Genomic DNA, 56,621 nt, shown 5'->3' with positions numbered 1-56,621 from the left:
TTAATGGAGAAATTCGGTTATAAAAATATAATGGAAGTACCAAAGCTTGAAAAGATAGTTTTAAATATGGGAGTTGGCGAAGCTAAAGATAATTCTAAAGTTTTAGATGCAGCTCTTAGTGATATGTCAATTATCGCAGGTCAAAAACCAATCGTAACAAGAGCAAAGAAATCTATAGCTAACTTCAAGTTAAGAGAGAATACGCCAATAGGTTGTAAAGTTACACTAAGAAAAGCTCAAATGTTCGAATTTGCTGATAAATTAATGAACGTTGCATTGCCTAGAGTTAGAGATTTTAGAGGAGCTTCTTCTAAAGCATTTGATGGTAGAGGAAATTATGCTATCGGTATTAAAGAACAACTTATATTCCCAGAAATAGAGTATGATAAAATAGATAAAGTAAGAGGAATGGATATAATATTCGTTACTACAGCAAAGACAGACGAGGAAGCAAGAGAGTTATTAAGGTTCCTTGGAATGCCATTTGCTCAATAATAGGGAGGTTAACATATGGCACGTAAGGCTTTAATAGAGAAGTGGAAAAAAGAACCTAAATATTCAACTAGAGCTTATACAAGATGCAGACTATGTGGAAGACCACATTCTGTATTACAAAAATTTGGTATATGCCGTATCTGTTTTAGAGAACTTGCACACAAGGGAGAAATTCCTGGTTGCAGAAAAGCAAGTTGGTAATTAGAACATTCTAATGAAAGGAGGCACGAAAAATGGTTATGACTGACCCAATCGCAGATTTGCTAACACGTATAAGAAATGCAAATGTTGTTAGACATGAAATAGTAGAAGTACCTTCATCAACTATAAAGAAGGAAATCGCAAATATATTGCTTCAAGAAGGATATCTTAAAAACATCGAAGAATATAATGATGGTGTCGTTCCTATGATGAGACTTGCAATGAAATACGGTCAAAACAAGGAAAGAGTTATCACTGGACTTAAGAGAATATCTAAGCCAGGTTTAAGAGTATATTCTAAAAATGAAGATATTCCAAAAGTATTGAATGGACTCGGAGTTGCTATAATATCAACTTCAAAAGGATTAGTAGCAGATAAAGAGGCTAGAAAATTAGGCCTAGGCGGAGAAGTTATTTGTTATATTTGGTAGTATAATAATTCTAAGGCATAACTGTGTTGTTTGTTATGTACATAGTAATAATAGATCATTTATAAATAATAAAGTTGTTATGTGCTTAAAGTAATATGGAGACTAAACAATTAGTAATTGGGTAGTACTTAAAATGAATATATGAGATATAGCAGTTGAAAATTGTTATGTGTCTGAAAAGAATACAGGAGGTGTAAGTATGTCAAGAATCGGAAGACTTCCAGTAGCTATACCTAATGGAGTAACTGTTACAGTTTCACCACTAAATGTTGTCAATGTAAAAGGACCAAAAGGTGAGTTAACTCAAAACATGAGTACCAAAATGAATATAGCTTTGGAAGACAATACTGTGGTAGTTACAAGACCAAGTGATGTAAAAGAGCATAGAGCTCTTCATGGATTGACAAGATCATTAATAAATAATATGGTTATTGGCGTAACAGAGGGATACGAAAAGACACTTGAGTTAGTAGGTGTTGGTTACAGAGCACAACTTAAAGGTGCTAAAATAACATTAAGTCTTGGATATTCACATCCAGTTGAAATAGATGCAGTTGCAGGAATTCAATTTATTTTACCTGATGCTAATAAGATAATAGTTAAAGGAATTGATAAACAATTAGTTGGAGCTGTTGCAGCAGACATTAGAACCTGGAGAAAACCAGAACCTTACAAAGGAAAAGGAATCAGATATTCTGGCGAAATTGTCAGACGTAAGGAAGGTAAGACAGGTAAATAAAGTAGGAAGGAGTGAATGATGTGTTCAAGAAAGACGATAGACAAAAGTCAAGAGTTAAGCGTCATCTTAGAGTTCGTAAAAAAATCTCTGGTACAGCTGAAAGACCTAGATTAGCTATATACAGAAGTGAAAAGAACATATATGCTCAAGTAATAGATGATGTTGCAAAAATCACATTAGTTTCTGCTTCAAGTATAGATAAAGCTTTCGAACAAAAAATAGGAAGCAATAAAGAAGCAGCAAAACTAGTAGGAAAAATGGTTGCAGAAAGAGCACTTGAAAAAGGAATAGAAGAAGTAGTTTTTGATAGAGGCGGATATGTGTACCACGGTAGAGTACAAATCCTCGCTGAAGGAGCAAGAGAAGCTGGACTTAAATTCTAAGAGAAGGAGGGAAACACATGAAAATAGATCCTAGTACATTAGACCTTAAAGAAAAAGTAGTTAATATAAACAGAGTTGCTAAGGTTGTTAAAGGTGGACGAAACTTCAGATTCAGCGCATTAGTTGTTGTTGGAGACGAAAACGGACACGTTGGCGTTGGAATGGGTAAATCTGTAGAAATTCCTGAAGCAATTAGAAAAGGAATAGAAGATGCTAAGAAGAACTTAATAAATGTAGCTATGGTTGGATCAACAATTCCACATACTATTGATGGTAAGTTCGGTACTGCGGTTATACACATAATGCCTGGTGCTGAAGGTACAGGAGTTTTAGCTGGAGGACCAGTTAGAGCAGTTCTAGAATTAGCAGGATTAAAAGATGTTAGAGCTAAATCTTTAGGCTCTAGTAATGCAAGAAATGTAGTAAATGCTACTATAGAAGGTTTAGCAGGCTTAAGAACAGTAGAAGATGTTGCTAAACTAAGAGGCAAAACTGTAGAAGAAATTTTAAGATAGGAGGGGAAAACCTTGGCTAAAGTTAAAATAACATTGGTTAAAAGCTTAATAGGTAGAAAGAAAGAACATATTGCTACGGTTAATGCTTTAGGATTAAGAAAAATAAGAAAAAGTGTTGAGCACGAGGAAACTCCTCAGATCAAAGGTATGATTAACAAAATTATATATCTAGTAAAAGTTGAACAAGTATAAAAAAGAGGAGGTGTTGACATGAAGCTTCAAGAGTTAAGACCTGCGGAAGGTTCTAAAAAAGGCCCTAAGAGAATCGGTAGAGGTACTGCGTCTGGTTGGGGAAAAACTGCAGGAAGAGGTCAAGATGGACAAAACTCTAGATCAGGTGGAGGAACAAGACCAGGATTTGAAGGAGGTCAGATGCCTTTATACAGAAGATTACCTAAAAGAGGGTTTCATAATATTTTTGCAAAAAAATATTCTTGTATAAATGTAGATAGACTGAATATATTTGAAAATGGTACTGAGGTTACACAAGAGTTGTTAGTAGAGAGAAGAGTAGTAAGAAAGATATACGACGGAGTTAAGATACTTGGAAATGGTAATTTAGAAAAGAACTTAACTGTAAAAGTATTTAAATTATCTAAGGGAGCAGCTGAGAAAGTTGAAGCAGCTGGAGGAAAAGTTGAGGTGATATAATTGTTATCAACCCTACGTAATGCCTGGAAAATTCCTGATTTAAGAAAACGTATGATTTTCACACTGCTTATGGTTGTAATTATTAGGGTAGGTATCTTCATTCCTGTTCCCGGTGTGGATGCTAGTAAGCTAGCAAGCTTAACTAGTAATGGAGGTACATTATTTAGTTTTTATGACATGCTTTCAGGTGGTGCATTTAGTAAGTTTAGTATATTTGCTATGGGTGTTGGTCCATACATAAATGCATCGATTATAATGCAATTATTAGTAATTGCAATTCCATATTTAGAACAACTTTCTAAAGAAGGGCTTGAAGGACGTAAGAAAATACAGGATTATACTAGATATGCTTCAATAGTACTTGGTGCGCTACAAGCATTTGGTATGTATGCGATTATTGCAGGTACAGGAGCATTTTCAGATAAATCCAGTCTAACCATATTTTTAGTGGTGCTAACAATGACCACCGCATCAACATTTTTGGTTTGGATAGGTGAGCAAATCACAGGTAAAGGTATTGGTAATGGTGTTTCATTAATAATATTTATCAATATTATATCTGCGTTACCTTCAACAGCATATAAAATTGCTGGACTTCAAAAGGCAGGCACTGTAAATTTTGTAGAGGTTATAATGTTTATTATAGTTGCTATAGCATTATTAGTAGCTGTTGTAATAGCAAGCTTAAGCGAAAGAAGAATTCCAGTTCAATATGCTGGTAAAGCTATTGGTAACAAGGTTTTTAAAGGGCAATCAACACATATTCCAATCAATGTAAATGGATCTGGAGTTATCGGTATAATTTTTGCAATGTCAGTAATGACATTCCCAGCAACAATAGCACAACTTAAACCGACATCTGCAATTGCAAAATTCATTACAGGAAGTCCTTGGAGCATATTTGAAACAAATAGTTGGAAATATTCATTAGTGTATTTTGTATTAATAGTATTCTTTACATGGTTTTATACCCAGGTAACATTTAAACCGGATGAAATGGCTGAAAACATGTCAAAATCATCAGGATTTATACCAGGTATTAGACCAGGGGAGAATACAGCAAGTTACATTGATAATGTGCTTACTAAAATTTCAATAATTGGAGGTTCTTTTGCAGGTGTTATAGCACTATTCCCTATTATTGTAGAAGGATTTACTCAGTTTAAAGGAATATACTTTGGAGGCACAATGTTGCTAATTATGGTAAATGTTGCTCTTGAGACTTTAAGGCAACTTGAGTCACAATTAGTAATGCGTCATTATCAAGGATTCCTTAAATAATTTATTACCAGGAGATGGTATTATGAGAATAATCTTGTTAGGTCCTCCGGGTGCCGGAAAAGGAACGCAAGCAAAATCTATAAGCAATAAGTTCTTCATCCCACATATATCAACAGGGGATATATTCAGAAAGAATATTACAGAAAAAACCCCTCTTGGAATCGAAGCTAAGAAACATATTGATAAGGGACATTTAGTTCCTGATAAATTGACTATAGATATAATTAAGGATAGGCTAAATAATGAAGATTGCAAAAATGGATTTTTACTAGATGGCTATCCTAGAACTGTTAATCAAGGCGAAGCGTTAAAAACTTTATTAGATGAGCAGGGCAGTAGCCTTGATATAGCGTTACTAATAAAGGTTCCTAGAGAATTTATTCTAAGTAGAATGACTGGTAGAAGAGTTTGTCTTACATGTGGTGCTAGCTATCATGTTACATTCAATCCGCCAAAAGCTGCGGGAAAATGTAATGTTTGTGGATGTGATCTTGTACAAAGAGCTGATGACACAGAAGATACCGTTAATGAACGGATAGACATATATGAAGCTCAGACACAACCATTGATAAAGTATTACGATGACAAAAACTTATTATCAGCAGTTGATGGAACGCAAGCAATTGACAGTGTATTTGAAAGTATTTATAGTATCTTAGAATCGATAAAAAAATGATTAACATAAAAAGTGATATGGAAATTCAATATATGAGAAATGCGGGTAAAGTGGTTTCAGAAGCTCTTGCAACAATTCAGCAGGGAATAAAACCTGGAATTACCACTGCAGAACTAGATAAATTAGCTGAAGAGTTCATAATAAAACAGGGTGCTAAACCATCTTTTAAGGGTTATTATGGGTTTCCAGCTTCCATATGTACATCTGTTAATGATGAAGTGGTTCATGGGATTCCAAGTGACCGGATTTTACTTGAAGGAGACATAATTAGCATAGATTGTGGTGCTATATTAAATGGCTATCATGGCGATGCTGCAAGAACTTTTCCAGTAGGAAAGGTATCTAATGAAGCTTCAATGCTTATTGAAGCAACTAAGAACAGTTTCTTTAAGGGCGTTGAAAAAGCTATAATTGGCAATAGATTATCAGATATATCTGCCGCAATTCAGGGTTACGCTGAAGGCCTTGGATATTCTGTAGTTAGGGACTTTGTAGGTCATGGAATTGGCAAGTCAATGCATGAAGATCCGGAAATTCCTAACTATGGTGCTCCCAATAAGGGTCCTAAGTTAGTCCATGGTATGATACTTGCAATTGAACCTATGATAAACACAGGAAAGCATTATGTCAAAGTAAAGTCTAATAGGTGGACAGTAGTAACAAGAGATGGCAGTTTATCTGCACATTATGAAAATACTGTTGCTATTATAAAAAGTGGTCCTGAAATACTAACTTTGAGCTAATTGAGGTGAATGATTTGGATAAAAATAGCCTTGTAGGTAAGGTGGTACATTCTAAAGCGGGAAGAGATATGCACAGAGATTTTATTGTAGTAGGAATACTTAATAACGAGTATGTGTATATTTCTGATGGAGAGTTAAGAAAGATTGAAAAACCTAAAAAAAAGAAGGTTAAACATCTAAATTTTACTGACACAGTAGCTGAAGAGATTAGAGATATAATTTTATCTAAAAAAGAGGTTACTAATTCAAAAATTAAAATATTTTTGCAGTCTGCAGATATTGGTAAGGAGGTTTGATTACCTTATGTCAAAAGATGATATAATTGAAATGCAAGGTGTGGTGTTAGAAACTTTACCCAATGCAATATTTCAAGTTGAACTTGAGAGTGGGCACAAAATTTTAGCTCATATTTCAGGAAAGCTAAGAATGAATTTTATAAGAATACTACCAGGTGATAAGGTTACAGTGGAACTTTCCCCATATGATTTGACTCGTGGGAGAATAACTTGGAGAGACAAATAATAAGGAGGGTTAGCTATGAAAGTAAGACCATCAGTTAAACCTATGTGTGAAAAATGTAAGGTTATAAAAAGAAAAGGAAGAGTAATGGTTATCTGTGAAAATCCTAAACATAAACAAAAACAAGGTTGATCGGTTTTATTTACAAATGATATTAATTTAAGTATTATATGTAAAAGTTAATATATTAATAATAAATCCTTATTACATCGTTTTATAAGACACAGATGTGATAAAATTATAACAACAATTACGTGGGAGGTGTAAACAGTAAATGGCAAGAATAGCAGGTATTGACCTACCAAGGGAAAAAAGAGTAGAAATAGGTTTAACATATATATTTGGTATTGGTTCAACAAAATCAAAGGGAATCCTTAAAACAACAGGAATAAATCCTGAAACAAGAGTTAAGGACTTAACTGAAGAAGAAGTTAATGAATTAAGAACATACATTCAAAAGAACTTTATGATTGAAGGTGACTTAAGAAGAAGAGTTGCTCTAGATATAAAAAGATTAATGGAAGTTGGATGTTATAGAGGAATAAGACATAGAAAAGGTCTTCCAGTAAGAGGACAAAAAACTAAAACTAACGCTAGAACAAGAAAAGGCCCTAAGAAAACAATGGCGGGTAAGAAGAAATAGTAAGGAGGGAATAACATGGCTCAAAAAGTTAAAAGAAGTAGAAGAAAAAAAGAAAGAAAAAATGTTGAGCACGGTTGTGCACACATAAAGTCTACTTTCAATAATTCCATCGTTACACTTACAGATGCAGCTGGTAATGCTTTATCTTGGGCTAGTGCAGGTGGATTAGGATTTAGAGGATCAAGAAAAAGTACTCCTTTTGCAGCTCAAATGGCAGCAGAAGCTGCTTCAAAAGCAGCTATGGAGCACGGATTAAAGAGTGTTGACGTATTCGTTAAGGGACCAGGAGCAGGTAGAGAAGCGGCTATTAGATCACTTCAAGCGGCTGGATTAGAAATCACATTAATCAAAGACGTTACACCAATTCCTCATAATGGATGTAGACCACCAAAGAGAAGAAGAGTATGATTAAATTAATAGGATAGTAAATAGGAGGTGTAATTTGAATGGCAAGATATACTGGAGCTACTTGTAGACTTTGCAGAAGAGAAGGTATGAAGCTAAACCTTAAGGGTGATAGATGCTTCACAGATAAATGTGCATTTGCTAGAAGAGGCTATGCACCAGGACAACATGGACAGAGTAAGAAGAAAATGTCTAATTATGGATTACAGTTAAGAGAAAAACAAAAGGCTAAGAGAATATACGGAGTGCTTGAAAGTCAATTCAGAAGATACTATGAAAAAGCTGACAAGTTAAGAGGTATAACAGGTGAAAATCTATTAAGACTTTTAGAAGTGAGACTTGATAACGTAGTTTATAGATTAGGTTACGGAAATTCAAGACAAGAAGCTAGGCAACTAGTAACTCACGGACATTTCTTAGTTAATGGTAAAAAGGTAGATATTCCTTCTTACAGTTTAACAGCAAATGAAGTAGTATCTGCATGTGATAAAAGCAGAGCTACTGAGAAGTTTAAGGTTTTCCTTGAAAATCCTAAAACTTTACCAAATTGGTTAGAAGCTAACTTAGAGAAATTTGAAGGAAAAGTTTTAGCACAACCAACTAGGGAAGATATAGATGTTCCTGTTAACGAAACTTTAATCGTGGAGTTATACAGCAAATAGTCATTAATATAGAATCAGTTGCCCTCATAATAGGTTGCCAATTAAAAAAGAGGAGGGTTTATTATGTTAGAGATAGAAAAGCCAAAAATAGAATGTGTAGAAACAGCTGAAGATGGTTCTTATGGTAAGTTTATAATTGAACCATTAGAAAGAGGCTATGGTATAACTTTAGGTAATGCATTAAGAAGAATTCTTCTTTCTTCATTGCCTGGAGTTGCTACAAGTGCAGTTAAGATTGATACCGTGCTTCATGAATTTTCAACAGTTAAGGGTGTCAAAGAAGATGTTACAGAATTAATTCTAAACATCAAAAGCTTGGCATTAACAATGACTGGAGAAGGTCCTAGAACTATTTGTATTGATGCTAAAGGCCCTGGAGTAGTTACTGGAGCAGATATAAAAACTGATGGCGATATTGAAGTTGTTAATAGTGATTTACATATAGCAACATTGGATGATGATGCTAAATTATATATGGAACTAACTGTTAATAGAGGTAGAGGCTATGTGTCTATGAGTAAAAATAAGACAGAAGAGCTACCTATAGCTACAATACCAGTAGATTCAATTTATACTCCAGTTAAAAGAGTAAATTTTGCTGTGGAAAACACTAGAGTAGGCCAGATTACTGATTATGATAAATTAACTATTGAAATTTGGACTAATGGAACGATTAGACCAGATGAAGCTATTGGTTTATCAGCTAAAATACTTATCGAACACTTTAAGTTGTTTATGACATTAACAGATCATGCTGATAATGTTGAAATAATGGTTGAAAAAGAAGAAGATAAGAAAGAAAAAGTTCTTGAAATGACTATTGAAGAGCTCGATCTTTCCGTTAGAAGTTATAATTGCTTAAAAAGAGCTGGAATTAACACAGTTCAGGAACTAACAGAAAGATCAATGGATGATATGATGAAGGTTAGAAATTTAGGTAAGAAATCACTTGAAGAAGTTGAACAGAAACTTCAAGCTTTGAGTTTGAACTTAAAACTAACTGAAGAGTAAGGAGGGAAACACATGGCACAATATCGTAAATTAGGGCGCGCCACTGATCAAAGAATTGCAATGTTTAGAAGTCTTGCAACTAATTTGTTGAAATATGGTAAAATTGAAACTACAGTAACTAGAGCAAAAGAAACTAGAAAATTTGCTGAAAGAATGATAACTCTTGGAAAAAGAGGAGATCTTCATGCTAGAAGGCAAGCACTTGCATTTATTACTGAAGAAAGCGTTGTTAAAGATTTATTTGATAATATTGCACCCAAGTATGCTGAGAGAAACGGCGGATATACTAGAATAATGAAAATGGGTCCAAGAAGAGGCGACGCAGCAGAAATGAGTATAATAGAATTAGTATAGTTTGAACCAAGGGGATTAAGTGAATTCAAACTTAATCCCCATTTTACTATTCAAATTTAATCAAATATAACAAAAAATATTCATATTGAGGTTGGTAATTAAAATAATTTAATATATTTTAAGTTTGATATATTCATATTCGTAGACGTTGGGAGTGACACTTATGGGTGAAAAAATGGTAAGATGTAATAAACTTGTTTATAAGTACCCTCAAAGTGAAGATGAACAACCTAAAGTAGCCATAGATGGCTTGGATTTAGAGGTTGAAAAGGGTGAGTTTCTAGTGATACTAGGGCATAATGGCTCTGGAAAATCAACTTTTGCTAAACATATAAATGCACTATTAATACCTACTGAAGGAGAAATTTATGTAGATGGATTACAAACTTCTGTAGAATCTAATCTATGGAAAATTAGGAATGTAGCTGGCATGGTTTTTCAAAATCCAGATAATCAAATTGTTGCAACAATTGTAGAAGAAGATGTAGCATTTGGTCCGGAAAACTTGGGCATAGATCCTAAAGAGATTAGAAAAAGAGTTGATGATTCGTTAAAAAGTGTACAAATGTATGAGTATAGAAAGCACGCCCCACATCTACTTTCGGGTGGTCAAAAACAAAGAGTAGCTATTGCGGGTATTCTCGCAATGATGCCAAAGTGTATTGTTTTTGATGAACCAACAGCAATGCTTGATCCATATGGTAGAAAAGAAGTTATGCGAACAATAAAAGAAATAAACAAAAAGTATGGAATAACAATAATTCTAATAACTCATAATATGGAAGAAGCAGTAGAAGCGGATAGAATTGTAGTTATGGATAGTGGTAAAATTGTAATGAATGGGAAACCAAAAGAAATATTTAGAAATGTACCTGTTATGAAAAAAATAGGGTTAGATGTTCCGCAAGTTACAGAACTTGCATACGAACTTAGACAAAATGGTATTAATATAGCATCAGATATATTAACTATAGATGAGATGGTGAACGCATTATGTCAATTAAAATAGAAAATTTAACATATATATATATGCCAAAAACTCCTTTTGAAAAAAAAGCTATTGATAATGTATCTATAGAAATAAATCAAGGGGAATTTGTTGCACTAATTGGGCATACAGGCTCTGGTAAATCGACTTTAATACAACATATAAACGGACTTTTAAAACCAACATTAGGTAGATTATTAATTGATGACATGGATATAACAAAGAAAAAGGTGAAACTTACGAGCATAAGAAAAAAAGTTGGATTAGTATTCCAATACCCTGAGTACCAGCTTTTTGAAGAAACTATTGAAAAAGACATTGCTTTTGGACCAAAAAATTTAGGTCTAGATAATGATGAGATAAATAAAAGAGTTCAGAGAGCTATGAAAATTGTTGGACTTGACTATGAAGAGTATAAGGACAAGTCGCCCTTTGAAATAAGTGGTGGCCAAAAGAGAAGAGTAGCAATTGCTGGAGTAGTAGCTATGGAACCTCAGATTTTAATTTTAGATGAACCAACAGCAGGACTAGATCCAAAAGGTAGAGATGATATTTTAAATAAAATCGTTCAGTTATACAAAGAAAACAACATTACTATAATATTAGTATCTCATAGTATGGAAGATGTTGCTAAAGTAGCGAATAGAATACTGGTAATGGATAAGGGGAAATGCATCCTAGATGGAACACCTGAAAAAATATTTAGGGAAATAGAAACATTAGAAAATGTAGGGCTTGCAGTTCCACAGATGACATACTTAATTAGAGATTTGCATAATAAAGGATTTAAATTGTCCCAAGATATATTTACCATAGAAAAAGCTAAACAAGAGTTACTTAAAATACTCAAAGAGAACTAGTACGAATTTTTTGCCTTGTTAAGGCATCATATATAAAACAGTAATATGTGCTTTTTACAACACATTGGAGGAATTTGTATGATTAAAGATATTACAATAGGCCAATATATACCAGGGGAGTCGTTTATACATAAATTAGATCCTAGATTTAAGATACTAATATCTATATTATTTATTGTTGACCTATTTTTGGTAAATAATTTCGAAGGCTACTTATATATATTTATATTTATTTTAGCTACAATACTAATATCAAAGCTATCTGTTAAGTATATTTACAATGGGTTAAAACCGATTTTAGTTTTATTACTTATTACAGCAGTATTAAATATTTTTATGACTAGTGGGAAAGAATTAATTTTTCAGTGGGGGATTATAAGTATTTATAAAGAAGGTTTAGTAATTGCTGCATTCATGATAATTAGACTGGTGTTTTTAATTATGGGAACGTCAATACTAACACTGACAACGTCTCCTATAGAGTTAACTGATGGAATAGAAAGACTTCTAAACCCATTTAAAAGAATAGGGGTACCAGCTCATGAATTGGCAATGATGATGACTATTGCATTAAGGTTCATTCCTACTCTTATGGATGAGACTGATAAAATAATGAAAGCACAAATGGCAAGAGGTGCTGATTTTGAATCTGGGAATTTAATAAGTAGAGCTAAAAGCTTAGTTCCTATATTAGTACCATTATTTATAAGTTCGTTTAGGCGGGCAGATGAATTAGCAATGGCTATGGAATCAAGATGTTATAAGGGCGGAGAAGGAAGAACTAGAATGAAACAACTAAAGGTAACTAATAAAGATTATATTGCAAGTATCGCTTTCACATTGCTAATTGTTATTACTATTGTTAGTAGAACATAATGTTCTACTAGGGTGCAAAGGATTATAAATCCTAGGTATAAATAGAAAAGGACGTGGCGATATGAGAAATATAAAACTAATAATAGAATACGATGGAACAGATTATTGTGGATGGCAAAGGCAAAATAATGTCATGACTATTCAAGAAAAGATAGAGAGTTCTATTGGAGAGATTACAGGTGAAAAAGCACTAATATTTGGTTCTAGTAGAACTGATGCGGGGGTTCATGCAAAAGGATATGCAGGTAACTTTTATACTAACAGTAAGATAGCTGTAGAAAAATTTTCAGGCGCAATTAATAGCAAGCTTCCACGTGATATTGTAATCCTAGAGGCTTATGAAGTTCCTCATGAGTTCCACGCAAGGTATAATAGCGTTGGTAAGATGTATAGTTATACTATAATTAATAGGCGTCAGTCTGTTGCAATAGGGCGTAATTACATATATCATCACCAAAAGATATTAAATGTTGAAGACATGAAATTGGCCTCGCAATATTTTATGGGTACTCATGATTTCTCTGCATTTAAAAATCTAGGTAGTTCTGTTAAAACTTCTGTAAGGACTATAACTAAACTAGATGTTATAAAAAATGAAGATATTATAAAGATATACATTGCGGCTGATGGATTTTTATATAATATGGTTAGAATAATAGTTGGGGCATTAATTCGGGTTGGGGAAGGAAAGATAAAACCCAGTGAAATAGAAGATATAATTAAGTCAAAAGAGCGATCAAAAGCTGGGAAAGCCGTTCCTGCTGGTGGATTATGTTTAGAGAAAGTTTTTTATTAAAATAAAAGATATAAAACTTGTTATATCCTATGTAAAAACATTGACACACCCGGTAGAATGTATTATACTTATTAATGTTTGTATAAAATATCGTGTATAAGATCCACTAGCCCCGGATCTTTAGCATAGAATTTTAATTGTTAAAAGTTCAGGGAGGGAAAATAATGAAATCATACTTAGCTAAACCACTAGAAGTAGAAAGAAAATGGTTCGTTGTAGATGTAGAAGGTAAAGTTTTAGGAAGAGCAGCTAGTCAAATAGCAGCAATACTTAGAGGTAAGCATAAACCAACATTTACACCAAGCGTTGATACAGGAGATTTTGTAATTGTAATTAACGCTGATAAGATAGTTTTAACTGGTAAGAAATTAGACCAAAAAATGTTAAGACATCACTCTTTTTATCCAGGTGGATTAAAAGAAGTTCCATATAGAATAGCATTGGTTAAAAAACCTGAGTTTATTTTTGAAGAGGCAGTAAGAAGAATGCTTCCAAAGGGACCATTAGGTCGTCAAACACTTAAAAAATTAACTGTTTACAGAGGACCAGAACATAAACATGAAGCACAAAACCCAGAAACACTAATACTTAAATACTAATTAGATTTGAAGGGAGGACATATAATGGCAAAGGTTCAATATATAGCAACAGGAAGAAGAAAGAAATCAGTTGCAAGAGTAAGACTTGTACCTGGTGAAGGTAAAATAGTTATAAATAAAAGAAACATAGAAAATTATTTTGGATTAGAAACTTTAATTCTTATTGTTAACCAACCTTTAGTATTAACAGGAACTAAAGATAAATTTGATATTTTAGTTAATGTAAATGGTGGCGGATATACAGGTCAAGCTGGAGCAATAAGACACGGAATTTCTAGATCATTATTAAAAGCTGATGAAACTTTAAGACCAGAGCTTAAAAAAGCAGGCTTTTTAACAAGAGATCCAAGAATGAAAGAAAGAAAGAAATACGGTCTTAAAAAAGCAAGAAAGGCTTCTCAATTCTCAAAGAGATAGTCCTTACAATATTAAAATCCCTCAAACAATTTTGTTTGGGGGATTTTTGCTTTTAATAGGTGGATAAAACGTCTCTAAGTTATTTTTTATCTAAGATATATTCAGCACCTATTCATTAAGAAAATTATATTGGCGATACCTACGTTGATTCATATCCATATAATTTATTGGTGAAACATATTTTTTAAATCTGTCATTTAAAATACTCCAATTTATATTTTTAATAAATGTAGAAATATACTTTTTCCTATCTGTTCCAAAGTCCATAAAATAGGCATGTTCGTAAACATCCATTATTAATATTGGGCAAGAAAGCCATACTGCACCGGTATCATGTGCATCACTTCCAATTATGTGTAATTTGTTATCAAGTAAATCCAGAGTAAGAACTACCCAACCTCTCATGGATAATCCTACGTTTGTAAGGTAGGAGATAAAATTATCATAGGTTGAAAATTGGTTTATAATAGCATTAAATAATGGACCATAAGGGACGTTACTGCCTCCAGTCATGTTTTCAAAATAAAGGTTGTGCAGTTTTACACCGTTTAGTGAATATGTTTCGCCTAGTTTTAAGCTGCGCATTTTGGAATAAGTAGCGTTGCTATCAGTATAATTACTAGGTATATAAGGAGTGTTCCAAATTTCATTTAACTTTGTTACATAACCTGTATACAATTTGTAATGTTCTTCGAGTTGCTTTTTAGAAATATCGGTTACTGATTCAAAATCGAATGTTCTAGGTTTTATATTGTACATTAAATCACCTCAATAAATATTATATGTAAGGGAATCTAATTTGTGTAACTCTATATTATATAGGAATTCATAAAATTTAAAATGAAGTTATATTTAAACAATAATATATTAGCTGTAAGTTGAATAAAATTACACATAGCAATAAATAAAGGGATGGGTGAATTGAAGTACAGAAACAATAAATTAATAGCTATTGTCATTGTAATTGCACTAGGAATGGTAAGCCTTCTAGGGGTAAATATAGGGCTTGCAAAAGAAACTATGAGTACTAATTTAATAGGCAGTAAGAAAATACTTATTGATTCAGGCCATGGTGGAATGGATGGTGGAACTAGTTCTAAAAATGGTACCGTAGAAAAAGATATTAATTTTAGTGTAGCAAAAAAACTTAAAGCAAGCTTACAGAAAGCAGGTTATGAGGTAGTTATGACTAGAGAAGACGACTCAGGACTTTATTCAACAAAGGGAACTATAAGAGAAAGGTACCGTGAAGATCTAAAGAACAGGTGTAATTTAAAAGAATCAAGTAATTGCGATATGTTTATTAGTATACATTTAAATTATTTTACCGAGAGCAAATATTATGGAGCCCAAGTGTGGTACTCCAGTTATAAAGATAGCGCTGCATTGGCTGGTATACTTCAGAAAAACTTCCGTACAGATTTAGATGCGAGTAATAAGAGAGTTCCAAAGCCAGCTAAAACCGCTTATAAGATATTAAGGGAGAATGATGACATGCCAAGTGTTATAGTGGAATGTGGATTTTTATCAAATTTGGATGAGGAGCAAAAATTAAAGTCTGATGAGTATCAAGGAAAAATTTCAAATTCTATAAGTAAATCAATAAGTGAGTATTTTAAAAATACCCCCAAATAAATAATTATAATATATTTATTTTAATAAATTCCAATATAATAATATAGCAACCTTAAAAAGACATATTATTTCAAGCATATGTCTTTTTAAGGTTGTATTTAAATTATCGATACTAATTACTTATTAATCGTAAGCAACAGAAGAATCCCTATCAATAAATACCCACCATATAGGTCCGGGTACTAATGAAATAGGTGCTCCTTTTTGATCTGTAATTTTCATCTGAGAGTTTTTCGCTTGGTTCCACTTAATATCTTGAGCTTTTCCATTGCTAAATAATAATCCAGTCCCAGAAGCGACAGGCGATGCTAATGTTTTATCGCTTATAATGTTACCATGCATAAATTGTATGATAATATTAGTAAGCTTAACAGGAGTATTATTATCTTTATCAACTTCTAAACCTCTGTAATGATAATAATCACCATCTTCATATAAAAAGTTTGATGTTATATCTTCATTAAAATTTACAAAGATCGAGGTTGCCTTTTTATTTATAATGTATGCTTTTTTCATGTTAGCAGAAATATTAAGTATTGGTAAATGTTCATTAGAATAATTTTTTAAGTTAATTGTGGATTCAATATTTTTAGCTGCCTCATTGCTAAATACAGCCTTATAAGTGATGCCATTAGATTTAGTTAGGAATTCAAAAACAATGTCAGCACTATTAAGCCCTATAATTGGTGTTTTATTATTAGTATTACTAAAAGTCGCTATTTTTGCTATTTTACTACTATTAATACTGGCAGTTTGTTCACAAGTATATTTGGATATGCCTGTTTTGTCATATGGATAAACGTAATAAATATGTGTAACAATTTTATAAAGAAAAATTGAAAGGATTAATACTAATATAGCGCTTAAAAAATATATAAGAACAGAAAACTTTTGATTTACCATGAGGGCCCCCTTAGTATCTATATATTATTTTAATAATATTATTTATAAATTATAACCATAAATTATTTAAATATTATTAAGTTTATATATAACGGGTATTAAATTTCAAATTAAGTTAAAAATGATGATTAATTTATTTGAAATAGCAAGAATAGCAGTACGTACCATTAAATAATCATTGATGTGGATAAGTGCACATGCTATTATAAACAGAATGATGAATTAGGCCATTAATATAATTTATCCATTTCAAATAAGTAAAATAGCATTATTTATAGAATTCTAATTAGAGTTTTAACGTTATGCAAAGTGAAACAAAGGAGGATGGATAATATGAGCAAAATTGTTGATTTAAACAGTGATCTAGGAGAAAGTTTTGGTGCTTACAAAATCGGACTTGATGAAGAAGTTCTTAAATATGTATCATCAGCTAATATTGCATGTGGGTGGCATGCAGGGGATCCTATTGTTATGAGGGATACTGTTAGGGCTGCTTATAAAACTAATGTAGGTATTGGCGCACACCCTGGTTTTTTTGATATCATGGGCTTTGGGAGAAGAAATATGACGATATCGCCAGATGAGATAAAACAGTACACCATATATCAGCTTGGAGCTTTATACGGTTTCGTAAAATCAGCAGGAGCCAAAATGCAACATGTAAAGCCTCATGGGGCTATGTATAACATGGCAGCTAAAGACGGCAAACTAGCGCGGGCAATAATAGATGGTATATGGGAAGTGGACAGGGATTTGATAGTTCTTGGACTTGCAGGGAGTGAACTGGTAAGAGCTGCAAAAGAAAAAGGGTTAAAAGCTGCAAATGAAGTTTTTGCGGACAGGGCATATAATTCTGATGGAACTCTTGTTGCAAGAAGTCTTCCTGGTTCAATGATACACGACACGAATATAGCTATTTCAAGGGTAATAAGAATGGTAAAAGAAGGAAAGGTTACAGCAATAAACGGTGAAGAGATGAATATTAATGTTGATTCCATATGTGTTCATGGAGACAATCCGGAGGCTGTTGAGTTTGTAAGAGTTATAAATGAGGAGCTATCCAGAGCTGGAGTAGAAATAAAATCACTTAATCAATTTATAAAATAGGAGGCATGTAAGTTTATGAATAACAAATCACATATAGGCAAGCAAGACATGAACATAAAAAAGAAAAGTAATTGGGGTGTGCTAATTGGAGCATCGTTCCTTATGGCTACATCTGCTATAGGACCGGGATTTTTGACCCAAACTGCAGTATTTACAGAAACGTTTAAAGCTAATCTAGGTTTTATTATATTGCTTACTATTATAGTAGACTTTATAGCCCAGCTCAATATATGGAGAGTTATTGGCGTATCAGGTCTTAGGGCACAAGATATTGCAAACAAGACGCTACCCGGTCTTGGTGTTTTCCTAGCAGTTCTAATATGTATTGGGGGATTTGCATTTAATATAGGAAATATTGGAGGAGCTGCCCTTGGTCTTAATGTATTATTTGGCATAAACGTTAAACTAGGTGCAATTATTAGTGCTGTTATAGCTATTGTAATATTTACGTCTAAAGAAGCTGGAAAAGCAATGGACACTTTCGCAAAGGTACTCGGAGTTCTGATGATTATTCTAATTGGATATGTTGCTTTTAGGACCCATCCTCCAGTAGGGGAGATGATTGCAAGGACATTTGTGCCAACTGAGTTTGAATTTTTGCCATTTATAACTCTTGTCGGTGGAACAGTAGGTGGATATATAACATTTGCTGGAGGACACAGACTGATAGATGCTAAGATTACAGGAATAGAACATTTGAAAGATATAAATAAAAGCTCAGTAATTGCAATAACAATAGCTTCACTTATGAGAATACTTCTGTTCGCAGCTGTTCTTGGAGTTGTTGTAAACATTGGTAAACCACTTGGCTCAGTAAATCCTGCAGCGGAAGCTTTTAAACTTGGGGCAGGTAATTTTGGTTATATGTTATTTGGAGTTGTACTCTTTTCAGCTGCGCTAACATCAGTGGTTGGATCAGCGTATACATCTGTATCATTCTTAAAAACACTAGCACCAGTTTTTGAAAAACATACATCAAAATTTATTATAGGGTTTATTGTTATATCAACGCTTATATTTTTAACGCTCGGTAAGCCTGTAGAATTACTTGTGGTAGCTGGTTCACTTAATGGTTTAATTCTTCCAATTGCTCTTGGAATAATACTTATTGCGTCTACAAAGAAGGATATTGTAGGAGAATATAAGCATTCCAAATTGCTTATGTATTTGGGATATGTTGTTGTGATATTAGCAATAATTGCAGGTTATCAGTCCATGGGTGGAATAGTTGCATTATTTAAATAGGAGGTAAAATACAATATGTATGAAGAAGTTAAGTATTTAATCGCCGGAGATAGAGCTTTAGTTGTTGAATTTGGAGATAAAATTGAAGAGCAGGTTAATTCAAAAATCAGAAGTCTTACAGTTGCAATTGAGCAGGAAGGTATTATAGGAATAAACGAGACTATTCCAACATACAGGTCGCTTATGGTAATTTATGACCCTATGATAATGGAACTTACTGAACTTATAAGTGTTTTGAAATCCATTATATCTAGGATGCATGAATTAAAACTGACCGAGGCTAAAGTTATAGAAATACCAACACTTTATGGTGGGGAGTATGGTCCTGATATTGAGTTTGTGGCAGATCATAATAAAATATCAATAGATGAAGTGATAAAAATCCACACAGATATGGAATATTTAATTTATATGATTGGGTTTACACCAGGGTTTCCGTATCTTGGAGGTATGAGTGATAAAATAGAGGCTCCAAGGCTTCAAAATCCAAGAACTAAAATACCTGTTGGAAGTGTAGGAATTGCAGGTAAACAGACAGGTATATATCCTGTAGAAAGCCCTGGTGGGTGGCAATTAATTGGTAGGACTCCTGTCAAATTGTATGATCCATACAGAAAGGATCCTGTGCTACTAAATGCGGGTGATTATATAAAATTTGTACAAATAGATGAGAATGAATATAAAAATATTGAGGCTTTAGAGTTAGAAGGAAAATATAAAGTAATTATAAGGGGTAAGGAAAGAAGGTAAGTATATGACGATAATGAAGATATTAAAGCCCGGTATGTATACTACCATTCAGGACATTGGTAGGTATAATTATCAAAAATCCGGGATGTCTGTTGCAGGTGCAATGGATCAGTTCTCTCTAAGAGTGGCTAATATTCTTGTTGGGAACATAGATAGCGAAGCATGTTTAGAAACTACGCTTTTCGGACTGAAAATAAAATTTGAAGGTGATGCCTTGATTTCAGTTACAGGAGGCAATCTTATGCCAATGATAAATAATAAGGCTATAGACATGTGGACAGGGGTTAAAGTGTTAGATGGTGATGAGCTTTCCTTTGGAACTTCAAAAAGTGGGTGCAGGAGTTATGTAGCAATAGCGCGTGGCATAGATGTGCCAGAGGTTATGGGTAGCAAGGCTACCTATGTGAAGGGCAATGTTGGAGGCTTTGAGGGAAGGATGCTGAGGGCTGGTGATGAGATTAAAATTGGGAGCGTAGATGAAAGTAATTTTACTAGTATAAAAAAGCTTCCAATTGAGTTAATACCATCGTACTCCAAGGATAATATTGTAAGAGTGGTAATGGGTCCACAGGATGATTATTTTACCAAAGATGGAATAAACACATTTTTGGATTGTGCGTATGAAGTAACAAATGAAGCTGATAGAATGGGATACCGATTATCTGGTACTAAAATTTCTCACAAACTTGGTGCAGACATTATTTCTGATGGAATAACCATGGGGTCGGTGCAGATTCCAGGAGATGGGGCTCCAATAATTATGATGGCGGATAGGCAAACTACTGGTGGATATACGAAGATTGCTACAATAATAACTCCTGATATAAACATAGTGGGACAGTTAAAGCCTGGTGACAGTATCAGGTTTAAATTAATAAACATTGAGGAAGCTCATAGAATATATAGGAAATATATGAAAGACTTTGATTCGATAAGGGAAAGTGTGGAAAAGTTCGGATGTAGCACAATAAGTGGTAAAAGGCTTAAAGTAAGAGTAAATAATAAGGAATATGAAGTGATTGTAGAGGAAATTATATAATAAGGAGATGGTAATGTTGGGTTTTAATAATGGAAAAGAAGCAAGGAAAGAAATAAGAGCAGAGAAATGGACAGGTATCACACCAGGATTAGCTTATGGTTATACTCAGGCTAATTTAGTAGTACTTCCTGCTAAATATGCCATGGATTTTCTTATATTCTGCCAACGAAATCCAAAATCCTGTCCTATTTTAGACATCTGCGAACCTGGGAAATTCACACCTAATCTTATTGCTCCTACGGCAGATATCCGCACAGATATACCTAAATATCGTGTTTACAGGGATGGAATACTAGTGGAAGAAGTAAATAATATCTTGAATTTGTGGACTGAGGATTTAGTAACTTTCCTTATCGGTTGTAGCTTTACATTTGAAAAGGCTTTGTCAGATGCAAAAATTGGTATACGTCACATTGAAGAGAAGAGTAATGTGCCTATGTATATAACAAATATAGAATGTCATCCAGCAGGAATTTTTAATGGCCCTACTGTTGTCAGTATGAGACCAATCCGAAAAGATTTGGTTGAAAAAGCGGTGGCGATTACATCAAGATTCCCAAGTGTTCATGGGGCACCCATTCATATAGGTAATCCTGAGAAAATAGGTATTAAAGACATATCAAAACCAGACTTTGGAGACTCTGTAACCATTAAAGAGGGCGAAGTACCAGTCTTTTGGGCGTGTGGTGTTACACCTCAAGCAGTAATAATGAATATAAAGCCAGAACTCGTAATAACTCATGCACCCGGATGTATGTTTATTTCCGATGTATTGGATGATGATTTAGCAACATTCTAATATCAGTAGGATGTTGCTAAATCATAATTAAAGAAGCAACTTGTGAAATTGAGGAAAACGCACTCTAAGGAGGGATAGAATAGTGAATCCAATTAAAATAACTGAAACAGTACTAAGAGATGGCCAGCAATCTTTAATTGCTTCCAAATTAAAAACAAAAGAGATATTACCAATTCTAGAAAAAATGGATAAGGTCGGGTATTATTCAATGGAGGTGTGGGGAGGAGCAACTTTTGATTCATGTCTCCGTTTTCTTAATGAAGACCCTTGGGAAAGACTAAGAGAAATACGCACGGCGGTTAAAAATACTAAACTTCAAATGCTCCTTCGAGGTCAAAATCTTCTAGGATATAAGCATTATGCAGATGATGTAGTAGAGGCATTTATTAAGAAGTCTATAGAAAATGGTATAGATATAATAAGAGTATTTGATGCATTAAATGATACAAGAAATATGGAAACTTCAATTAGAGTTATTAAAGAAGGTGGAGCACACTGTCAATGTGCTATATGTTATACAACTAGCCCAGTACACACTTTAGATTACTATGTTAAATTATCAATAAAATTAGAGGAATTAGGGGCACATTCAATTTGTATTAATGATATGGCGGGTATATTAACGCCATATTCGGCTTTCGAATTAGTGGGAAAATTAAAAGCGGCTGTAAAAATACCATTATGTTTACATGCTCATTGTACTAGTGGAATAGCTTCTATGACATATTTAAAGGCTGTTGAAGCAGGAGTAGATATTATTGACACTGCAATTTCTCCCTTTTCAGAGGGTGCATCACAACCACCTACAGAGTCGATGGTCCTTACTTTAAAAGAGAGTCCACACGATCCTAAATTAGATATTAATTTATTAGGTGAAATAGCAGACTATTTTAGACCTATAAAAGAGAAATACAGAGAAAATGGAATACTAAATCCAAAAGTTATGAATGTAGAGCCTAGAATTATTACATATCAGGTTCCTGGAGGGATGTTATCGAACCTTTTATCACAACTCAAGGCACAGGGGGTTGAATCTAAATATAAAGAAGTCCTTACAGAGATACCTAGAGTGAGAGAAGATTTAGGATTTCCACCTTTAATTACGCCTCTTATTCAAATGGTAGGAACTCAAGCAGTATTTAATATATTATCTGGTGTCCGATATAAAATAATTCCAAAAGAATTAAAAGATTATGTTAAAGGACTTTATGGAAGTCCATCAACACCTATAAAAGATGAAATAAAAACAAAAATTATAGGGGACATGAAAATTATAACTCAAAGACCAGCAGACTTATTAGAGCCGGAGATGGACAAATATGAAAATGAAATTGGAGATTTGGCCACTACTTATGAAGATGTGTTATCGTATGCTTTATTTCCACGAATTTCAAAAAAATTCTTTGAGGACAGGTTAAGTGCTAATATAAATAGTAATATTTGTGATAGTTATGAAAAAATAACAGTAAGCAGTATTATAGAAGAAGAAGATGAAGATGAAAGAGTAGTATCACTTGTTGCAACCGCTATGGCAGCTCAGGATAGGCCCGATTCAAAGTTCCACATAACAAAAATCACAAGAATAAAATAATAAGTATAATTTGCCTAGGAAGGTGATAATAGATATGAAAAAATATATGATAACGCTCAATGATAAGATATATGAAGTAGAAATAGAAGAAGTAACAGAAGAAGTAACAGAACCAACTGTGGAAGAGGAGGATACTATAGCTCAAGTTAGCAGCCAAGATAAATTAAATAACTCAAAGAACCTTTCAGGTGCAGAAACTGTTGAGGCTAGTATGCCTGGAAATATTTTAGAATTTCTGTAGCAGTGGGAGATAAGGTAAAAAAGGATCAAGTAATAAATGAATAATATCAGGGTTAGAAGATAATGTGGAAAATATTTTTAAGCAATTTTCCACATTAGTATTATATTTATAAAGAATTAAGTATATTGGAAGCAGGAGAAGAAATACTCCCTACATTCTAATGAATAGAGATGCTTGTGCCGAAAGGGATAGTAGTATATATATATTTAGCATCATCAATTGCAAGTCTTAGGCAACCATGAGATAAAGGACTTCCAAGCCTACCATCTTGTATATTATTGTTATTATCAAGTAGTACTGTATGAAATAAATAATTACCAGAAATACGTGTGTAGTAAGCGCAAATAGTATTTGACCCTGCTCTAAACATTGGCCCTTTGTCTTGAACTGTATAATTACCTGTTATAGTAGGGGTTGAGGATGCCCCAGAAGTACATAAAAATGACTTATCTAAAGTCCATTTTTCATTTGATTTTATAAAAATATTTACCCTTTGATTTGATAAATCTACATTAATATAATAGTTTGTTTCACTAGTAACCTTTGAAAAATTCATAGATGATTCCAATTTAGTAATAGATTTATAATTGTTTAATCCAATATTAGATGTAGTATTACTACTATTTGTTAATGAAGCTACCTTGGTATTATATTTTGTGTTTGCATTAGGAGGTATATTTAGTTTTTCTAAAGTTGAGTTTCCAACCTCTCCGTCAAAATCTAATCCACATCGATATTGAAAATTTAATATTGCATCATAAGTGATTGCTGAATACAAACCGTCAGCTTTTACTGTGTATCCATAAACAATAAGTCTACGTTGAACATATTTCACAATATCACCACGACTACCAGTTCTAAGGCTAGTTTTAAGTGAAGAACCTTGAACAGAGTTCTCGGATATAAGCTCTCTTGTTAAGGGATAAATTTTAGATTCAGTTTCTATAATAGGAAATGCTATAAAATCTCTCTTTGCGACCGCTATGCTTAAAGGTTGTCCAGCAGATTGTAATATATAACTATTATATAACCAGGAACAGGTTATAAGCACTAAAATTAGTACAAGATTAACTAGATTAGCAGGATGATTAAAATATTTTATATGCATTGGAGCTCCTTTTATAAATTGATAGTAATATCATAATATGAAACATATAAGATTTTAATACAAAATTAATTAACATTATTTTTTACTGTTATTATGCATAACCCTAGTAAATAAAATAAATGCTATGATATAATTAGAATAAGCTTAAATAAAAAAATAAAAGGTGAAATATGGATAAGTCAGGTAAAATATATGTAAAAGCGATGAATAAATATAATGATGGTTATATAGACAAGGCGTTATCGCTTTGTGAAAAAAGCATTTCTCTAAATAATGCAAATGCTGCAGCTCTAAATTTAAAGGGTATTTTATATTATTTAAAAGGCGATTTGGAAAAAGCTAAAAATATGTGGAATATAAATTATAAAAGAAACCATGATAAAGTATCGAAAAAGTATCTTGATGATAGTGTACGTGATAAGGAAAAATTACATTTGTACGTTAATGCATTGGAGTTAATAAAAAAGCTTAATATAAGTGCAGCACTGGGCATTTTAAATCAGTGTGAAAATAGTCATTTTAATTTTATAAATGTAAATAACTATATTAGCAGTTGTTATATAAAGCAAGGTGAATATGATAGTGCACTACAGTACATAAAAGAAGTTCTAAAGGTAGATAAAAAAAATACTCAAGCTATTGTTAATAAGAAAACATTAATAGAATTTGGAAATTTAAAACGAGAGATAAACTATAAGAAAATAGTAGTAGTTACGATTAGTATATTATTGATTATAATAACTCTGATTCTAGCAAAAGTTTGTATGAATAATATTAAAGACTTTTCGATATTGAGTGAAAAAAAAGTTCGAAATGGAATATCGGGAATCTTTAAAAAAGACAAAAATGAAACAAAAAATATAGAACAAGAACAAGAATTAAAATCTAAAGATAAAACTATTAAAAAACAAACGCAAGTAGCAAAGAATTTTCCACAACAACAGTTTACAGAAAGTCTAAAAAATGATAATATGGAACAAATAATTACATATGTAAATGTATGGAAAGATGCTGATCTAGAAATAAACGATAGGTTGCTCCTAGTAAAAGGAGAAGATCTTATCAAGAAGACTGGAATATCATTTTTTTATAAAAAAGGCATGAATGATATGAATGATAAAAAGTATATAAAAGCTCAAAAGTATTTTTTATATGCATTACCATATTCTAAAGGTAATTATTTAAATGAGCATATAATTTATATGTTAGCCGTAAGTTACAAATCCGTTTCGGATTTTCAAAATGCTCTTAAATATTATGAAATTAATTTAAAACAATATCCCAGTGGAATTTATACTGAGGAAGTATTATATAATTTAATTCTTATAAATAAGGATATAAATATATATAAAGCCAAAGGTTATGCACAAAATTTAATAAAACAGTATCCTAATTCACGATATAATAATTCAATAGTTAAAGAGATATTAAGTTCATAAAAATAAATAAAAAGGAAGTCGAATGACTGACATTATTGAGTTTTGGTTTGGGTATACTAATTTTGATATGTGTAAGAGAATTATGGTGATTTAATAGATATATTGAGAACCTAAATATAGCGCATATTGAATTTATATATAATTGACTAGTAACATTTTAAGGTATACAATAACAATATATAGATACCCTAGTGGGGTATAATAAATGGAGGTAATAATATGATTAAAGAAGTAAATGATAACAATTTTAACGAGGAAATTGCAAATTCAGAAGACATAGTTGTAGTTGATTTTTGGGCACCTTGGTGTGGACCTTGTAAAATGTTAAGTCCAGTAATTGAAGAATTAGCTAGCGAGATGGGAACAAAAGTAAAATTTACTAAGGTTAACGTGGATGAAAGCCCAATGATATCATCTAAATATAAGATTTCAAGTATTCCAACAGTTATGGTACTTAGTAAAGAAACAGTTAAAGAAACTTTAGTAGGATTTAGACCTAAAGCAGATTTAAAGAAATTAATAGAAAAGAATTTATAAAATAAGTAAATCACAAAAGCTGATGATTTAAGTGATTAAAGTTGTAATTTTTTAAATTACAAAAAAGAAAATAGAAGTGTTTGGAGATAGATATTTTAAATTGTTAAAATTTAAATAAATATCTCCATTTTATTAGAAAAAATTTATTCGTTATAGTAATGAATAAGGAGGAAAAATTATGAGTGAAAGATATGATATAGCTATAATTGGAACAGGGCCAGCAGGACTTGAAGCAGCTATTAATGCTAAAATTAGAAATAAAAATATAATAGTTTTTGGTAATAAGGATTTAAGTCCAAAACTAATAAAAGCAGCAAAGGTAAACAATTATTTAGGATTTTATAACGTTACAGGAATTGAACTCAAAAATCAGTTTGCAGCGCATATTGCAGCTATGGGAATAGGCATTGTGAATGAGAAAATAAACAATGTATATGCTATGGGAGATTATTTTGCTCTAATGGTAAATGAAAAAATATATGAAGCAAAAGCAATAATATTAGCTACAGGAATAGAATACACAAAACCTCTAAAAGGAGAGGAAGAGTTTTTAGGAAAAGGAGTAGGATATTGCGCTACTTGTGACGCTCCGCTATATAAAGATAAGACAGTTGTTATAGTTGGATTCAACAAAGAAAGTGAAGAAGAAACTAATTATGTAAGTGAATTGTGTAGTAAAACATATTATATTCCAATGTATAGAGGGGAATATAATTTAAGCCCTAAGGTGGAGGTAATAAATCATAAGGTAATAGAAATAGTTGGTGAAGACACGGTAACTAAGGTTATTTTGGATGAGGGCGAAATAATCACAGATGGAGTCTTCATGTTAAGAGACAGTGTATCTCCTGCTCAATTAGTGCCAGGTCTTGAAATAGAGGAAGGACATATAAAAGTTGATAGAACTATGAAAACAAACATAGATGGGTGTTATGCAGCAGGAGACTGTACTGGAAAACCATATCAGTATATTAAGTCTGCTGGAGAGGGATTAGTAGCAGCATTAGCGGCAGCTTCATATTTGGATAAGTTGAATGATAAATAATGGAGCGTGTAGATTCTAATTAAGATTTTTATATGTAATAAAATTAGGCAGTTAATTGTAATTACAATTAACTGCCTAAGTCATAGCTAAGTACTACAGTTTTTATTTAACTACAAAGAAAACATGATTTCCTATAGTTTTTAAATTGTCTTTTTTTATACCTATCATCCACTTAGAAGTGGATATTTCAGGATTGTAATAGAAAACGGCGTTATATGTAGGATCTTTACCTTTTAATGCTTCCAATACAGCAGAGTAACAAGCTGAATCGGGAACAACATTTGTTTTACCATTATGAACTACCTTTCCATTTTTAACACAAGAAAAGGCATTCTTCTGGTAGATAACGCCAGAAATAGATTTTGGAAAATGACCATCGCTAGTTCTGTTTAGTATTACAGAAGCTACTGCAAGTTTGCCACTATCAGATTCACCACAACTCTCAGCATATACAACTTGTGACATTAAATAAATATCATCATCAGTAATATAAACAGAGCTATTTGACTGTTTGAATACTGCCACCGCATCCTTTTGCTCATTATATAAATCTTTTATTCCTGAATTAAACGAATATAAATGTTCACCATTTACTCTTAAAGTAGGTAATACTAAGAATAATATTAGTATACAAGACAAAAAAGCAAATTTTTTCATATTATCTTCTCCTTATGCCTACGGAGTTAGCTGACGGGTTCGGGAAAGGTTTAACCTACACAATTTGTGATTCACCCCAGATGCTTGGTTCCTCCGCGTTCTTTTACTTAGGCTAATAGTAGTGTGACCTAGAGTTTGAAATAAATACACTAATTTCTTAGAAAATAATGAAAAGTTATGCAGACATAACAATATATCGCATTTATTTTTTGCTTTTTAGGTCAGTATAGACTTTAGTGAAGTTATTATATGAACTCTGTACTTCAATGTATAGTGCATTAGAAGAAGTATATAAAGCATCTAGCGAGGATGAATCTATCACTGCACTTAAAGCTTGAACTTTCTCACTTGTAAGAGCAAGTTTAAAATCCATTAAATAGCTATCTTGCGTGTCTAGTATTGGTTTGAAAGCTTGATAAGTAGGAATAGCAGAAGGTGGCACAGATAAATTGTTGAAATCATTTTGAGTTTTATTGAGTTTTGTAACCTCATCATTAACTATTGATAAAACATCATCATAGGACATCTCTTTTTTTCTTACCTTTAGCACATCTAAGTATAAATTAGTTCGAGCATCTAAAAACTCAACGGATAATGCATCTGTATTTGTGAGGAATTCTTGATTTTGCTGTGACTTAATGTCCGTTTCTTTTCTTACCATTACAGCGCTATCGCTATAGTTAAGTACATTATCAATGAAGGCTAAAGATGTCTTTGGTAGTGCTATTTTAGTGTTACTAATATTTATTAGTGAGTAAAAATTCATGCAGTCATTTCTAAAAGTCTTAAGATCTTGTGTAGATTTTGCTACGTCTTTGCCAGAGGGATTGTTTAATATTGCAAGTGTCTGCCTATACATTAATAGGTTTTTATCAAGGCCTAACGTAAGGTTTTCATTATCCCCTTTATATTTCAATGTAGGTTTCGAATTTGCTAAAGTATCTCTGAGTGTAGACAGATTTTTTATCATATTAGGTAATTGTTTTCGTGCATAATTAACATCTATTGTTTGGTTGCTATTAAACTGAGATATATTCTGGTTGACTTCATTAATACTGCTAATGTTAGTAATTAAGGTAGTTTTATATGAATGATATACCTTATTTACAGATGTGTAGTAGCTACCTAAGAAAATACATATGGAGGTTAGCACAATAGATAGAATAAGTATAGTTTTAGTCCAGTTCTTCTTCTTATTATTATTATTAGTATCATTAGTATCTATAATATCTTTATTTTTGCTCAAAAAATTCACTCCTTATTATTTGTCTTATATTCATATATTAACATACTACATATATTATTCTAGATAAATTACAGAATTATACCCTGAAAAATATTTAAGTTGCATATATTAAGTAGAATTACTTTGGAATATAAGATTAATTGTTATAATAAAATTAACTTATAATTTATACTAATAAATCAGATCATGGTGTATAATTGTAAGTAGAGGTTTTGAAGAGGGGTGTGAGCTTTTTTGGAAGTATTTAAGTTAATGATAAGCACAGTTAAAAATATAAGTTTATTTTCAATCTTGGATATACTAGTGGTGGCTTTTATATTCTATAAAGGTTATATGCTAATGAAAGAAACAAGAGGGATACAGTTATTAAAAGGAATAGTTCTTATTTTTGCTCTTATTCCAATAAGTCAATTACTTAATTTGACAGTGCTGAATTGGATTTTAAATAAGACAATAACAATTGGTGTTTTAACTATTGTTATCATCTTCCAGCCAGAAATAAGAAGAGCACTAGAGCACCTCGGAAGAACAGCTTTTGTGGATAAACACATATTTGAAGATGAAGAGATAATGGAAAAAGTAATAACGGAAATTGTTAATGCTGTTGAAATTTTATCGAAAAGTAGAACTGGAGCATTAATAGTTATAGAACAAAAGACAGGTATTGGAGAAATAATTAAAACTGGAACCGAATTAGATTCTGTAATATCAGCAGCTTTATTGGAAAATATATTTGTGGTTAACACTCCGCTTCATGATGGTGCCACAGTAATTAGAAATGATAGAATAATAGCGGCAGGGTGTTTTCTGCCTTTATCAAATAACGATGTAATAAGTAAAAAACTAGGGACTCGGCATAGAGCAGCCATAGGAATAACAGAAACTTCAGATGCTCTAACAATAATAGTTTCAGAGGAAACAGGCACTATATCTCTTGCAATGAATGGAAGACTCATAAGAAACTATGACAAGGATAAGCTTAAAAAAATACTTGTTCAAATAATAAAAAGAAGACAAAATAAAAAAACAACTTTAAAGGGGAGAATAAAGTCATGGATAAAGCCAGAAAACAACAATTTATAATTAAAGTTTGCTGTGTAATAGCTGCCTTTGTGTTATGGCTTTTTATAACAAGCACTGAAAACCCATTGACTACTTATAAAGTTAAAAGCATACCTGTGCAGCTTTTAAATACAGATACCTTAACAAGGTCGAATCTCGTATTAGTACCAGGTCAAGATTTAACCACGTCCTTAAATATAAAAGGAGCTAATACTAGCATACTTCTCAATGCTAAAGCAGAAAATTTTAAAGTGGTGGCAGACTTAAGCGCATATGCTCTTAAAAGTGGAGAACAAAATATACCTATTGAAATAAGAACAAGCCCTGACAATGTAAATGTAGTTAATAGTGATAGTCTCTTTATAAAGATAAATTTAGATGATCTCAAACAAACGAAACTACCTATAAGTGTAAATATAAGTGGTAAACCAACGGAAGGATTTTTTGCATCCGCTCCAAAATTATCCCAAGATTATGCTACGGTAGTTGGTGGTTCAAAGTTTGTGAATTTAGTAAAAAAAATATTACTAGTAGAGAATATACAAGGTATTCAGTCTAATGTTTCAAAAACATATAAGCTTAAACCAGTAGATCAATCAGGAGAAGAAGTAAAAGAGGTTAGTGTAAGCCCAGCTCAAATTGATGTCAAAATTCCTGTTAGTAAGACTAAATCTTTAGGAGTAGCGATAAAGACCACGGGAACATTGAATTCGAGATATACTTTAGCTAGCACAAAAGCAACACCTGAAAAATTTGATGTAACAGGGAGTTCTAATGTACTCAGTGAAGTGAAAACTTTAAATACAGAAAATATAGATTTAAGCAAAATAGATAAGAGTACTACCATGAAAGTTAAGGTTATTGTTCCTGATGGATTAACTTTAGTTAATGGTAATGCTACGACTGAGGTCCAACTTAAATTAGATAAGGTAAACTCCCAAGATACAACTGAAGTAATACAAAATGATGTAGATAAGTTAGCACAAAAAACAATAAGTCAAAATATTAATTATACTAATTTAGGTGAAAATTATGGAGTAAAGTTAGGCAATGATAAGGTTTCGTTAGTTATATCAGGAAAGCAAGCAATTATAAATTCATTGGATATAGCAAAAATCAGCGCAGAAGTAGATTTATCTAATTTAGTAGAAGGATCCTACACTATTCCAGTAAAAGTGTCCATACCAGATGGAGTAAATTTGGTATCAGAAGCACCTAATAAAATATCAGTAACTTTAACGAAGAAGCAAACGGAGGGAACTATAAGCAATGACAATAAGGGTAAATAACATAGTTTTGGATATAAACGATGCTTTGGATTCTCTAAAAGCAAAAGCAGCAAAAATAATGAGAGTCCAAGGTAATGAGATAAAAAAAATTAGAATAGCTAAAGAATCCATAGATGCTAGAAAAAAGAATAATATTAAGTTTAACTATGCTGTCCTTATTGAAATGGATAATGAAATAAAAATAGTAGCAAGAGCAAATCATAAGGATGTTAAAATCGAAGAAGTTAAGTATAATGCTGAGTTTGAATTTGGAACTAAAGAGATGAACCATAGACCAATAATTGTAGGTATGGGACCGGCAGGAATGTTTGCTGGTATTCTTATGGCACAAAAAGGGTATAAACCTTTAATTATTGAAAGAGGAGAAAAGGTAGAACATAGGACTAAAACTATAGATAAGTTTTGGGCGAGTGGGGAGTTAAATACAGAATCTAATGTGCAATTTGGTGAAGGTGGAGCAGGGACATTTTCAGATGGAAAATTAACTACAAGAATTAAAGATACTAGATGTGACTACATATTAGAAGAATTTGTAAAAGCTGGTGCACCTGAAGAAATATTATATATTGGAAAACCTCATATAGGTACAGATATACTAAAAGAAGTTGTCAAAAACATCAGAGAAACTATTATTAAACTAGGTGGAGAAGTAAGGTTTAATAGTAAGTTTGAAGATGTAATTATAAAAGATAAAAAAGTAAAAAGCATAATAGTAAATGGAGAAGAAATACCTTGTGATACCTTAATATTAGCATTAGGGCATAGTTCTCGTGATACTTACGATATGTTATATAAAAAAGGTGTATTTATGTCAAGTAAATCTTTTGCAGTTGGAGCTAGAATAGAGCACCCTCAAGATATGATTAATGAAAATCAATATGGAAAATATGCTAATCATCCAAGACTGAAGGCTGCAGATTATAAGCTAACGTATACAAGTGAAAAGTTGAAAAGGTCAGTATACAGCTTTTGTATGTGCCCAGGTGGAGGGGTAGTAGGTGCAGCTTCAGAAAAGGGAAGACTTGTAATAAATGGTATGAGTGAATATGATAGAAATAAGGATAATGCAAACTCAGCCATCGTAGTATCTGTAGGACCTAAAGATTTTAAATCAGACAGCCCACTTGCTGGAATTGAGTTCCAAAGACATTATGAAGCCCTAGCTTATGCAGTCGGTGGAGCAAACTATAATGCACCAGTGCAGTTAGTTGGAGACTTCCTTAAAGGTCAAGCTTCCAGGAAATTAGGCAGTGTAAAACCAAGTTATACACCAGGCTATGAATTATCTGATCTTAATAAATGTTTGCCTAGTTATGTAACAGATGCTATAAAAGAGGCTTTGCCAAAGTTTGATCATAAAATAAATGGATTTGCAACATATGATGCAATAATGACGGGTATTGAGACAAGAACATCAGCGCCAGTAAGAATAGATAGAAATGAAGAATACCAAAGCATATCTTTAGAAGGCTTATACCCTGCAGGAGAAGGAGCAGGATATGCAGGCGGAATAATCTCTGCGGCTGTCGATGGATTAAAAATCGCTGAGATTATAATGAGAAAATGGAAATATGCTCATTGATTTATCTTAAGTCTTGAAATTTATTTATGAGTTTGTTAAAATGAAAATGATAATAAAACATATATTGAGTAAAAATTACAAAGATTGCAAAAATATAAAGATAAAAGAAAGGGAGCTTAGGATAATAAATGGACAAGAAATGGATAAAATAGGAAAAGGTGGACAAACAAAATAGATAATAAAAGGAGTGCAAATTAATGAGTAAAACTTTTGAAAAAATATTAGATACAGCAAAAGCACAAGGAATGAAAACTGTAGTAGTAGCAGTAGCACAGGATGAACCAGTACTGGAGGCTATACGTGATGCTAAAAGAAACGGAATAGCAAATGCTATACTTGTAGGGGATAAAGAAAAAATAATCTTTATTGCTAAAAACATAGGAATGGATGCAACACAATTTGAAATTATAGATGAGAAAGATCCTGCTAAAGCATCATTAGCTGCAGTTCAGCTTGTATCTTCAGGAAAAGCTGATATGCTTATGAAAGGGCTTGTTGAGACTTCCATGTTCTTAAGAGCAGTACTAAACAAAGAAGTAGGACTTCGAACTGGAAAGCAAATGTCACATGTAGCTGTATTTGAAATACCAGGATATGATAGGTTAATATTTATATCAGATGTTGCTTTTAATATGTATCCAGAATTAAAAGAAAAAGTAGCTATAGTAAAAAATTCAGTAGCAGTAGCAAAAGCTTGCGGTGTTGACCTTCCTAAAGTTGCAGTAATTTGTGCAGTAGAGGTAGTAAACCCAAATATGCCAGCTACACTTGATGCAGCATTGCTTTCAAAAATGAATGATAGGGGCCAGATAAAAGGTTGTATAGTTGATGGACCTTTAGCATTAGACCTTGCAATATCTGAAGAAGCTAGAAAACATAAAAATATACAAAGTCCAGTAGCTGGAAAAGCTGATGTTCTTATTATGCCTAATATTGAAGCAGGAAACGCTATGTACAAAACTTTGACTTATGGTACTACTTCAAAGAATGGTGGCTTATTAGTAGGTACTTCTGCTCCAGTTATATTAACTTCTAGAGCAGATTCTCCTGAAACAAAATTACATTCTATAGCTCTTGCAGCATTAGTTGCAGAATATAATAAATAAAATTGCTAAATTGTTTAGGCACATAGAAATAGACAGAACGTCAAATGTGCCTTATAACATAAAGGAGGAACAATATGTCATATAAACTATTAATAATTAACCCAGGTTCGACTTCTACTAAAATAGGTGTTTATGAAGATGAAAATGAAATTTTAGAAGAAACATTAAGGCATTCATCAGAAGAAATAGGTCAATTTGAAGGCGTTTTTGAACAGCTTAATTTCAGAAAAGACGTTATACTAAAGGTACTTAAAGAAAAAAACTTTGATATAAATACTTTGGATGCCATAGTAGGCAGAGGCGGACTTTTAAAACCTATTGAAGGTGGTACTTACGCTGTAAATGAAGTTATGCTTAATGATTTGAAAATTGGAGTACAAGGTCAACATGCTTCTAATTTAGGTGGTATAATTGCAAACGAAATCGGAAAATCTTTAGATAAACCAGCATTTATAGTTGATCCAGTGGTAGTTGATGAAATGATCGATGTAGCTAAATTATCAGGGTTACCAGAATTAGAAAGAAAGAGCATTTTTCATGCCTTAAATCAAAAAGCAGTAGCTAAAAGATATGCAAAAGAAAATGGTAAAAAGTATGAAGAAGTTAACTTAATAGTTGCACATATGGGTGGTGGAGTTTCAGTTGCAGCTCATAAGGATGGTAAAATTGTTGATGTTAATAATACACTAGATGGAGAAGGTCCATTTTCACCAGAAAGAGCTGGGGGATTACCATCAGGCGATTTAGCTAGAATGTGCTTTAGTGGAAAATACACTTTAGATGATATACTAAAAAAGATAAATGGAAAAGGCGGCTTCGTTGCTTATCTTAATACAAACGATGCTCGTGATGTAATAGCAAAAGTAGAAGCTGGCGATGAAAAAGCTAAATTGATTTTTGAAGCTATGGGATATCAAGTAGCTAAGGAAATTGGAAGTTGCGCAGCAGCATTATCAGGGAAAGTAGATGCGATTATTCTAACTGGTGGAATAGCTTATGGAAAACTTATGGTTAGTTATATAACAGAAAAAGTAGAATTTATAGCAAAGGTTATAGTTTATCCAGGTGAAGATGAATTATTAGCATTAGCACAAGGTGGTATAAGAGTATTAAATGGCCAAGAACAGGCAAAAGAGTATAAATAATAAACCATACTAATTAGCAGTTTTAATAATTTATTATTTGATTTGTAGCATTACTATTAAAAGATTGGATATATCTCATGCATATACCGCTTTCACAAAGATGTAATTTAAAAACTAAACGGGAATTGCAGGGAGATATGTTTGGATCGACATACACATGTTACCTGTTTTACAGTTAAAAATTATTAATTGGTTGTATTTTATATTTATAGTTTAAAAGTAAACGTTTAAATGTTAAAAAGCTACTGAAATTCAGTGGCTTTTTAATTTGCGAAAAAGCTAACATAATGTATTATAATAGGAGTTTTTTACAAAAGCTTATTATTGTAGTATAATACAAGCTATAATATAATTAATGTTTATTTTTATATAAATAAAGTATAATTATTATTATATCTATTTAGAAGTAGTTTTCAGTAAATGTAGCTAGAATTAATATGAACAAAAATAAGATCAATTTTGGTACCTAAATAAAAACACTAGCATATAGATTAGTTGTTTTTGTTTAGGATGCCCTGTAATAAACCTATATAATATTTAGAAAGAGGTAGAAAAATATGAGTAGAATGTTCGGGACAGATGGAGTACGCGGTATAGCAAATACAGAGTTAACAGTTGAGGTTGCATATAAGTTAGGACGCTCAGGTGCTTACGTATTAACAGATGGAGCTCACAAACCTAAGATCATAGTAGGAATGGATACAAGAGTTTCAGGGGACATGCTAGAGTCAGCCTTAGTTGCAGGAATTTTATCTGTAGGAGCAGAGGCCATATGCCTTGGAGTGGTACCAACCCCCGCTGTTGCATATTTAACTAGAAAATATGGAGCAGATGCAGGAGTTGTTATTTCAGCATCTCACAATCCAGTAGAATATAATGGAATAAAATTTTTTGACAAAAAAGGTTTCAAGTTATCTGATGAATTAGAAGATACAATACAAACAGTTATAGAAAGTGATTTTAAAGAAGTACCATCACCAATAGCTGGAGATTTAGGTAAAAAAACAGTCAAGGAAAATGCAGTAGAGGATTATATGGATTTTGCTAAATCCACTATTACAGGTGACTTGAAAGGACTTAAAATAGCATTAGACTGTGCTAATGGGGCTTCATATATTACTTCAGTAAAAGCTATAAGAACCCTTGGAGCAGAGGTATTAGTCATTAACAATGATCCAGATGGTATAAATATAAATAAGGACTGTGGGTCTACTCATCCTGAGCACTTAATGGCCTTTGTTAAAGAAAACCATTGTGATTTAGGATTAGCTTTTGATGGTGACGCAGATAGATGTTTAGCAGTAGATGAAAAAGGAAACCTAGTAAGCGGAGACTTTATGATTGCTATTTGTGCGAAACACTTAAAAAGCATTGGCAAATTAACTAAAGATACAGTAGTCGTAACAGTAATGAGTAATTTGGGCTTTGATATTGCAATGAAGAAAGAAAATATAGTTACGGTGAAAACTAAAGTAGGAGATAGGTACGTGCTTGAAAAAATGCAACAAGAGGGTTACAGTCTTGGGGGAGAGCAATCAGGACATATAATTTTCCTAGACTTTAATACTACAGGAGATGGACTTGTATCAGGAATCCAACTAGCAACTGTAATTAAAGAATCAGGGAAATCCTTATCAGATCTTGCAGCAATGATGATAGAGCTTCCACAAGTATTAGTTAATGCAACTGTACCTAACGATAAAAAAGACATCCATGAAAAGGATAATGAAATAATGGATGAAATAAAGAAGATAGAAGAAAAGTTAGATGGTTGTGGTAGAGTACTCATAAGGCCTTCAGGTACAGAACCATTAGTAAGGGTAATGCTTGAGGGTAAAGTGCAAAGTGAATTAGATAAAATGGCACATTCTCTTGCAAAATTAATTGAACAAAAAGCAAACGCATAGAAGTGAATAAATAATGAAAATTTAATAAACTTATCATTAAAAGTATTGACGTTTGTACCATAAAATGAATATAATGTACTGAAAGCTTATGAGTAAGGTTCATAAGTTTTTAGTTTTTTTTATTAAATGGATATAGTAGAATGTTAATTATACACTTAAAGGAGGATAGATGAAGTTAGATGATTTAAAAGCGCCAGGACTCACAATGAAACATTAGTATTTATTGTGGTTTGTGAGTTGACGAGGATGGGGAGTATCGAATCTTCGGCGGATGCCCCGCGGTAGCGCACTACCGTTAATGATTGGTAAAAGCGAGAAGTGATTTTCGTGACAAGATCAATCTGGTGTTAAAACCTTGATGAATAGAGAGCATTAGTATATTTCCATTAATTATTATAGTTATATAGTACAAGTTGTTTATATAGAAATACTATGTATATGATAATTGTAATTACTACAATGTAATAATTATTATAGAAATATACTTAATGAACAGCACCTTTAGGTAATGAGCATCATTTTTAGATGATGAGCATCATCTTTAGATGATGAGTTATGCAGAAAAATTAAATTTGAGAGGAAGATGAATATGTGCGGAATAGTTGGATATTTTGGAAGTAAAGAGGCTACACCTATATTGGTGGAGGGTCTAAGAAAATTAGAATATAGAGGATACGATTCAGCAGGAATCGCAGTTATAGATAATGGAGTGTTAAGTGTTACTAAATGCAAAGGAAGACTTGCAAACCTAGAAGCACAATTACAAAAAGAAACACTGAAAGGGCATGTTGGTATAGGACATACAAGATGGGCTACTCATGGTAAACCATCTGATGAAAATTCTCACCCACATACTAATGAAAAAGGAACTATTAGTGTAGTTCATAATGGTATTATAGAAAATTATATTCATTTAAGAGAATGGTTAATGTCAAAAGGATATAAATTTACATCTGAAACAGATACAGAAGTAATACCACACCTTATAGATTTCTATTATAAGGGTAATATTGTTGATGCAGTAATGGAGGCTACTACTAAAATGGAAGGTAGTTATGCCATAGCAGTGCTATGTAGTGATGAACCAGATAAATTAGTAGCAGTAAGAAAAGATAGCCCATTAATAGTAGGACTTGGAGAAAATGAATTTTATGTAGCATCAGATATACCAGCAGTACTCAATCATACAAGAGAAATCTATCTATTAGAAGATAATGAATTTGTTGTTATAACAAATGATGGTATAAAGCTTATTGATATAGAAGGCGAAACTATAAATAAAGAAGTTTTCCATGTAACTTGGGATGCAGCGGCTGCTGAAAAAGGCGGATACGAGCACTTCATGATAAAAGAAATTCATGAACAGCCAAAAGCAATTAGAGATACAATGACCTCAAGAATAGTGCTTGGAGAACCAATTTCTCTAGATGACATAAATATAACTAAAGAACAAATTAAAAATTTAAATAAAATATATATTGTAGCTTGCGGAACTGCATACCACGCAGGAGCAGTAGGTAAATACGTTATAGAAAAACTTGCAAGAATACCAGTAGAATTAGATATAGCTTCTGAGTTTAAATATAGGAATCCAATAATTGATAAAAACACATTGATGATAGTTATTAGTCAATCAGGAGAAACTGCAGATACAATGTCTGCTTTAAGACTTGCAAAAGAAAAAGGGGCAAGGGTTATAGCAGTAACTAACGTTGTAGGTAGTGCAGCTTCAAGAGAAGCAGATGATGTACTCTACACTTGGGCAGGACCAGAAATAGCAGTTGCATCTACTAAAGCTTATGCAACTCAACTTATAGCAATGTATATAATAGCTCTATTCTTTGCTCAAAATAAAGAAACTATGAGTATGGATGAGATTGAAGAAATCAAAGCAGCAATGCTAGAACTTCCAGAAAAAGCAGAGGAAATGCTAAAAGACAAAGAAACAATACAAAAATTTACAGCTAAAACTTATATGCACAAAGATATGTTCTTCATAGGACGTGGACTTGATTATGCAGTTGCACTTGAGGGTTCACTAAAACTTAAAGAAGTATCTTATATCCACTCAGATGCATATGCTGCAGGAGAGCTTAAACATGGGGCAATAGCACTTATGGAAGAAGGTACCATAGTTATAGCAATGGCTACCCAAGAAGAGTTATTTGGTAAGATGGTAAGCAATATAAAGGAACTTGCGACTAGAGGGGCAAAGGTATTTGCTTTCGCACCAGTTGGTCACACTGAAATAGAAAAATCAGTTCATTCCGTAACTTATATTCCAAAAGTAATGGATGTATTATCACCAGTAATATCAGTAATACCATTACAATTATTAGCTTATTACATGGCAATTCAAAAGGGTTGCGACGTTGATAAGCCAAGAAATCTTGCAAAATCAGTAACAGTAGAATAAGTAAAAAAATTACTATAAGACCAGGACTTCTAATCAAATTGATTAGAAGTCCTGGTCTTTTTTTCATTAATATTTAAGTGTTGCGTTAATAGAAGATAAAATAATGCAAAAATATTTAAATTACATACTAAAATTTCATAATATGATGAAGTATTTGCTTAATGATACGAATTATATAGAATGTAAATTAAATTTTAATTAAAGTTGTTTAATTGAGGGGGAAAGTATGAAAATTATAAAGGGTAAATTATTAGTGTTTTTAGGATTAGTAATAGGGGTTATATGCATAGGACTTGGGATAGTTTCGCTGATAAGTTCATCAAATGCACTAATATCAAACCTAGGTAAGACATTACCTAAGATTGCAGAACAGTCAGCGAGTAATATTGGAGGGCGTATTGAAGGCCAGTTAAGTTCTCTAGAGATTATAGCAGCAAGTAATATAATAAAAGATCTTAAAAATCCATGGAAAAATAAAATGCCTATTCTTTTAGAAGAAGTTAAGAGAAGTAAAGCAGTAAAAATGGGTATTGCAGATGCAAATGGTGATATAAAATACACTGATGGGAAAAGTGCTAATGTTAAAGATAGATCATATTTCCAGGAAGCATTTGCTGGTAAAGGTGCTGTATCAGAATAAATCAAATTGCAGAGGGAATAGGCTCACAATCTGGAGATTTAATAAATGTAACTGACATTCTTAATGAATTTAGCAATAAATTATCTAGTATGGTTAGTGAAATACAAGTTGTAGATACAAATTCTAGGGAAATTAGTTTAATGGCAAATTTACTAGCATTAAATGCAGCTATAGAAGCAGCAAGAGCAGGAGAGTCAGGACGTGGATTTTCTGTGGTAGCAGATGAGATAAGAAAGCTTGCAGAGTAATCAAAGGTATCATCAGGGGATATTAGTAAACTAATTGGAGAGATATCTAAAAATACAGATGTTATAGTTCAAGACTCTGTTGAAATGGATGATGAACTTATAAACCAGGTAAGTATTATAAACAGTTCTATAACATCTTTTAGAAAAATCATACAATCAGTGAATGAGGTAATTCCTAAAATAAAAACCATTAAACATTCTGCAGAAGATATAGATAAGGATAAAAATAATATCTTGGTTAGGGTGGATGATGTTTCATCAGTTGCACTTGAAGTTTCGGCATCATCAGAAGAAATGAATGCCTCTACCGAAGAAGTAGTATCGGCAGCTCAAATACTTAGTACTATGACCACTGAAATGCTTGAGGAAGTAAATAAATTTAAAGTTTAAATTATAATCTTAATTTTAATCTTAATTTTAATAAAAGAAAGGCATGTGTTAAAAAAACACATGCCTTTCTTTTATTTTGTTTTTTGGTTATTATTTGTTGTTGGTGTATTTACCTTAGTACCAGTATCTGTTCCTGTAGTAGGTTTAGTGCCAGTACCAGTGTCAGTACCTGTATCAGTGCCAGCGTCAGTGCCAGTACCAGTGTTTGTTTCAGTACCAGTACTTGTTCCAGTTCCAGTACCTGTTCCAGTGCCTGTGCCGGTCCCAGTTCCTGTACCTGTACCAGTCCCTGTTCCAGTACCACCGTTTTTTGTAGGTGTTGTAGGTGTTTTTGTCGGCGTTTTAGTAGTTGTTGTAGGTGCTTTTGTTGGTGTTTTTGCTGCATTATCCATAGTAGTTTTTGCATTATCAAATATAGTTATCATAGCTTGAAGTCTTTTTTGTAGCTGTGAATAAGTACTTTTATCTGTAACATTCTGCAAAGCTGCAGAGGCATTTTGGACTAACTGAGCATACCTAGCATATTGAGATTTATTAGTTAAAGAGAAACTTTCAAGTGCTGAAACAGCGTTCTTAGCAGAACTTTCGTTTGCAGCTACCTGCTGTGCATTTAGCTCCTCTGCTGTTTTTACATTTTTCTTAGTTACTACTGGTGTTTTAGCTTTAAATACGCTTTTTATCCTGCTACCATTTGGGTGCATTTTAATATAAAGTGTATTCATTAAAACCCCATTTCTAGTAACTACTGTATTAGGGCGAACAAAATCTTTTTGAACTAAACCTTGGTGTAGGTATTCCATATATTTTTTCCATATATGTCCGGGTTCGTTAGCACCAAACATGCTCTGAGGAGCAGGGGTATCATTTCCTACCCACACGGATGTTGTATAGTAAGGAGTGTATCCTACGAACCAGCAGTCTTTCGATTGATCTGTAGTTCCGGTTTTACCAGCAGCATAAGGGTAATTACTTAGGGATAAACCTCTTCCTGTTGAATAACTTTCTGTTAATACACTCTTTAAAGTATCTGTCGTAAGGTAAGCAGCACCACTATCATATACTTTGGTTTGCTTATGAGTATTTTCAAAAAGAACTTCATTAATTACTGTATTAGTTATTTTACGTACGTTAGTTGGTTCTGTAAATGTACCATTTCTTGAAAGAGTTGAATAAGCTGAAGCCATTTCTACTGGTGTAACACCTTTTGTAAAACCACCTATACCAACTATTGAGGATTTATCTTCAGGAGTTATATATTTAAACTCCATGTTTTGTAGATACTTAAGTGATTTCTTTACTCCAGTATTTCCTACTAACCTAACCGCAATAGTATTTATAGATATATCAAGTGCATATTTTAATGTTACTGACCCACGGTATGAAAAATCATCATTAGCTGGTCCATTAGCTATCGGTGCGTCAACATATTGGCTTGAAGGAATGTACTTTCCTTCAAAAGCAGGCGTATATGCTATTAGTGGTTTAATAGAAGAACCAGGCTGTCTTACCCCTAAAAAGGCTCTGTTAAACGTGTTACCGTCTTGGCTTCTACCTCCAACTATAGCTACTACTTCTCCTGTGCTATTGTCTATAGTTACGCTTGCACCTTGCTTCTTATATAATCCTGTTTTGCTATCTGTTTGTGTATATTGTAATAACGTATTATCTACTACACTTTGTAATTTTTTTTGTTTTAAGAGATCTATAGATGTGTCTATTCTATATCTTCCAGCAAGTAGTTGTTTTTCTTTTTCAGCATATGTATCATTATACTTTGTAAAATAGGCTTTTCTTTCTTTATCATTATTAAAAGAATATTGTGAAACAAAACCATCTTGCTCCATTAATTTTACGGTTGCATTGTGAACAGCATATTGCATACTGGAGTCCATAGCCTCTGTTTTTACAGTAGGTTTTACGTTTAACGTGATAACTTCTGCAGTTGCCTTATCATAATCACTTTGAGAAATTTTCTTTAGACTTAACATTTTATCTAGGACTAAATTTCTCCTCTTTATTGCATTATTCATGTGTTGAATTGGGTTATAAAAAGATGGATTGTTAGGAATAGCTGCTATCATAGCAATTTGGGATACATCTAAATCCTTGTTAGTTTTTTGAAAATAATACTGTGAAGCACTTTCAATACTATAACATCCATTACCGAAGTTCACGTTATTTACATAGAATTCTAGTATTTGTGATTTAGTATACTTTTGTTCTAGATCTTTTGCTATAACTGATTCTTCTAATTTTCTCCAAAGAGTTACGTCAAATGTAAGAAATACATTTCTTGCAAGTTGCTGAGTTATTGTAGAACCGCCTTGTAGTATAGTTCCTTTTGATTTTATATATACCCAAATAGATCGTCTTATACCTTTATAATCTATCCCATTATGATCATAAAACCTTTGGTCTTCTATTGAAGTAACAGCTTGGCCTACATATGGATTTAGATCTGCTTCTTTTGTGTAATAGTACGTAAAAGTTTTAAATTCCTTTATTAGCTTACCTTTATTATCATAAAATTGCGTTGGTTTCCTAGTATTAAAATCAGTTTCATTTATAGATTGAGCTATAGTGTTACCACTATTTATTGTAGCTTGTATCTTATCACCATATTTTATGTAACCAATTCCTGAAGCTACTGTTCCTAATATAAACATAATTGCGAAAAATATTAATAAGCCTTTAACGATTTTTTTCCATAGTTTCTTTTTTATTTTTGGTGTTTCTGTGACTTTTACAATTTCATTATCATCCATTAATATCTCCTCCTATTTTATAATAAAAAAAGAAATTGTCCAAGGCTAGGCTTGGACGACCGTGCATCATATATACGCTAAGGCGGTGAATGCTTGTGTAGAATTTAATACCTGGTCGCCACAGGTATTAGTATATCTCGACGTCTATATCATATTTTATTATTAATTTATTAGTGGACTTTTAGTATTTAAGACGTTTTATGACCCTCTTTTCAATACTGAAAATAAAATTAGTTTATTCACTAATAATATAATTTTTTTACATTTTTGTCAATAACACTATATATAAGGTTTATGTACCATTGTTGTTAATTATTCTAAAAATATAACAAAAATGTATGGACTAATTATTTACTTTCAAAAACATTTAATTTTTAATATTATATACTTAATTATCATAGTATATTGTACCATAAATGTTTGGTATTATATAAAATATTAACAAAAAGTTGGAAATTAATATAAATAATAGAAGATAAAAAAACAACCTACTTATAAGAGATCAAATTACTCACTTTTATAGTTAAATAGTACTGTTATAATTAAGTAATTATTAATGTATTTAAGTAATACTATTGTACTTTAATAAAATGTAAAAGTACATTAATATAATATTACACTTTATAGATAAAACGTAACAATCAATAGTTATTGTTGATTATAGATTAGTGAGTATCAATATCAAATGATATTGATATTGATACTCATCTATGCTATAGTGAATTAATAATATACTATAATTTTTCTATAAGGAGAAATACATATGGGAATAATAAAGTCAATATTTTATTTCATATTAGCGGGAGTATTTGAGATAGGAGGGGGATACCTTGTATGGATATGGCTGCGGGAAGGGAAAAGCATTATGTTCGCAGCTATGGGAGCGATAGCACTAATTTTATACGGCATAATTCCAACACTTCAACCTCCAAATGCTAATTTTGGAAGAGTATATGCAACTTATGGTGGTATATTTATTATATTATCAGTATTATGGGGATGGAAAATTGATAACATAACTCCAGATAAATTTGATTTAATTGGCGGAACTATAGCAGTAATCGGAGCTGCGATTATTATGTATGCTCCAAGAGGATAGTATATAAAAAGTTGTTAATTATATTTTCAATAACCTTCTTTACATATCAGTAATATAGTGATATTATAAATATAATTTAATAAACTAGTTAATTCTCATCAAGAGAGGTAGAGGGACCGGCCCGATGAAACCTCGGCAACCATCAGACATTTATTGCCTGGATAGGTGCTAATTCCTGCGTTAAGTTTATTGTAACTTAACGGAAGATGAGAGAGGTGCCTTTGATATTTATACCTCTTTCATCATTATATTTTGATGAAAGAGGTTTTTTGTTTTGAATTATATTAGTAATAAAATTTAATAGTGTCTTATCAAGAGAGGTGGAGGGAATGGCCCGATGAAACCCGACAACCAACATCATAATATGATGCATGGTGTTAAATCCTGTAGCATTGCTGCAAGATAAGAATAAGTTTGGAAGTAGTTCCTAAGTTTATTCTTGGGTTCTATTTTTTTTGAAAAAAATATATATGAATGCGCATGAAGTTAATATCAAGAGTTAAAGATAGATGATAATAGTGAAAAGGAGAAGGGATATCATGATTAAAGTGAGTGGTGTATGTAAAAGTTTTTCAGAGGTAAAAGTATTAAGTGATGTTTCCTTTACAGTTGAGAAAGGTGATATATATGGAGTTATAGGTCACAGTGGTGCTGGTAAATCCACTTTACTTAGATGTTTTAATGGACTTGAAACCTACGATGCAGGTTCTATTAATATAATGGGCAAAGGGGTAAAGGAACTAAGCAGGAGAGAGCTTCGTGAATTTAGAAAAGAAGTAGGAATTATATTCCAAAGTTTCAACCTCATTAATAGTAAAAACGTTTTTCAAAATATAGCTTTTCCACTAGAAGTATGGGGAAAGGATAAAGAGTCCATTAAGAAAAGAGTAGATAGTTTAATAGATTTAGTGGGACTTAATGATAAAGTTAGCACAAACGTAAAACAGCTTAGTGGAGGCCAGAAACAAAGGGTTGGAATCGCGAGAGCATTGGCACTTAATCCAAAAATATTACTATGCGATGAAGCGACATCTGCATTGGACCCTAAAACTACAAAATCTATATTGCAGCTTTTAAGAGATATCAATAACAAGTTTAATATAACAATTGTTGTAGTTACCCATCAAATGGAAGTGGTAAAAGAAATATGTAATAAATTTATCCTTTTAGAAGGGGGCAAAATTAAAAGCCGTGGATTTACTGATGAATTATTTATTAAGCCAACAAAAGAAATGAAAATACTTATTGGTGAGGAAGAATTATTACCTAGTACGGGCCATAACATTAAAATATTTTTTACAAAGGAAATTACTCAGAGTTGCCTTATAACGTCATTAGCAAGGGAATTAGATATTGATTTCTCTATAGTATGGGGGAGGCTTGAAAAATTTCGCGATAATGTAATGGGTAGCCTTATAATAAATACAAATGAAGAAAATAAGAATAAAATAATAAATTATTTAGATGATAAAGCTATAGAGTGGGAAATTGATAATGATTTGCTGTAAATTGGGCAGTAAAAAGAGGATAACAAGTAATAATTGTTATAGGCTATTAAAATACAAGGAGGAGCATAAATGATATTTAAAGATATTTTATTACCTGCACTAATAGACACATTATATATGGTAACATTATCTACAATTTTCACAGTTATTTTAGGATTTATTTCGGCAGTTGGTTTAATTGTAACAGCTCCGAAAGGTCTAAGGCCAAATGCTTTAATATATAAAAGTTTAAATTTAGTAGTTAACATACTTCGTTCTTTTCCGTTTATCATATTAATGATATCTATATTCCCTTTAACGAAGCTTATTGTTGGAACAACTATAGGTACTAATGCAGCTATAGTTCCACTAACGCTTGGAGCGGCTCCTTTTGCTGCAAGGATAATAGAGTCTGCATTATTAGAAGTCGACTATGGCATTATTGAAGCAGCTAAATCCTTCGGGGCAAAAACTCATCAAATTATATTTAACGTTATGTTAAAAGAGGCAATGCCATCTATAGTTCTTGGCATTACTTTAACAGTAATAAATATTATAGGCTACTCAGCTATGGCTGGAACAGTTGGTGGAGGTGGTCTTGGAGATGTAGCACAAAAATATGGCTACTATAGATTTAAGACAGACATTATGATATACACTGTAATAATATTAATTGTAGTTGTGCAAACTATTCAAGCCTTAGGAAATTTACTATATAGTAAAATGATAAAGTAAATTTGTTATTATATAGGATTAAAATAATAATATAGGACTAATAGTCCTAATATTAAGTACTCACAAAGATTACAAGGGGGATTTAAAATGAAAAAATTATTAAGTATATTATTATCAATAGTTGTGATTTTCGCATTAGGTGGTTGTGGAACTAAAAAAGAGGCCGTTGAAACAGATAAAAAGATTATTACAGTAGGTGCCTCACCAGTTCCTCATAAAGAAATATTAGAGGTTGTAAAACCACTTCTTGCAAAAGAGGGATATACCCTTAAAATAGTAGAATTTACTGACTATGTAACACCAAACACAGCACTCGCTGAAAAACAACTAGATGCTAATTTCTTTCAACATGTACCTTATCTAAAGGAATTTAGTAAAGAAAAAGGTCTAGACCTAGATTATACAGTAAAAGTTCATATTGAACCTATGGCTTTATACTCTACAAAATATAAAAAGCTTACTGATATAAAAGACGGATCTAGTATAGCTATTCCAAATGATCCTACAAATGGAGCAAGAGCACTTAGAGTACTTGAGAAAGCAGGGTTATTAAAATTGAAAAGTGGAGATCTTATATCTAAGCTTGATATTACAGAAAATAAAAAGAACTTAAAAATAACTGAATTAGAAGCACCTCAACTTCCAAGAGTCTTAAAAGATTTGGATGCAGCGGTTATAAATTCTAATTATGCAATGGAAGCTAATTTAAAGTTAACAGATGCGTTAGCTGTTGAAGCAAAAGATTCGCCTTATGCAAATGTACTTGCAGTTAGAAAAGAAGATAAGAACAAACCCTATATAAAGGCGCTTTCAAAAGCATTAACTTCCCCAGAAGTTAAAAAATTCATTGCAGAGAAATACAAAGGTGCTGTAATTCCTGCATTTTAAGAATAATAATTAGATTAAACCATAAAAAAGAGGTAAATTAAAGTATTTATAGAATACTTTAATGTACACAATATATATAATTATTTTTTTCTGAGAGAAACAAGGAGGTATTTATGAAAACATTAAAAGGTACAAGAACAGCTGAAAATCTTATGAAATCTTTTGCGGGTGAATCACAAGCTCGAAACAGATATACTTATTATTCGTCTGTAGCAAAAAAAGAGGGTTATATTCAAATATCTAAGATATTTATTGAAACAGCAGATAACGAGAAAGAACATGCTGAAAGATTCTTTAAATTTGCAAACAAAGATTTATGTGGAGAAGTAGTAGAAATTAATGCAACATATCCTGTAGCACTCGGAGATACCAAAGCAAATTTATTAGCAGCAGCAAATGGAGAAAATGAAGAGTGGTCAGATCTTTATCCATCTTTCGCAGAAGTTGCGGAGAAAGAGGGATTTCCAGATATTGCGTTCCTATATAGAAGAATTTCTGAGGTTGAAAAACATCATGAAGAAAGATACAGACAATTATTAAGTAATGTAGAAAATAACAAAGTATTCGATAAAGATGAAGTAGTTACTTGGAAATGTAGCAACTGTGGTTATATATTTGAAGGGAAAAGTGCTCCTAAAGTATGTCCAGCATGTGCTCATCCACAAGGATATTTTGAAATATTCTGTGAGAAATTCTAAATATATCAATATGGTGTTAAATAGAATGGAATAAATTAAATTCCACAATAATATATAAATAAAAGGATAAACCCTCATTTTAATTTAATTAATTTGAGGGCTTTTTTTATTAAAATTATATAAGTTTTTAATTAAAAACCCTTAGTCTATAAGCATTAAGTGCTGTATCGTAAAGTTTAGTCATTAGTTTATAATTGGCATATCCACCAACCGCTGCTCCAATTCCTGGAACAAGCTGCAACATTTTTGCCAAATCTATGTAATCCCGATATTCTTGTTGAAAGGTTGTCCAGTCGAAAGAACTTATATCAGTAGGTAATTCTTTTACATAAGTTTCCCAGTTGGATATTTGCGTGTATATTTCAAGTCTTCTTTTGTCACTAGAAAAAGCTAACTGAAAAACGTATAGAATATATAATCTTTCTTTATAGCTACGTACATCAAAACCATAAATACTAGCTATTTCAAATAAAAATTTTACTTTTAAACTCAAAAGGATGGGGAAATCTGTAAGGCCAACTAGAATTCCGGCAGCACCTGTTCCAGCTCCACTTACAGTAGCAGATGTTCTATAAAATTCAATCGCCTTTTTTGCTAAAATCTCGCGTTCTTGAAGTGACATATTAGTAACTGGGCGTTTTGAGCTGAATTCTGAACCAGCAAGTACTAGTTTTGCCATATTTTCAACTGATGTATTGATAACGTTTTGAACTTTAGCAGGAATTAAGTTATTCATCTTATTTTGTATTCCTTTAGCCATTCCACTTGAGAAAGAGGGTTTCTTTTTCATTTTTTCTTGCCATATAAACATTTCTTTTAGTGCACTATCTTCGTAGTTATTCATATTTTCCCCCTTATAAAAATTTAATGTTATCACTATAATGATACAATTACTTGTTTTTTATACAACTTTCTCCTGATGCACTTCTACGTATGTCTTAATAATAATTATAACAATAAATAGGCAATATATTAGTTTTAAATATAATATATATTGGTTAATTATTTATTTTATAATGAGAGTAAAGTGATTACTTTCTATGCCCAATGTAGGTAGAGCTGTCAGTTGTAAAATATAGATATTCAGTGTAAAATATTTAATGTATACAATTAAAATGCTAGAGAAAAATTAGGATGAGTTATCATGTAGATTCTAGATAAGTATCTAAGTATATCATGATTATAATATTCAAGGGAATTGATAATATTAAAAAAATGCGGAGAAAAGAGGGAGTACTAGATGCCAGAATGGCTTTTGAAAAAGGATAATTATGTTCCTTCTGTTGAAAAGAGCACTTTTATAAATAAAAGTATCTTATCTATTATAAAGATGCTAACGAAATTTAGTTATAATGCTGAGCATAAGCCTGATAGATTTGGAATTAACACTATAACTATACTTATATCTGCAATACTAATTATAATCTTTGTATCACTCTCAAGAAGTTTTCAATTTCTTATGGTAATAGACGTTTTTCTACTACTTATTATTAGTGTACTTAAAGTAGACGAAATAAAGCATATAATACGAATGGTAAGCGTAGTTACAATTTTTACTGTAATTATTCTACTACCATCTTTTCTTATGGGAAATGAAAATAACAGTATAATGATATTAATTAAAACCATAATAACCGTAACTGTGGTAAATATTACATCATCAATAACTAGGTGGAATGATATAACTAAGACTTTAAAACTATTATTTATACCAGATATTTTCATTTTAGTTTTAGATATCACTATTAAATACATTGTAATCTTTGGAGAATTTTCTTTGAATATGTTATATGCTCTTAGATTAAGATCTGTAGGAAAAAATAAGAATAAAAATACTTCGATATCGGGTATTATTGGTACAGTGTTTATAAAGTCAAAAGAAATGGCTGAGGAAATGTATGGAGCAATGGAATGTAGAGGGTTTACAGGAGAATATAAAATATATACAAAGTACAGATTTAGGTTTAATGATATTCTATGTATTATAATTGATATAGGTATAATAGGTTCATATTTTTATTTTGTTAGGGTGTGATTTTATTGATCAAGCTAAAAAATATATATTACTCATATGATAGCGGTGCCATAGCACTCAAAGATGTTAATTTAGAAATCGATTCAGGTGAAGCAGTAGCTTTTATAGGGCCAAACGGAAGTGGGAAATCTACACTTATGAAGCTAATAAATGGACTAGTTAACCCAAGTAGAGGAAGCTATAACTTTGATGGATCAGATATAACATTAAAACAACTTAAGAGTGATATGTTTTTAAAAATGTTTCATAAAAAAATTGGATTTGTATTTCAAAATTCAGAAGTACAACTTTTTTGCGCAAATGTGTATGACGAAATAGCTTTTGGTATAAGGCAAATGAATATGTTAGAGGATGAGGTTCAAAAAAGGGTTGGGGACATTTTAAATTTACTTCAGATTGAGGACCTAAAACATAGACAGCCTTATCATCTAAGTGGAGGAGAAAAAAGAAAGGTAGCTATTGCCTCAGTACTTGTCATGAATCCTGAAGTGCTAGTTTTTGACGAACCTATGAATGGACTTGATCCTCAGGCAAAAAGGTTTCTAAAAGAATTGATGATAACCTTAAATAAGGCGGGGAAAACAATTTTGTGCTCAACTCATGATTTCGAGTATGTAAAAGGTGTATTTAAGAGAGTTGTTGTATTCTCAAAAGATCATACAATTATAAGAGATGGTGATTACAAAGAAATAATGGAAGATAATGAGTTTTTGTTCCATAATAACATAATTTAAAGATAAGGTCCTATAATAGGGCCTTATTTTATTTTTTTAAAAAATACTACTTTTGTTTTTGTAAACTATCAATATATTCCACCATTTTAGATTGGTTTTTTACTAATATTTTTTGATTATCAATTAGTAAATCCATTTTTTTATGTAGATCTTGAATGATCAATTCTGATTTAAGATTAACCTTATAATCATTTTTTGATTTTATTCTGTCTTTGTCTTCTTGTCTATTTTGGCTCATCATAATTACTGGTGCTTGTATAGCAGCAGTGCAAGATAGAACTAAATTAAGAAGTATAAATGGAAATGGATCAAATAATTTCTTGAAAATAGTATTTAAAACTATCCATATTGCAATAATTGCCAATGCAATTATTATAAAACTCCAACTTCCCACTGAAGCTGCTATTTTATCAGCCATCCTATTCCCAAAAGTGGTATTTTTTGCATGAGCAACTGTGCTATCTTTGGATATCCTATTTCCCATAAGTTCATGTAATAAATCTTCTTCAATATCGTTAAAAATCTCTCCTTGATCTATTATTTCACGTACGAGTTTTTCTGAATTTGATTTATCATTTTCATTTTCCATATGAATATCCTCCCCTCTACAAAGTGAAATGTTTATATAATTTACTTTAGAATAAATCTATCGTTCCATTTGCTATATGACATTAGTATACTATACTTTACCTTTTTCTTATACTTATAAGGTTACTTCCATTTAGTGTGATTTGACTTAACTAGGGTAAAGGGGTGCTACATGATAAATTACTTGAATAGATTTAAAAAATGTAGTCCAGTGGATTGCTAAAATTATTCCTAGTATAATAAAAGAGAAGTAATGTTTAGATTGCTTTAATTTCATGCTTTTTTTAAAATAAAGGAGTATGATTAATAAAAAGATACTAGAAAACAAAACTCTCCCAAACACAATTATTATTGCTGGCATTTATAGCAGTTTAGCAAACTAATCCGGACAAGCCAAATAAAAAAACTGCTAAATGAATATTAAGTAAACTTTTATTTTTCATGTAATTACTCCAATTCAACCTTAAGGTTGCATTATAATTGAGGTTAAAGCGCTTGTAAGAGCTCGAAATCAAGTAAAATAAAATAAAAAATATGTATATTATAATATTGTATCATTTAATACTATTGATAAGTTAGATTATATTTGTTAAAATAGATTGAAAGACATAATGAGTTATTGACCCAGTGGGACAATTTAATCCCCACTAATTATAATGGAAATAAATTACCATCTACATAAGGAAGGAGATAATATTATGATTTATTCATCAGAAGTTTCAGAAATGATTTGTGTTGCTAAAGGACCTAATCATGGTTCAGCACCAATTCCTGAAGAAGGAAAATGGGTACAAAGTAAAGAAATTAAAGATATCTCAGGTTTAACACACGGAATAGGTTGGTGTGCTCCTCAACAAGGTGCCTGTAAGCTTACATTAAACGTTAAAGACGGAATAATACAAGAAGCATTAGTTGAGGTAATAGGATGCTCAGGTAGTACTCACTCAGCTGCAATGGCATCAGAAATACTTCCAGGAAAAACTATATTGGAAGCATTAAACACAGATTTAGTTTGTGATGCAATAAACACAGCTATGAGAGAGTTATTCCTTCAAATAGTATACGGAAGAACTCAAACTGCATTTTCAGAAGGTGGACTACCTATAGGCGCTGGACTTGAAGATTTAGGAAAAGGTCTTAGAAGTCAAGTTGGAACAATGTACGGAACACTCGCTAAGGGACCAAGATACTTAGAAATGGCTGAGGGTTATGTATCTAATATTGCACTAGACAAAAACAGTGAAATAATAGGTTATAAATTTGTTCAATTAGGAAAAATGATGGAAATGATTAAAACAGGTATGGATGCTAACGAAGCTATGAAAAAAGCTACTGGAACTTATGGTAGATTTGACGAAGCAGTAAAAGTAATCGACCCAAGACAACAATAATATAAAAAGGAGGAATAATTAAATGGCTTTATTTGAAAGTTACGAGAGAAGAATAGATCAAATATTACCCGTATTAAGTAAGCACGGAATAAATTCACTAGAAGATGCAAGAAAAATATGTGAAGAAAAAGGTATTGATGTTTTTGAAATAGTTAAAGGAATTCAACCTATAGCATTTGAAAATGCTTGCTGGGCATATGCAGTCGGAGCAGCTATTGCAATTAAAAATGGTTGTACTAAGGCAGCAGACGCAGCAGTATATATAGGCGAAGGACTTCAATCATTTTGTATACCAGGTTCTGTAGCTGACGACAGAAAAGTTGGAGTTGGACATGGTAACTTAGCAGCTATGCTTTTACGTGAAGAAACTAAATGTTTTGCATTTTTAGCTGGACATGAATCATTTGCTGCTGCTGAAGGCGCAATTGGCCTTGCAAGAGCTGCAAACAAAGTAAGAACAGTACCTTTAAAAGTAATACTTAATGGTCTTGGAAAAGATGCAGCTTATATAATTTCAAGAATTAATGGTTTTACTTATGTTCAAACTAAATTTGATTACTATACAAGTAAATTAACAGTAGTTAAAGAAACAGCTTATTCTGATGGAGAAAAAGCTAAAGTAAGATGTTACGGAGCAGATGATGTACGTGAAGGCGTTGCAATAATGCATTCTGAGGGAGTAGACGTTTCTATAACAGGAAATTCTACAAACCCAACAAGATTCCAACATCCAGTTGCTGGTACTTACAAGAAAGAATGCCAGGAACAAGGTAAGAAATTCTTCTCAGTTGCATCAGGTGGTGGTACAGGAAGAACACTTCACCCAGATAATATGGGAGCAGGTCCTGCATCATACGGCATGACTGATACAATGGGAAGAATGCATTCAGATGCACAATTCGCAGGTTCTTCATCAGTGCCAGCTCACGTTGAAATGATGGGACTTATAGGTATGGGAAATAATCCTATGGTTGGAGCTTCTGTTGCAGTTGCGGTTGCAGTAGAAGAAGCAATGAATAAATAAGATTTATAAATCATTTACCTAAAAAGCGATACACGTCTATTAGTATAAATCTAATAGACGTGTATCTTTTTTTGTACCGTTTTTTAGGAATGGGAGATGTAATAATATGGTTGATGTTTATTCATCTTCTTCATCTTCACAGTCATCTTCATCTTCACAGTCATCAGAAGAAGGATCACACCAAGGATCGCACCAAGGATCGCTCCAAGGATCTGAACAATTAGTAAAAGAATCATCACAAAAGTCCTCAAAATCATGTCTATTTTCACACTTTGACATAGTATCACTTCCTTATATTTAGACAGTATATATTATGAAGCACAATAAAAAATGACACTAAACTTAATGGAATTATGATTTTTTTAAAAATTTAATAGTGTTAGAAGCTTTGAGAGATGTCTTGGAGCTTTTTTTATTTTTTGTAAGTATAAATTATAATCATAATACTTAAAATGTGAAGAGAGGTTATAACCACCTAAATGTCATGAATGCAAATAAATGCAAATAAATGCAAATAAATGCACAGAAAATGAGTATATTTACACATTTATAAGTAATATGATACATTTTTATATATTTTTACACACAATAATAGTATAATGATAGGAATGACCGAAAGGAAGTTATACATGAAAGAGAAAAGTGATAATTTAAGAATAAATATAAGTTTTAAGAATAACAACCAAGATATGATTTTGTACAGTTATCTTAAAAAAAAGCGAGATAAATCTAATTATATTAAGGACTTAATTGAAGCAGATATGGTAAAAGATAAAAAATAGTTTTAAGTAAATGATTAATAAGAGTGGGATTTAGCTATTATCTTTTATGGTAGAATCAAAATCTAAAAATTTATAAAAACAAAGGAGAGATTCATTATGTCCACACCATTAACGTTGTTTCTTATAGGTTCGATTTTATCATTGGATTTACTTATATTAATAACGATGAAATATATAATTTTAATGACCAATTGGATTAAAGATTTACAAGGCAACTCAAAACAGGAGGATGAAACCATTTTACAGTTTCATACTCCAAAACCCGATGTGGTTGTTGTAAAATCCAAAATCAAAGGATCAAATGTGTTATATTTTGATTCATATTCCAAGGTTAAATAGGAACTTTTAATATTGATTTAATTCACTCTTTATTTAATAGGAAGCAATAAGTAAATAAGATTTATTTGGGCTAATACAATAAGGAGCGTCATCTGATTTTTCCAAAATCATAATAAAGTTTAGTAATAATAGACGACGAACAAGCCCTGTATTTAGCTTTTATCGGCTAAATACAGGGACTTTTATTTTGCTTATATTCATATGATATAATGCCTACGTTATTCCTTTCCATATTTTATAACATTAACATCGGTAGTTATAACTAGCCCCTCTTTTACCATTTCATTTACTATTGGCATTGCTTTCTTAATCATTGCGTATTCATCAATTACTTCAATAATAATAGGAAGACTTGAACTTAAATCTAGTATTTTCATATCGTGGATTGCTCTTGACTTACCATAACTCTCAAGCCCTCTTGTAACTGTTACACCTGCCATACCAATCTCCTTTAACTTTATAACTAATGCATGATATAGATTATGGCCTTTATACCTAGAATCCTCACTCAAATAAATTTTTAAAATTTTACAATTATCGCCTGGTTTCATTTTTATCCTCTCCTTTTATATCCGATAGTGTTAACACTATCTTTGTTTTATTTATTTGAATCCTTGCATTAGCAAGGGTTTAAGCTACTTTTATAATAAAAAAAACAATGACCCCCTCTATTTGTTATAATTG

68 protein-coding genes and 3 riboswitches (1 of these 71 running past the window's edge) are annotated in these 56,621 nt (G+C 32.0%); of the genes, 58 read left to right on the top strand and 10 right to left on the bottom strand.

What is annotated here, in order from left to right:
• The 25 genes from rplE to rpsI all read left to right on the top strand — a co-directional run.
• A protein-coding gene (gene rplE, locus LGK95_RS16660; RefSeq protein ID WP_226125918.1) for a 50S ribosomal protein L5 crosses the window boundary here: on the top strand, positions 1 to 495 show its 3' portion. It extends 48 nt beyond the left edge of the window; 495 of the gene's 543 nt are visible here — the last part of the coding sequence; its start codon lies beyond the left edge, outside the window; its stop codon occupies positions 493 to 495.
• Between the two features lie 15 nt (positions 496 to 510).
• On the top strand, positions 511 to 696 hold the full coding sequence (locus LGK95_RS16655; protein ID WP_071614619.1) for a type Z 30S ribosomal protein S14: 186 nt from the start codon (positions 511 to 513) through the stop codon (positions 694 to 696).
• A 32-nt stretch (positions 697 to 728) separates the two neighbouring features.
• Positions 729 to 1,127: a 30S ribosomal protein S8 gene (rpsH, locus tag LGK95_RS16650; protein WP_226125916.1), complete on the top strand. Its 399-nt coding sequence runs from the start codon at positions 729 to 731 to the stop codon at positions 1,125 to 1,127.
• Positions 1,128 to 1,326: 199 nt separating this feature from the next.
• Positions 1,327 to 1,866, top strand: coding sequence for a 50S ribosomal protein L6 (gene rplF / locus LGK95_RS16645; RefSeq protein ID WP_226125914.1), 540 nt, complete (start codon positions 1,327 to 1,329; stop codon positions 1,864 to 1,866).
• A 20-nt stretch (positions 1,867 to 1,886) separates the two neighbouring features.
• Positions 1,887 to 2,249, top strand: a complete 363-nt coding sequence (gene rplR / locus LGK95_RS16640; protein ID WP_226125909.1) for a 50S ribosomal protein L18 — start codon at positions 1,887 to 1,889, stop codon at positions 2,247 to 2,249.
• Positions 2,250 to 2,266: 17 nt separating this feature from the next.
• Positions 2,267 to 2,764: a 30S ribosomal protein S5 gene (gene rpsE, locus LGK95_RS16635; protein ID WP_226125908.1), complete on the top strand. Its 498-nt coding sequence runs from the start codon at positions 2,267 to 2,269 to the stop codon at positions 2,762 to 2,764.
• A 12-nt stretch (positions 2,765 to 2,776) separates the two neighbouring features.
• Positions 2,777 to 2,956: a 50S ribosomal protein L30 gene (rpmD, locus tag LGK95_RS16630; RefSeq protein ID WP_226125903.1), complete on the top strand. Its 180-nt coding sequence runs from the start codon at positions 2,777 to 2,779 to the stop codon at positions 2,954 to 2,956.
• Positions 2,957 to 2,974: 18 nt separating this feature from the next.
• On the top strand, positions 2,975 to 3,415 hold the full coding sequence (gene rplO, locus LGK95_RS16625; RefSeq protein WP_226125898.1) for a 50S ribosomal protein L15: 441 nt from the start codon (positions 2,975 to 2,977) through the stop codon (positions 3,413 to 3,415).
• Positions 3,416 to 4,696: a preprotein translocase subunit SecY gene (gene secY / locus LGK95_RS16620; protein WP_226125894.1), complete on the top strand. Its 1,281-nt coding sequence runs from the start codon at positions 3,416 to 3,418 to the stop codon at positions 4,694 to 4,696.
• A gap of 22 nt (positions 4,697 to 4,718) precedes the next feature.
• A complete protein-coding gene (locus tag LGK95_RS16615) occupies positions 4,719 to 5,372 on the top strand; it encodes an adenylate kinase (protein WP_226125892.1) in 654 nt (217 codons plus the stop codon).
• Positions 5,369 to 6,115: a type I methionyl aminopeptidase gene (gene map, locus LGK95_RS16610; RefSeq protein ID WP_226125890.1), complete on the top strand. Its 747-nt coding sequence runs from the start codon at positions 5,369 to 5,371 to the stop codon at positions 6,113 to 6,115. The genes LGK95_RS16615 and map overlap by 4 nt, the downstream gene beginning before the upstream one ends.
• A gap of 14 nt (positions 6,116 to 6,129) precedes the next feature.
• Complete coding sequence (locus LGK95_RS16605; RefSeq protein WP_226125889.1) at positions 6,130 to 6,411, top strand: KOW domain-containing RNA-binding protein; 282 nt, start codon at positions 6,130 to 6,132, stop codon at positions 6,409 to 6,411.
• A 7-nt stretch (positions 6,412 to 6,418) separates the two neighbouring features.
• Positions 6,419 to 6,637, top strand: coding sequence for a translation initiation factor IF-1 (gene infA / locus LGK95_RS16600; protein WP_125002904.1), 219 nt, complete (start codon positions 6,419 to 6,421; stop codon positions 6,635 to 6,637).
• A 15-nt stretch (positions 6,638 to 6,652) separates the two neighbouring features.
• Positions 6,653 to 6,766: a 50S ribosomal protein L36 gene (rpmJ, locus tag LGK95_RS16595; RefSeq protein ID WP_021122033.1), complete on the top strand. Its 114-nt coding sequence runs from the start codon at positions 6,653 to 6,655 to the stop codon at positions 6,764 to 6,766.
• 142 nt (positions 6,767 to 6,908) lie between these two features.
• A complete protein-coding gene (rpsM, locus tag LGK95_RS16590; protein ID WP_226125888.1) occupies positions 6,909 to 7,277 on the top strand; it encodes a 30S ribosomal protein S13 in 369 nt (122 codons plus the stop codon).
• Positions 7,278 to 7,292: 15 nt separating this feature from the next.
• Positions 7,293 to 7,685 (top strand): 30S ribosomal protein S11, encoded by a 393-nt coding sequence (gene rpsK, locus LGK95_RS16585; RefSeq protein WP_226125887.1) that lies wholly within the window; start codon positions 7,293 to 7,295, stop codon positions 7,683 to 7,685.
• A gap of 38 nt (positions 7,686 to 7,723) precedes the next feature.
• Positions 7,724 to 8,344, top strand: a complete 621-nt coding sequence (gene rpsD / locus LGK95_RS16580) for a 30S ribosomal protein S4 (RefSeq protein ID WP_226125886.1) — start codon at positions 7,724 to 7,726, stop codon at positions 8,342 to 8,344.
• 63 nt (positions 8,345 to 8,407) lie between these two features.
• On the top strand, positions 8,408 to 9,355 hold the full coding sequence (locus LGK95_RS16575; protein ID WP_226125885.1) for a DNA-directed RNA polymerase subunit alpha: 948 nt from the start codon (positions 8,408 to 8,410) through the stop codon (positions 9,353 to 9,355).
• Between the two features lie 12 nt (positions 9,356 to 9,367).
• Positions 9,368 to 9,709 carry a 50S ribosomal protein L17 gene (rplQ, locus tag LGK95_RS16570; protein ID WP_226125884.1) on the top strand — a complete coding sequence of 114 codons (342 nt, stop codon included), beginning with the start codon at positions 9,368 to 9,370 and terminating at the stop codon, positions 9,707 to 9,709.
• Positions 9,710 to 9,872: 163 nt separating this feature from the next.
• A complete protein-coding gene (locus tag LGK95_RS16565) occupies positions 9,873 to 10,718 on the top strand; it encodes an energy-coupling factor transporter ATPase (RefSeq protein WP_226125883.1) in 846 nt (281 codons plus the stop codon).
• A complete protein-coding gene (locus LGK95_RS16560; RefSeq protein WP_226125882.1) occupies positions 10,703 to 11,557 on the top strand; it encodes an energy-coupling factor transporter ATPase in 855 nt (284 codons plus the stop codon). Before LGK95_RS16565 ends, LGK95_RS16560 begins: the two co-directional genes overlap by 16 nt.
• A 78-nt stretch (positions 11,558 to 11,635) precedes the next feature.
• The gene (locus LGK95_RS16555; RefSeq protein ID WP_226125881.1) at positions 11,636 to 12,433 is read left to right on the top strand and encodes an energy-coupling factor transporter transmembrane component T family protein; all 798 of its coding nucleotides are present in this window, start codon (positions 11,636 to 11,638) and stop codon (positions 12,431 to 12,433) included.
• Positions 12,434 to 12,494: 61 nt separating this feature from the next.
• A complete protein-coding gene (gene truA, locus LGK95_RS16550; protein ID WP_226125880.1) occupies positions 12,495 to 13,229 on the top strand; it encodes a tRNA pseudouridine(38-40) synthase TruA in 735 nt (244 codons plus the stop codon).
• Between the two features lie 164 nt (positions 13,230 to 13,393).
• Complete coding sequence (rplM, locus tag LGK95_RS16545; RefSeq protein WP_226125879.1) at positions 13,394 to 13,828, top strand: 50S ribosomal protein L13; 435 nt, start codon at positions 13,394 to 13,396, stop codon at positions 13,826 to 13,828.
• Positions 13,829 to 13,852: 24 nt separating this feature from the next.
• Positions 13,853 to 14,245: a 30S ribosomal protein S9 gene (gene rpsI, locus LGK95_RS16540; RefSeq protein WP_226125878.1), complete on the top strand. Its 393-nt coding sequence runs from the start codon at positions 13,853 to 13,855 to the stop codon at positions 14,243 to 14,245.
• A 108-nt stretch (positions 14,246 to 14,353) separates the two neighbouring features.
• Here the strand turns inward: rpsI and LGK95_RS16535 are convergent, their stop codons facing one another.
• Positions 14,354 to 15,004: a superoxide dismutase gene (locus LGK95_RS16535; protein ID WP_226125877.1), complete on the bottom strand. Its 651-nt coding sequence runs from the start codon at positions 15,002 to 15,004 to the stop codon at positions 14,354 to 14,356.
• 162 nt (positions 15,005 to 15,166) lie between these two features.
• On the opposite strand from LGK95_RS16535, the gene cwlD reads away from it, so the two are divergent.
• Positions 15,167 to 15,880: an N-acetylmuramoyl-L-alanine amidase CwlD gene (gene cwlD, locus LGK95_RS16530; protein ID WP_404814467.1), complete on the top strand. Its 714-nt coding sequence runs from the start codon at positions 15,167 to 15,169 to the stop codon at positions 15,878 to 15,880.
• A gap of 123 nt (positions 15,881 to 16,003) precedes the next feature.
• On the opposite strand, the gene LGK95_RS16525 is transcribed toward cwlD, so the two are convergent.
• Positions 16,004 to 16,783 (bottom strand): DUF3048 domain-containing protein, encoded by a 780-nt coding sequence (locus tag LGK95_RS16525; RefSeq protein ID WP_226125876.1) that lies wholly within the window; start codon positions 16,781 to 16,783, stop codon positions 16,004 to 16,006.
• Positions 16,784 to 17,116: 333 nt separating this feature from the next.
• On the opposite strand from LGK95_RS16525, the gene LGK95_RS16520 reads away from it, so the two are divergent.
• The 7 genes from LGK95_RS16520 to LGK95_RS16490 all read left to right on the top strand — a co-directional run bounded on the left by LGK95_RS16520 (position 17,117) and on the right by LGK95_RS16490 (position 23,555).
• Positions 17,117 to 17,890 (top strand): LamB/YcsF family protein, encoded by a 774-nt coding sequence (locus LGK95_RS16520; RefSeq protein ID WP_226125875.1) that lies wholly within the window; start codon positions 17,117 to 17,119, stop codon positions 17,888 to 17,890.
• Positions 17,891 to 17,905: 15 nt separating this feature from the next.
• Positions 17,906 to 19,135 (top strand): NRAMP family divalent metal transporter, encoded by a 1,230-nt coding sequence (locus LGK95_RS16515; protein WP_404814466.1) that lies wholly within the window; start codon positions 17,906 to 17,908, stop codon positions 19,133 to 19,135.
• 15 nt (positions 19,136 to 19,150) lie between these two features.
• Complete coding sequence (pxpB, locus tag LGK95_RS16510) at positions 19,151 to 19,885, top strand: 5-oxoprolinase subunit PxpB (RefSeq protein ID WP_226125874.1); 735 nt, start codon at positions 19,151 to 19,153, stop codon at positions 19,883 to 19,885.
• Positions 19,886 to 19,889: 4 nt separating this feature from the next.
• On the top strand, positions 19,890 to 20,924 hold the full coding sequence (locus LGK95_RS16505) for a 5-oxoprolinase subunit C family protein (protein WP_226125873.1): 1,035 nt from the start codon (positions 19,890 to 19,892) through the stop codon (positions 20,922 to 20,924).
• Between the two features lie 13 nt (positions 20,925 to 20,937).
• Positions 20,938 to 21,723 carry a putative hydro-lyase gene (locus tag LGK95_RS16500; RefSeq protein WP_226125872.1) on the top strand — a complete coding sequence of 262 codons (786 nt, stop codon included), beginning with the start codon at positions 20,938 to 20,940 and terminating at the stop codon, positions 21,721 to 21,723.
• Between the two features lie 82 nt (positions 21,724 to 21,805).
• Positions 21,806 to 23,314 (top strand): oxaloacetate decarboxylase subunit alpha, encoded by a 1,509-nt coding sequence (locus tag LGK95_RS16495; protein ID WP_226125871.1) that lies wholly within the window; start codon positions 21,806 to 21,808, stop codon positions 23,312 to 23,314.
• 34 nt (positions 23,315 to 23,348) lie between these two features.
• Positions 23,349 to 23,555: a hypothetical protein gene (locus LGK95_RS16490; protein ID WP_226125870.1), complete on the top strand. Its 207-nt coding sequence runs from the start codon at positions 23,349 to 23,351 to the stop codon at positions 23,553 to 23,555.
• Positions 23,556 to 23,712: 157 nt separating this feature from the next.
• On the opposite strand, the gene LGK95_RS16485 is transcribed toward LGK95_RS16490, so the two are convergent.
• Positions 23,713 to 24,663 carry a L,D-transpeptidase family protein gene (locus LGK95_RS16485; protein ID WP_226125869.1) on the bottom strand — a complete coding sequence of 317 codons (951 nt, stop codon included), beginning with the start codon at positions 24,661 to 24,663 and terminating at the stop codon, positions 23,713 to 23,715.
• Between the two features lie 170 nt (positions 24,664 to 24,833).
• Between LGK95_RS16485 and LGK95_RS16480 the strand changes: the two genes are divergently transcribed.
• The 3 genes from LGK95_RS16480 to LGK95_RS16470 all read left to right on the top strand — a co-directional run bounded on the left by LGK95_RS16480 (position 24,834) and on the right by LGK95_RS16470 (position 27,684).
• Entirely contained in the window at positions 24,834 to 26,102 is a 1,269-nt protein-coding gene (locus tag LGK95_RS16480; protein WP_226125868.1) for a tetratricopeptide repeat protein, read from the top strand.
• A gap of 219 nt (positions 26,103 to 26,321) precedes the next feature.
• On the top strand, positions 26,322 to 26,639 hold the full coding sequence (gene trxA, locus LGK95_RS16475) for a thioredoxin (RefSeq protein WP_226125867.1): 318 nt from the start codon (positions 26,322 to 26,324) through the stop codon (positions 26,637 to 26,639).
• A 178-nt stretch (positions 26,640 to 26,817) separates the two neighbouring features.
• Positions 26,818 to 27,684 (top strand): NAD(P)/FAD-dependent oxidoreductase, encoded by an 867-nt coding sequence (locus LGK95_RS16470; protein ID WP_226125866.1) that lies wholly within the window; start codon positions 26,818 to 26,820, stop codon positions 27,682 to 27,684.
• Between the two features lie 102 nt (positions 27,685 to 27,786).
• Here the strand turns inward: LGK95_RS16470 and LGK95_RS16465 are convergent, their stop codons facing one another.
• The gene (locus LGK95_RS16465) at positions 27,787 to 28,341 is read right to left on the bottom strand and encodes a cell wall hydrolase (protein ID WP_226125865.1); all 555 of its coding nucleotides are present in this window, start codon (positions 28,339 to 28,341) and stop codon (positions 27,787 to 27,789) included.
• Position 28,342: 1 nt separating this feature from the next.
• Positions 28,343 to 28,465, bottom strand: a riboswitch (cyclic di-AMP (ydaO/yuaA leader).
• Positions 28,466 to 28,543: 78 nt separating this feature from the next.
• Positions 28,544 to 29,587 carry a hypothetical protein gene (locus LGK95_RS16460; protein WP_226125864.1) on the bottom strand — a complete coding sequence of 348 codons (1,044 nt, stop codon included), beginning with the start codon at positions 29,585 to 29,587 and terminating at the stop codon, positions 28,544 to 28,546.
• Between the two features lie 252 nt (positions 29,588 to 29,839).
• Here LGK95_RS16460 and cdaA point away from each other — a divergent pair, with 252 nt between their 5' ends.
• The 11 genes from cdaA to LGK95_RS16410 all read left to right on the top strand — a co-directional run bounded on the left by cdaA (position 29,840) and on the right by LGK95_RS16410 (position 41,372).
• The gene (cdaA, locus tag LGK95_RS16455; protein WP_404814468.1) at positions 29,840 to 30,670 is read left to right on the top strand and encodes a diadenylate cyclase CdaA; all 831 of its coding nucleotides are present in this window, start codon (positions 29,840 to 29,842) and stop codon (positions 30,668 to 30,670) included.
• Positions 30,640 to 31,938, top strand: coding sequence for a CdaR family protein (locus LGK95_RS16450; RefSeq protein ID WP_226125862.1), 1,299 nt, complete (start codon positions 30,640 to 30,642; stop codon positions 31,936 to 31,938). Before cdaA ends, LGK95_RS16450 begins: the two co-directional genes overlap by 31 nt.
• Entirely contained in the window at positions 31,919 to 33,520 is a 1,602-nt protein-coding gene (locus LGK95_RS16445) for an NAD(P)/FAD-dependent oxidoreductase (protein WP_226125861.1), read from the top strand. The genes LGK95_RS16450 and LGK95_RS16445 overlap by 20 nt, the downstream gene beginning before the upstream one ends.
• A gap of 40 nt (positions 33,521 to 33,560) precedes the next feature.
• On the top strand, positions 33,561 to 33,695 hold the full coding sequence (locus tag LGK95_RS22485; RefSeq protein ID WP_264174588.1) for a hypothetical protein: 135 nt from the start codon (positions 33,561 to 33,563) through the stop codon (positions 33,693 to 33,695).
• Positions 33,696 to 33,717: 22 nt separating this feature from the next.
• Positions 33,718 to 34,626, top strand: a complete 909-nt coding sequence (ptb, locus tag LGK95_RS16440) for a phosphate butyryltransferase (RefSeq protein ID WP_226125860.1) — start codon at positions 33,718 to 33,720, stop codon at positions 34,624 to 34,626.
• 74 nt (positions 34,627 to 34,700) lie between these two features.
• Positions 34,701 to 35,771 carry a butyrate kinase gene (buk, locus tag LGK95_RS16435; RefSeq protein WP_226125859.1) on the top strand — a complete coding sequence of 357 codons (1,071 nt, stop codon included), beginning with the start codon at positions 34,701 to 34,703 and terminating at the stop codon, positions 35,769 to 35,771.
• Between the two features lie 557 nt (positions 35,772 to 36,328).
• Positions 36,329 to 37,678, top strand: coding sequence for a phosphoglucosamine mutase (gene glmM / locus LGK95_RS16430; protein WP_226125858.1), 1,350 nt, complete (start codon positions 36,329 to 36,331; stop codon positions 37,676 to 37,678).
• A gap of 589 nt (positions 37,679 to 38,267) precedes the next feature.
• Positions 38,268 to 40,094 carry a glutamine--fructose-6-phosphate transaminase (isomerizing) gene (glmS, locus tag LGK95_RS16425; RefSeq protein WP_226125857.1) on the top strand — a complete coding sequence of 609 codons (1,827 nt, stop codon included), beginning with the start codon at positions 38,268 to 38,270 and terminating at the stop codon, positions 40,092 to 40,094.
• Positions 40,095 to 40,320: 226 nt separating this feature from the next.
• Positions 40,321 to 40,734 (top strand): PDC sensor domain-containing protein, encoded by a 414-nt coding sequence (locus LGK95_RS16420; RefSeq protein WP_226125856.1) that lies wholly within the window; start codon positions 40,321 to 40,323, stop codon positions 40,732 to 40,734.
• Positions 40,725 to 40,982 carry a methyl-accepting chemotaxis protein gene (locus LGK95_RS22970; protein ID WP_449727680.1) on the top strand — a complete coding sequence of 86 codons (258 nt, stop codon included), beginning with the start codon at positions 40,725 to 40,727 and terminating at the stop codon, positions 40,980 to 40,982. Before LGK95_RS16420 ends, LGK95_RS22970 begins: the two co-directional genes overlap by 10 nt.
• Before the next feature lie 84 nt (positions 40,983 to 41,066).
• Positions 41,067 to 41,372, top strand: a complete 306-nt coding sequence (locus tag LGK95_RS16410; RefSeq protein WP_226125855.1) for a hypothetical protein — start codon at positions 41,067 to 41,069, stop codon at positions 41,370 to 41,372.
• Positions 41,373 to 41,443: 71 nt separating this feature from the next.
• Here LGK95_RS16410 and LGK95_RS16405 read toward each other — a convergent pair whose 3' ends face one another.
• Complete coding sequence (locus LGK95_RS16405; protein ID WP_226125854.1) at positions 41,444 to 44,137, bottom strand: transglycosylase domain-containing protein; 2,694 nt, start codon at positions 44,135 to 44,137, stop codon at positions 41,444 to 41,446.
• Between the two features lie 763 nt (positions 44,138 to 44,900).
• Between LGK95_RS16405 and LGK95_RS16400 the strand changes: the two genes are divergently transcribed.
• The 5 genes from LGK95_RS16400 to rbr all read left to right on the top strand — a co-directional run bounded on the left by LGK95_RS16400 (position 44,901) and on the right by rbr (position 49,044).
• Positions 44,901 to 45,236 (top strand): YnfA family protein, encoded by a 336-nt coding sequence (locus LGK95_RS16400; protein WP_226125853.1) that lies wholly within the window; start codon positions 44,901 to 44,903, stop codon positions 45,234 to 45,236.
• Positions 45,237 to 45,328: 92 nt separating this feature from the next.
• A riboswitch (SAM riboswitch) is annotated at positions 45,329 to 45,449 on the top strand.
• A 92-nt stretch (positions 45,450 to 45,541) separates the two neighbouring features.
• Positions 45,542 to 45,645, top strand: a riboswitch (SAM riboswitch).
• A 130-nt stretch (positions 45,646 to 45,775) separates the two neighbouring features.
• Positions 45,776 to 46,744, top strand: coding sequence for a methionine ABC transporter ATP-binding protein (locus LGK95_RS16395; RefSeq protein ID WP_226125852.1), 969 nt, complete (start codon positions 45,776 to 45,778; stop codon positions 46,742 to 46,744).
• Positions 46,745 to 46,813: 69 nt separating this feature from the next.
• The gene (locus LGK95_RS16390) at positions 46,814 to 47,458 is read left to right on the top strand and encodes a methionine ABC transporter permease (protein ID WP_264174587.1); all 645 of its coding nucleotides are present in this window, start codon (positions 46,814 to 46,816) and stop codon (positions 47,456 to 47,458) included.
• A gap of 87 nt (positions 47,459 to 47,545) precedes the next feature.
• A complete protein-coding gene (locus tag LGK95_RS16385; RefSeq protein ID WP_226125851.1) occupies positions 47,546 to 48,346 on the top strand; it encodes a MetQ/NlpA family ABC transporter substrate-binding protein in 801 nt (266 codons plus the stop codon).
• 113 nt (positions 48,347 to 48,459) lie between these two features.
• On the top strand, positions 48,460 to 49,044 hold the full coding sequence (gene rbr / locus LGK95_RS16380) for a rubrerythrin (protein ID WP_226125850.1): 585 nt from the start codon (positions 48,460 to 48,462) through the stop codon (positions 49,042 to 49,044).
• Between the two features lie 127 nt (positions 49,045 to 49,171).
• On the opposite strand, the gene LGK95_RS16375 is transcribed toward rbr, so the two are convergent.
• On the bottom strand, positions 49,172 to 49,888 hold the full coding sequence (locus LGK95_RS16375; RefSeq protein WP_226125849.1) for an EcsC family protein: 717 nt from the start codon (positions 49,886 to 49,888) through the stop codon (positions 49,172 to 49,174).
• A 396-nt stretch (positions 49,889 to 50,284) separates the two neighbouring features.
• Between LGK95_RS16375 and LGK95_RS16370 the strand changes: the two genes are divergently transcribed.
• Positions 50,285 to 51,079, top strand: coding sequence for an energy-coupling factor transporter transmembrane component T (locus LGK95_RS16370; protein ID WP_226125848.1), 795 nt, complete (start codon positions 50,285 to 50,287; stop codon positions 51,077 to 51,079).
• A gap of 5 nt (positions 51,080 to 51,084) precedes the next feature.
• A complete protein-coding gene (locus tag LGK95_RS16365; protein WP_226125847.1) occupies positions 51,085 to 51,813 on the top strand; it encodes an energy-coupling factor ABC transporter ATP-binding protein in 729 nt (242 codons plus the stop codon).
• 46 nt (positions 51,814 to 51,859) lie between these two features.
• Here LGK95_RS16365 and LGK95_RS16360 read toward each other — a convergent pair whose 3' ends face one another.
• Positions 51,860 to 52,402: a DUF1003 domain-containing protein gene (locus LGK95_RS16360; RefSeq protein ID WP_226125846.1), complete on the bottom strand. Its 543-nt coding sequence runs from the start codon at positions 52,400 to 52,402 to the stop codon at positions 51,860 to 51,862.
• A gap of 697 nt (positions 52,403 to 53,099) precedes the next feature.
• On the opposite strand from LGK95_RS16360, the gene LGK95_RS16355 reads away from it, so the two are divergent.
• Both LGK95_RS16355 and LGK95_RS16350 read left to right on the top strand, forming a co-directional pair.
• Positions 53,100 to 53,792: an iron-sulfur cluster assembly scaffold protein gene (locus tag LGK95_RS16355; protein WP_226125845.1), complete on the top strand. Its 693-nt coding sequence runs from the start codon at positions 53,100 to 53,102 to the stop codon at positions 53,790 to 53,792.
• 22 nt (positions 53,793 to 53,814) lie between these two features.
• Positions 53,815 to 54,816 carry a GGGtGRT protein gene (locus tag LGK95_RS16350; RefSeq protein WP_226125844.1) on the top strand — a complete coding sequence of 334 codons (1,002 nt, stop codon included), beginning with the start codon at positions 53,815 to 53,817 and terminating at the stop codon, positions 54,814 to 54,816.
• 117 nt (positions 54,817 to 54,933) lie between these two features.
• Here the strand turns inward: LGK95_RS16350 and LGK95_RS16345 are convergent, their stop codons facing one another.
• Positions 54,934 to 55,095, bottom strand: coding sequence for a hypothetical protein (locus LGK95_RS16345; RefSeq protein ID WP_226125843.1), 162 nt, complete (start codon positions 55,093 to 55,095; stop codon positions 54,934 to 54,936).
• Between the two features lie 350 nt (positions 55,096 to 55,445).
• Here LGK95_RS16345 and LGK95_RS16340 point away from each other — a divergent pair, with 350 nt between their 5' ends.
• A complete protein-coding gene (locus LGK95_RS16340; protein ID WP_226125842.1) occupies positions 55,446 to 55,598 on the top strand; it encodes a hypothetical protein in 153 nt (50 codons plus the stop codon).
• Between the two features lie 96 nt (positions 55,599 to 55,694).
• A complete protein-coding gene (locus tag LGK95_RS16335) occupies positions 55,695 to 55,937 on the top strand; it encodes a hypothetical protein (protein WP_226125841.1) in 243 nt (80 codons plus the stop codon).
• Between the two features lie 218 nt (positions 55,938 to 56,155).
• Here LGK95_RS16335 and LGK95_RS16330 read toward each other — a convergent pair whose 3' ends face one another.
• On the bottom strand, positions 56,156 to 56,488 hold the full coding sequence (locus LGK95_RS16330) for a DUF190 domain-containing protein (RefSeq protein WP_226125840.1): 333 nt from the start codon (positions 56,486 to 56,488) through the stop codon (positions 56,156 to 56,158).
• Positions 56,489 to 56,621 lie beyond the last annotated feature (133 nt).

Source organism: Clostridium algoriphilum, from assembly GCF_020443705.1.
Classification (GTDB): Bacteria; Bacillota; Clostridia; order Clostridiales; family Clostridiaceae; genus Clostridium_AD; species Clostridium_AD algoriphilum.
The sequence above is the reverse complement of the archived record's forward strand: the minus strand, read 5'-3'. Positions and strand labels throughout refer to the sequence as shown.

Bases quoted from the DNA above. Each gene is read 5' to 3' on its own strand.
- rplM (WP_226125879.1), top strand. From the start codon at position 13,394: ATGAAATCATACTTAGCTAAACCACTAGAAGTAGAAAGAAAATGGTTC.
- LGK95_RS16355 (WP_226125845.1), top strand. From the start codon at position 53,100: ATGATTTATTCATCAGAAGTTTCAGAAATGATTTGTGTTGCTAAAGGA.
- LGK95_RS22485 (WP_264174588.1), top strand. From the start codon at position 33,561: ATGAAAATGATAATAAAACATATATTGAGTAAAAATTACAAAGATTGC.
- trxA (WP_226125867.1), top strand. From the start codon at position 26,322: ATGATTAAAGAAGTAAATGATAACAATTTTAACGAGGAAATTGCAAAT.
- glmM (WP_226125858.1), top strand. From the start codon at position 36,329: ATGAGTAGAATGTTCGGGACAGATGGAGTACGCGGTATAGCAAATACA.
- rplO (WP_226125898.1), top strand. From the start codon at position 2,975: ATGAAGCTTCAAGAGTTAAGACCTGCGGAAGGTTCTAAAAAAGGCCCT.
- rpsM (WP_226125888.1), top strand. From the start codon at position 6,909: ATGGCAAGAATAGCAGGTATTGACCTACCAAGGGAAAAAAGAGTAGAA.
- LGK95_RS16390 (WP_264174587.1), top strand. From the start codon at position 46,814: ATGATATTTAAAGATATTTTATTACCTGCACTAATAGACACATTATAT.
- map (WP_226125890.1), top strand. From the start codon at position 5,369: ATGATTAACATAAAAAGTGATATGGAAATTCAATATATGAGAAATGCG.
- LGK95_RS16360 (WP_226125846.1), bottom strand. From the start codon at position 52,402: ATGGAAAATGAAAATGATAAATCAAATTCAGAAAAACTCGTACGTGAA.
- LGK95_RS16655 (WP_071614619.1), top strand. From the start codon at position 511: ATGGCACGTAAGGCTTTAATAGAGAAGTGGAAAAAAGAACCTAAATAT.
- LGK95_RS16555 (WP_226125881.1), top strand. From the start codon at position 11,636: ATGATTAAAGATATTACAATAGGCCAATATATACCAGGGGAGTCGTTT.
- cdaA (WP_404814468.1), top strand. From the start codon at position 29,840: ATGATAAGCACAGTTAAAAATATAAGTTTATTTTCAATCTTGGATATA.
- rpsI (WP_226125878.1), top strand. From the start codon at position 13,853: ATGGCAAAGGTTCAATATATAGCAACAGGAAGAAGAAAGAAATCAGTT.
- LGK95_RS16575 (WP_226125885.1), top strand. From the start codon at position 8,408: ATGTTAGAGATAGAAAAGCCAAAAATAGAATGTGTAGAAACAGCTGAA.
- LGK95_RS16330 (WP_226125840.1), bottom strand. From the start codon at position 56,488: ATGAAACCAGGCGATAATTGTAAAATTTTAAAAATTTATTTGAGTGAG.
- LGK95_RS16560 (WP_226125882.1), top strand. From the start codon at position 10,703: ATGTCAATTAAAATAGAAAATTTAACATATATATATATGCCAAAAACT.
- LGK95_RS16515 (WP_404814466.1), top strand. From the start codon at position 17,906: ATGAATAACAAATCACATATAGGCAAGCAAGACATGAACATAAAAAAG.
- LGK95_RS16420 (WP_226125856.1), top strand. From the start codon at position 40,321: ATGAAAATTATAAAGGGTAAATTATTAGTGTTTTTAGGATTAGTAATA.
- LGK95_RS16385 (WP_226125851.1), top strand. From the start codon at position 47,546: ATGAAAAAATTATTAAGTATATTATTATCAATAGTTGTGATTTTCGCA.
- truA (WP_226125880.1), top strand. From the start codon at position 12,495: ATGAGAAATATAAAACTAATAATAGAATACGATGGAACAGATTATTGT.
- LGK95_RS16345 (WP_226125843.1), bottom strand. From the start codon at position 55,095: ATGTCAAAGTGTGAAAATAGACATGATTTTGAGGACTTTTGTGATGAT.
- LGK95_RS16445 (WP_226125861.1), top strand. From the start codon at position 31,919: ATGACAATAAGGGTAAATAACATAGTTTTGGATATAAACGATGCTTTG.
- LGK95_RS16485 (WP_226125869.1), bottom strand. From the start codon at position 24,663: ATGCATATAAAATATTTTAATCATCCTGCTAATCTAGTTAATCTTGTA.
- LGK95_RS16410 (WP_226125855.1), top strand. From the start codon at position 41,067: ATGGATGATGAACTTATAAACCAGGTAAGTATTATAAACAGTTCTATA.
- rpsE (WP_226125908.1), top strand. From the start codon at position 2,267: ATGAAAATAGATCCTAGTACATTAGACCTTAAAGAAAAAGTAGTTAAT.
- LGK95_RS16465 (WP_226125865.1), bottom strand. From the start codon at position 28,341: ATGAAAAAATTTGCTTTTTTGTCTTGTATACTAATATTATTCTTAGTA.
- LGK95_RS16370 (WP_226125848.1), top strand. From the start codon at position 50,285: ATGCCAGAATGGCTTTTGAAAAAGGATAATTATGTTCCTTCTGTTGAA.
- infA (WP_125002904.1), top strand. From the start codon at position 6,419: ATGTCAAAAGATGATATAATTGAAATGCAAGGTGTGGTGTTAGAAACT.
- rpsK (WP_226125887.1), top strand. From the start codon at position 7,293: ATGGCTCAAAAAGTTAAAAGAAGTAGAAGAAAAAAAGAAAGAAAAAAT.
- LGK95_RS16375 (WP_226125849.1), bottom strand. From the start codon at position 49,888: ATGAATAACTACGAAGATAGTGCACTAAAAGAAATGTTTATATGGCAA.
- LGK95_RS16340 (WP_226125842.1), top strand. From the start codon at position 55,446: ATGAAAGAGAAAAGTGATAATTTAAGAATAAATATAAGTTTTAAGAAT.
- LGK95_RS16535 (WP_226125877.1), bottom strand. From the start codon at position 15,004: ATGTACAATATAAAACCTAGAACATTCGATTTTGAATCAGTAACCGAT.
- LGK95_RS16490 (WP_226125870.1), top strand. From the start codon at position 23,349: ATGAAAAAATATATGATAACGCTCAATGATAAGATATATGAAGTAGAA.
- rpmJ (WP_021122033.1), top strand. From the start codon at position 6,653: ATGAAAGTAAGACCATCAGTTAAACCTATGTGTGAAAAATGTAAGGTT.
- LGK95_RS16335 (WP_226125841.1), top strand. From the start codon at position 55,695: ATGTCCACACCATTAACGTTGTTTCTTATAGGTTCGATTTTATCATTG.
- buk (WP_226125859.1), top strand. From the start codon at position 34,701: ATGTCATATAAACTATTAATAATTAACCCAGGTTCGACTTCTACTAAA.
- LGK95_RS16470 (WP_226125866.1), top strand. From the start codon at position 26,818: ATGAGTGAAAGATATGATATAGCTATAATTGGAACAGGGCCAGCAGGA.
- glmS (WP_226125857.1), top strand. From the start codon at position 38,268: ATGTGCGGAATAGTTGGATATTTTGGAAGTAAAGAGGCTACACCTATA.
- LGK95_RS16505 (WP_226125873.1), top strand. From the start codon at position 19,890: ATGACGATAATGAAGATATTAAAGCCCGGTATGTATACTACCATTCAG.
- LGK95_RS16500 (WP_226125872.1), top strand. From the start codon at position 20,938: ATGTTGGGTTTTAATAATGGAAAAGAAGCAAGGAAAGAAATAAGAGCA.
- pxpB (WP_226125874.1), top strand. From the start codon at position 19,151: ATGTATGAAGAAGTTAAGTATTTAATCGCCGGAGATAGAGCTTTAGTT.
- LGK95_RS16565 (WP_226125883.1), top strand. From the start codon at position 9,873: ATGGGTGAAAAAATGGTAAGATGTAATAAACTTGTTTATAAGTACCCT.
- LGK95_RS16520 (WP_226125875.1), top strand. From the start codon at position 17,117: ATGAGCAAAATTGTTGATTTAAACAGTGATCTAGGAGAAAGTTTTGGT.
- LGK95_RS16400 (WP_226125853.1), top strand. From the start codon at position 44,901: ATGGGAATAATAAAGTCAATATTTTATTTCATATTAGCGGGAGTATTT.
- LGK95_RS16405 (WP_226125854.1), bottom strand. From the start codon at position 44,137: ATGGATGATAATGAAATTGTAAAAGTCACAGAAACACCAAAAATAAAA.
- rpsH (WP_226125916.1), top strand. From the start codon at position 729: ATGGTTATGACTGACCCAATCGCAGATTTGCTAACACGTATAAGAAAT.
- rplQ (WP_226125884.1), top strand. From the start codon at position 9,368: ATGGCACAATATCGTAAATTAGGGCGCGCCACTGATCAAAGAATTGCA.
- rplF (WP_226125914.1), top strand. From the start codon at position 1,327: ATGTCAAGAATCGGAAGACTTCCAGTAGCTATACCTAATGGAGTAACT.
- ptb (WP_226125860.1), top strand. From the start codon at position 33,718: ATGAGTAAAACTTTTGAAAAAATATTAGATACAGCAAAAGCACAAGGA.
- LGK95_RS16480 (WP_226125868.1), top strand. From the start codon at position 24,834: ATGGATAAGTCAGGTAAAATATATGTAAAAGCGATGAATAAATATAAT.
- rpsD (WP_226125886.1), top strand. From the start codon at position 7,724: ATGGCAAGATATACTGGAGCTACTTGTAGACTTTGCAGAAGAGAAGGT.
- rbr (WP_226125850.1), top strand. From the start codon at position 48,460: ATGAAAACATTAAAAGGTACAAGAACAGCTGAAAATCTTATGAAATCT.
- LGK95_RS16350 (WP_226125844.1), top strand. From the start codon at position 53,815: ATGGCTTTATTTGAAAGTTACGAGAGAAGAATAGATCAAATATTACCC.
- LGK95_RS16615 (WP_226125892.1), top strand. From the start codon at position 4,719: ATGAGAATAATCTTGTTAGGTCCTCCGGGTGCCGGAAAAGGAACGCAA.
- LGK95_RS16450 (WP_226125862.1), top strand. From the start codon at position 30,640: ATGGATAAAGCCAGAAAACAACAATTTATAATTAAAGTTTGCTGTGTA.
- LGK95_RS16525 (WP_226125876.1), bottom strand. From the start codon at position 16,783: ATGGTAAATCAAAAGTTTTCTGTTCTTATATATTTTTTAAGCGCTATA.
- LGK95_RS16395 (WP_226125852.1), top strand. From the start codon at position 45,776: ATGATTAAAGTGAGTGGTGTATGTAAAAGTTTTTCAGAGGTAAAAGTA.